A 49,690-nucleotide genomic window follows, 5' to 3' on the forward strand; every position below is an offset into this window, starting at 1 on the left:
TGACCGTGCTGCACCCTGCGTACACGGTCTCGAAGACCTGCGTGTCCACGGAACCGGTGCCCCAGGAAGGCCCGGCGGACTTCGAGGTCACGTTCGTCAACACCGGTGACGCCGCCCTGACGATCACCGCAGGCGACGGGATCGGCACCTTCGACCTCGCCGTGGGCCAGACGAAGACGTTCGACGTCTCCGTCGCCGGACCGTTCAGCGGACAGGCGACGGCCGACAACACCGTGACCAGCAGCGGAGTGCTCGACTCCGACGCCGACTACGGAGTGACGTGGTCCTCGGGCGACAAGGAGGCCAGTGCCAGCTGCGACGTCGGCAGCCGCGTGACGCTGAAGAAGCTGACGCGGGGCGTCGTCGACCCCAGCTACGACTGGCAGTTCAAGATCTGGAACGGACCGAACTACGGCAAGGGCTCCGGCTTCCTGGGCGGCAGCGCCCTGGCTTCCGGCAGCTCCCTGAACGACGCTGACGGCGTGCTGACGTTCGGCAACGTCAACCTCGACCCCGGCAAGGCCTACACCGTCTGCGAGATGAACAACCTCGCGGGTGCGGGCTGGACCCAGGAGTGGAAGGTCAAGGTCGACGGCAGCTGGGTCGTCGTGCCGGCCTACAACCCGCACGGCTCCGACACGCCCATGCAGAACCTGGGAGTGTCCTGCGTCGACTTCGGGGCCGGCCAGACCTACCAGCTGACGGCGGGCGGCACCCTCGAGTTCGAGGTGAACAACGCCTCCCCCGGCTGCGAGCCGCGGACCCCGGGCTACTGGAAGAACTGGAGCTCGTGCTCCGGCGGCGGCCAGTGGCTCAAGGCGACGGGCGCCAACGACCCGAAGAACGAGTTCTGGGCCCTCGACGAGCTGCTCAACTCGCCAGGCTTCCTGGTGGGTGACCTGCCGCTCGGCAAGGACGACTGCGTCAAGGCGGTGTCCGTGCTCGACCAGCGCGACATCAAGTCGGGCAAGAAGATGGCCAGTGACGCGGCCTACACCCTGGCGATGCACTACTTCGCCTACCTGCTGAACCAGGCCGCGGGCGCCGAGGCACCCAACGCCACGACTCTGCAGGCCGCAACTGAGGCACAGAAGATCCTCGACAAGGTCAACTTCATCGGCACCGGCACGTACCTGACCAGCAAGAAGCCGGACTATGCCGCCGCCCTGAAGTGGGCGAAGATCCTCGACCTCTACAACAACGGTCTGCAGTAGCAGAGAGAGGAACAACCTGACCCGCTGACGCGGGAAGGACCCCGCCCCCGGAGGCGCCCCGCCTCCGGGGGCGGCCACGTCGGCCCGCCCCCGAGGGGACCTTTGACCGTTACCCGACGGGCAGGGTCGTGGTTGTGTGGGTGAGGAAGCGAGGATCTGCAGGGAGAGCCGCGCAGCACCATGTCCCCCCAACACCGGGTGCCGGTTTCCATCTCGGACCCCCCCGCGCGCCCGGCGACGCCCCCACCCTCGGGACTCTTCCCCGGGAAGCTCCGCGCACCGGTCCTGGCGGCGGGCTGCCTGCGCAGGCCACGGCTCGAGGAGGCGATCGCCGACGGCATCGCCCGTGGCCTCGTGGTCGTCTCGGCCCCGGCCGGCAGCGGGAAGACCCAGCTCGTGGCGACCTGGGCCCACCACCGGGCCGCACCGCCGGACGTCGCCTGGGTCACCCTGGGCGAGGGCGACCGCGACCCGGTGCGCTTCGTGAGGTACCTCGTCGCCGCGATCGCCTCCACGCCCGCCGGCGGTCGAGCGATGATCTCGCCGAGGGGGCTCCCGTCGGTCTCGAGGATCACCGAGGCCTACCTGCTCCAGGTCTCCGACGCCCTGTCGCGCCTGACGGAGGACGTCGTCGTGGTCCTCGACGACTTCCAGGCGGTCGTCGGCTCCGCGAGCGAGCGGCTCGGCGCCAGGGTGCTGCGCTACCAGCCCGCCCACGTCGGCTTCGTCGTGCTGAGCCGCGTGGAGCCGGACCTGGGTCTGACCAGGCTGCGACTGCAGGGCAGGGTCACCGAGATCTCCGCCGCCGACCTGGCGCTCACCCGCGAGGAGTGCGCGGCGTTGCTCAGGCTCCACGACGTCACGCTCGACGACGCCCAGCTCGAGGTGCTGCGCGTGCGCACCGAAGGCTGGCCCGCGGCCGTGCAGGTCCTGGTCGCGTCGATGCGTGGATCGCCCGACCCCGACGGCTTCGTCGCCGGGCTCCGCGAGGGCGAGTCGTTCATCGCGGACTACCTCATGACGGAGGTGTTCGAGAAGCAGCCGCGGGACCTGCAGCAGTTCCTGCTCCGCGCCTCCACGGCGAACCCGACCTGCGGCGAGCTGGCGGACGCCGTCACGGGCAGTCGCTGCGGCGACCGGACGCTCGCCGAGCTCCACAGCGCCCACGTCTTCCTCGACCGGGTCCTGCCGCGCGACGACCAGGGGCGCAGCTGGTACCGCTGGCACCCGATGTTCGCAGGACTCCTCCAGCAGCGCCTCCGGGCAGCCGAACCCGACGCCGTGGAGCCCCTGCACCTGGCCGCAGCGGTGTGGTGCGACCGGCACGGCTTCCCGGTCGACGCCTTCCGGCAGGCCGTGGCCGGGGGCGACACCGCGCTGGCGGCACGGGCGCTCGGAGAGTCGTGGCTGGGTCTCGTGATCGGCGGCGAGTCCGCCGAGCTCCGGGCGCTCCTCTCGTTGCTCACGCAGACGCAGCTGGAGGAGCACGCCGAGCTCGCCGTCGTGGCCGCCTACCTCGGGGTGCAGCACCGGGACCTCGAGCGGGCGCGCGCGTACGCCGAACGGGCCATGGTCCTCGCGGGCGTCCTGCCCGAGGACAGGCGGCTCGCCGTCGAGTCCATGGGTGCGGCGATCCTCCTCCACGTCGCCACCATGACCGGTGACGACCGCAGCGACAGCCACGCCTCGGCGCTGGCGCTGCTGTGTCGGCTGGAGGCGGACCGGCCGGTCCTCACCCTGCCGCAACGACAGCGTCGGGCGCTGCTGCTCTTCCACGTCGGTGCCTACGAGGTCTCGCGCTGGCTGTACGACGAGCCCCGGGGGCACCTGTCCGAGGCCATCGCGGCAGCAAGCCTGCTCGACATGCCCCGGCTGGCCCTCGCGGCCGAAGCCCAGCTGGCGTTCATCGACTTCGTCTCCGGGGGGCTCGACGACGCGCGGACGACCGCCCAGCGCGTGGTCGACGCTGCGGACCGACGGGGATGGCGGGGCTCGTCCAGCGTCGCCACGGCGCACCACGTCCTCGGCGCTGTCGCTGTCGTCCGCGGGGACGTCGACACCGGCCTGCGGCACCTCGCCGAAGCCGACGGGATCCTCCACCCCCTGGACGAGGTGAACCAGCTCAGGTCCGGCTTCGCCACCCACGTCGCGCTCCGCGCGGCGGGCAGGGTGGAGGAGGCACGTCAGGAGCTGGAGCGGCTCCGGGCCCGAGCGCGTCGGTGGAGGACGGGCACGAGCTGGGCCGAGCCGCTGCTCGCCATCGCCGAGGCCGAGCAGCTGGCCCTCGAGGACCACCCGGACCAGGCACTGAGCCTGATCGATGCGGTTCCCGGGGCCGGGTTCCCCCCGGTGGCACGCGGCGAGTGGGCGGTCCTCCGCGCGCTGCTGCTGCTGCGCTGCGGCAGGCCGGCCGAGGCGCGCACAGCGCTCGAGGACGTCCTCCGCTGGGAAGAGGACTGGCCCGTCGGCATCCGCGGGCTGGTCGTGGATGCGCTGGCGGCCGACGCGCTGGGGCAGCACGCGGAGTCGCTCCAGGTGCTCGACCACGCCGTCGGGACAGCAGCTCCCCACCGGGTCCGGGAACCGTTCCTCGTGTGCGGCCCGGAGATCCAGCCGCTGCTCCAGGAGCTGCTCGACCGAGGCACCCCCCACGAGGCCGAGGTGCTCGACCTGCTCGGACTCCTGGCCCGGTGCCAGCGACCAGCCGACGCGGGCGTTCCTCACCTCGTCGAGCCGCTGACCCCCCGGGAGCTCGAGGTGCTGCGCGACCTCCAGGGCACCCGCCCCCACGAGGAGATCGCACAGCGGTTGTTCATCTCGCTCAACACGCTGCGCACCCACACCAAGCACATCCACCGCAAGCTCGGCACCCGGTCCCGTCGGGAGGCTGTGGAGCGGGCGCGTGAGCTCGGCATCCTCTGAACGGCCTGCTCGGGCACCGGTGGATCCCGCACCGGACGGAGTCCCCGCGGCGATGGTCCAGACCTGTGGCCTGCCGGGCAACCGTCCGTCGCGCTCGGGCGGTCGTCCGAGTGCCAGCGGGCCCGGACGTCGTCTGACACCGAGCCGGGCCCCGCGCCAGGCCGTGGTCCCTGCATCCGCGGCGTGGCGCACCCACGGTGGAGCGGCGCCGCTCAGGTAGACACGGGCCCGGGCGGCGCCGCCTCCGCAGGCGACGCCGCCCTGCCCCCCAACCGGGTGGCGCTCAGCCGGCGCTCAGCTGGCGATCGGTTCGGCGCCGAGGTCGCGCCGCAGGTCCCGCATGATGCGGGTGATCAGCCGCGAGACCTGCATCTGGGTCACGCCGAGCTCGTCGGCGATCTCCTGCTGGGTGCGGTCCTCGAAGAAGCGCAGGAACAGGATCCGGCGGTCGCGCTCCTTGAGGCGGCGTACGACCGGCGCCAGCGTGGCACGCGCCTCCGCGGCCGGCTGGTCGGGGTCGAGGTCGCCGAGCAGGTCGGCGAGCGACACCGCGGTCGACCCGTCCTGACCGCTGACGGGGCGGTCGAGCGAGCTCGGGGTGAAGCACCCGTCGCTGCCGAGCGCCTCGACGACGTCGTCGACGTCGGCGCCGAGGTGGTCGGCGATCTCCGACGGCCGCGGCGAGCGGCCCAGGGCTTGCACGAGCTCGGACTCGCAGGCCGAGATCCGCTGCTGCATCTCCTGGATGCGCCGCGGCGGACGCACGGTCCAGCCGTGGTCGCGGAAGTGCTTCTTGATCTCGCCACGCATCGTCGGCACGGCGTACGCGAGGAAGTCGCGGTGCCGGCCGGCGTCGAAGTCGCGCGCGGCGCGGGTCAGGGCGACGTAGGCGACCTGGAGGATGTCGTCCTGGTCGATGCCTCGGCGGAAGTAGCGGCTGGCCACGCTGCGGGCCACGCCCATGTTGATCTCGACGACCTCGTCGAGGAGGGCGCGACGGCGGTCGGGTGGGGCGGTGGCCGCTTCGACCAGCGCATCCTCGGTGCGACGACGGCGGTGGCTCTCGGGAGCGGCGACGCGGAGGGTGACCTCCGCCGGACCGGGACGCCCGGGGGTGGTGACGTCCCGGTCCAGGACGGATGACGCGGACAGAGGCACGGGGGCTCCTGAGGTGCGCCGGGGACTCATGCCGCGTTTTGACATCCGTTCACCCGGAGGTGACTGGTTCCTCCCCCCTGCTCCGGGCGGCCAAACCTGACCACCTGAATTGCCGTGCAGTGGACTGGACCGGGCTCAAGACCGGGCCCGGGGGCGTCTCAGACGAGCTCGAAGGCCACCTTGCGGGTCGCCACGTCGGCGGTCACGAGGCGCACCGTCACCTCCGTGCCGAGGGGCAGCCGGTCCTCGCTGCGCACCGACGCCTCGATGCCCTCCTCGCGCAGTGTGACCACGCCCCGCCGCTCGTCATCCTCCTCGAGATCGACCACCACGGCCGCGAAGGTCTCCCCCACCCGGTCGGAGAGCGTGCCCGCCTCGACCAGGTCGAGCACGGCCCGCTCGTAGCGGCGCGCGCGCTGGCCCGAGGCACGCAGCGTGTCGGGAAGCTCGGTGAGCCGGTCGAGCACCCAGCCGGGGACCTCGGTGCCGGCGCAGAGCGCGAGGCAGATCTCCCCGGCGTAGCGGTCGCCGAGGCGGCGCAGGGGCGCGGTGACGTGGGCGTACTCCGACGCCAGGGCCGCGTGCTGGGGCTGCGCGGGCACCTCGCCGTTGAAGCCGACGTACCCGCTGCCGCGCAGCAGCCGGGTGCAGGCCACGACCATCGCCGCGTGGGCGGGGACGTGGGGGTCGAGGGCGCGGATGAAGTCGGGGTAGAGCTGCTCGGCCGGCCACTCGATGCCCAGGGCGCGCGCGGTGCGGTGCAGGCGCTGCAGGTCGCGCGGGTCGGGCGGCGGCAGGGTGCGCAGCAGGCCGACGCGGGCGTAGACCATGAGCGAGGCCGCGGCGAAGCCGGTGAGCAGGGAGATCTGGGCGTTCCAGCTCTCGACCGGGAGCAGCGAGCGGAACTCGAGGTGCCAGCGCCCGTCGCGGGCGTCGACCTCCTGCTCGGGCAGGGGCAGCGAGACACCCCCGCGCAGGGCCTCGCGGTGCAGCCGGAGCGCGCCCACCTCCGCGAGCAGGAGCAACGTCTCCGCGGCGCTGCCGTCGTCGATCGCCGCCTGGGCCTCCTCGTAGGACAGCCGCGCGCGCGAGCGCACCCGCGCCCGTGCGACCGTGACCTCGGTCCCCTCGCCGGTCGCGTCGACGCGGATCGTCCAGAGCAGCGCGGGCCGCACCTCGTCGGGGAGCAGGGAGCCCGCGCCCTCGGAGATCACCGGCGGGTGCAGCGGGACCGTGGCGTCCGCGCCGTAGAGGGTCTCACCGCGGCGGTGCGCCTCGAGGTCCACCAGGTCACCGGGCGTGATGAACGCCGCGAGGTCGGCGATCGCGTAGTGCACGACGTACCCGTCCCCGTCGCGCTCGAGGAACAGCGCCTGGTCGAGGTCGCGCGACCCCGGCGGGTCGATGGTCACGAACGGCAGGTCGGTGCGGTCGAGCTCGGGCATCCGCGGGGACGCTGCCGCCGCCTCCGCCGCCTCCTCCACCTCGGGCGAGAAGGCGGGCGTCACCTCGAGATCGGCCTGGATGCGGTCGATCCCGTCGCGCAGGGCGGTGGCGAGCACGCCCTCGACCGGCTCGCGGACCCGGACCACGCGGCTGCTCGGCATGACGGTCACCCTAGGACGTGGGGCAAGGCCCGCGGCCCTAGCCTTGCGGCGTGCTGATCCTGCTTCCCCCGAGCGAGGGCAAGGCGGCCCCCCGCCGGGGTGCCCCGCTGGACCTCTCCTCCCTGGGCTCACCGGTGCTCAACCCCGCCCGCGAGCGCGTGCTCGACGCCCTGGGCGAGCTCGCGTCGGGCGACCCGGTCGTGGCCGCGACGACGCTCGGACTGGGTCGCACGCAGGTCGAGCTCGTCGACCTCGACGCCGGGCTCCGCACGAACCCCACGGCGCGCGCCGACCGCATCTACACCGGCGTGCTGTACGACGCCCTCGACTGGGCCTCGCTCGACGCCGCGGCCCGCCGGCGGGGCGCATCGCGGGTGCTGGTGACCTCGTCGGTCTTCGGACTGGTGCGGCCGGGCGACCGGATCCCGGCGTACCGGCTCTCCGGCGACGTCTCGCTGCCCGGCCTCGGCCCGGTGGCGGCGGTGTGGCGCGAGGTGCTCGGCGCGGCCGTCGAGGAGCAGCTCGGCGACCGGCGGCTGCTGGTCGACCTGCGCTCCGGCACGTACGCCGCGTTCTGGCGACCGCCGGCCTCACTCGCCCGGCGGGTCGCGACCGTGCGGGTGCTGCACGAGTCGGACGGGAGGCGCTCGGTCGTCAGCCACTTCAACAAGGCCACCAAGGGTCGGATCGTGCGCGCGCTGCTGGAGGACGGGCGTACGCCGCGCACCCCCGCCGCGCTCGCCGAGGTGCTGCGCGACCTCGGCTGGCTGGTGGAGGTCGGCGACCCGACGGCGCAGGGCACCCGGCTCGACGTCGTCGTCACCGAGGTCTGAGGCTGGTCAGCCTGCGAGCGCCTCGCGGCGCATCCGGCACAGCGTCGCCAGCGTGCGGGTCACGACACCGGAGAGCTCCCACCGCGTGTCGGGGGTCTGGGCACGCGCGATGTTCTCGTAGCTGATCATCTGGAAGACCGCCTCGGCCAGCCGCACCTGCGCCCACACGGCGTCGAGGTCGAGGTCCGGGTACGCCGCGCGCCACGCCTCGGCGTACGCCTCCCAGACCGCGGCGCGCGCCGCCTCCTTGTCGGCGTCGTCCGCACACTCGTCCGCGGCGCTGTCGGCGAGGTGGCGGGCGTCGAAGAACGGGTGGGTCAGGCAGGTGTCGGTCCAGTCGTAGAACACCGGGCGCTCACCGTCCCAGGCGACGTTGCCGAGGTGGAGGTCGCCGTGGCTGAGCGTGTCGGGCAGCCCCCACGCCCACAGCTCCCGCAGCCGGTCGGCGAGCCACTCCTCGCTCTCGGCGGCCTCGTGACGGAGCTCCTCCCCCATGGCGTCGGCCTCGACCGAGTCGTGGATGCAGGCGCGCAGGCCGGCGAGGGTGCCGGTGAGCCCGCGATCGGGGGCACCGGAAAGGAGCAGCGCGGCGTTCGCGCCCCGGGCGTCGAGCTGCAGGCGGGCCAGCGCCCGGGCCACGGCGGGCGCGCGGTCGGGCCGGGCGTCCTGGTCGGCCGGCAGGGGCTCCATGAGCAGCCAGGCCCGCGCGGCATCGACGCCCACGATGGTCGGGACCAGGTCCGGGGCGAGGCCGGCGACCGCGCGCGTGAGCGCCGGCTCCGTCCGGAACCCCTCGCAGGTGGCCTTGAACCACAGGTCGGCGGGCTTGCCGTCGCGCTCGACCGGGAAGCGCAGCACCGCCGAGAGCATCCAGATCTTCATCGCCTCCGGCGCTCCGCGACGCGCGAAGCCGTGCTCCTCGCCGACCGCGTCCACCCACGCCTCGACGTCGTCACGCCAGCCGGGCAGGTACCACGACGGGCGCCCGTCGTCCGGGAGCGGTGCTCCGGCGCGCAGCGCCGCGCGCTCGGCGAGCAGCGCAGTCACCCGGGCCAGGGCCGCCTCGGAGACACCGGCACCACCGAGGTCGGCGAGCGGCCACCACTCGGCGTCCGGCAGGGCGGACGTGCCGTCACCGACGAGCACGTTGGTGATCGTGCCGTCCTCCTCGCGGTGCGGCGGCACCTCCAGGTAGGCCGTGGCGGCGGCGGCGCCGGCGGCGGCGACGAGGTCGGGGTGGTCGGCCCACCGCTCGGGGTGGCGCGGCAGCCGCCAGCCCCCCTCACCGTCCGGGACGACGAGCACGGCTCCCCGCTGCTCGTCGAGGAGGGCGACCCGGTGGTGACGTTGTTGCACCGGCACGTTCTACCAGCGCCCGGCGGTGCCGGGCACCGCGTTTTCGTCCCGAGGCCTACCAGCGGTCGCGCTCGCCGAAGGGGCTCTCCCCCGGCGGCAGCGCGTTGAACAGACGCAGCGAGGCGCGCGGTTCACGCCCGTCCGGCCCGCCCGCGAAGAACGAGAGCACCGAGACCGACGCGGGGCTCAGCTCCATCCGGAAGACGGCCTCCAGGGGCGCGTCGACCGCGTGGGCCACCAGCGTCTTGATCGGCGTCACGTGGCTGACCACGACGACGGTGCCGCCGGGGTGCGCCCCGACGAGCCGCTCGAGGCCGGACAGCACGCGGGCCTCGACCTGCCGGAACGACTCGCCGCCGCCGGCCGCGACCTCGAGCGACCCGAGCCAGGCCTCGAGCTCACCGGGGTGCCTCGCCGCCACCTCGTCGAAGGTGAGGCCGTCCCAGGCGCCGAACTCCATCTCGGCGAAGCCGGGCTCGACGGCGAGCTGCTTGCCGAGGCGCTCCGCGACGATCTCCGCGGTCTCGCGGGTGCGTCGTACGGGCGAGGCGACCACGGCATCCACGCGCTCGGCGAGCGGCGCCAGCCACTCCGCGACCGCGCGCGCCTGGGCCCGACCCTCGTCGGAGAGGCCGGGGTTGGCACTGGCCAGCCCGCCGGAGAACCGCTTCTCGACCGTGTGCGCGGTCACGCCGTGACGCACCAGCACCACCGTCGTCGGGGGCCCGGCGGGCGGTCCCCAGCCGGGGCCGGGCTTGCGCGGCGTGGTGTCGGGGTCCTCGACCTCCTCGATCAGCGACTCGGGCTCGGCCCCGCCCGGGACGCTGACGCCGCTGCGCAGGCCGTCGAGGGCCTCGTTGGCGAGCCGGTCGGCGTGCTTGTTCAGCTCGCGCGGGACCCAGGTGTACGTCGTGCCGAACGGCGCGAGGCGGCTCGCCTCCGTGGCGAGCGGCTTCATGGCCGGGTGCTTGATCTTCCAGCGGCCCGACATCTGCTCCACGACGAGCTTGGAGTCCATCCGGACCTCGATGTCGGCCTCGGGCGCGAACTGCTCGGCGAGCTTGAGCCCCGCGATCAGCCCGGAGTACTCGGCCACGTTGTTCGAGGCCACCCCGATCGTGGTGCCGTCCTCGGCGAGCACCTCGCCCGTCTCGGCGTCCTTGAGCACCGCGCCGTACGCCGCGGGGCCGGGGTTGCCCCGCGACCCGCCGTCCGCCTCGATGACGACCGAACGAGGGCCCGTCACAGCCCGGACTCGGGAGTGCGCACCAGGATCCGCTGGCACTCCTCGCAGCGGATGACCTCGTCGTCGGCCGCGGCCCGGATCACCGCGATCTCGGCGTTGTCGACGGTGAGTCGGCAGCCGCCGCACGCGCGGGCGCGCAGCGCCGCGGCACCCACACCGCCCTTCTGCTCGCGCAGCCGGTCGTAGAGGGCCACCAGGTCGGCCGGCAGCCCCTCGGCGGTCGGGACGCGCTCGGCCGCGACACTGGCGAGCTCCTCATCGAGGGCGGCCAGCTTCTGGTCGCGGGCCGACGCCAGGGCGGCCAGGCGGGCGTCGGTCTCGGCGAGCTCGGAGGTGGCGCGGTCGAACTCCATCTGGGCGGCCTCGAGCCGCTCCATGACCTCGAGCTCCTCGTCCTCGAGCGTGGTGATCCGGCGCTCGAGCGAGACCAGCTCCTGCTGCATCCGCTCGAGGTCCTTGGGGTTGGTGATCAGGCCCTGGTCCATGCGGTCGCGGTCGCGCGTGCGGCGCGCCTTGACCTGCTCGACGTCGGCGTCGACCTTGGTCTGTTCCACGGTGAGGTCGTCGACGAGGATGCGGGCGTCACGCACCCGGTCGTCGAGCGCGGCGCGCTGCTGCTTGAGCTCGGCGATCTCGGCCAGCTCGGGCAGGTGGGTGCGCTGGTGGCGCAGCTGGTCGGCGCGGGCGTCGAGCTCCTGCACGTCGAGCAGCTTGAGCTGGGCGGACGGGTCGGCTTTCAGCGTCGGCTCCTTCAGGGACGGAACTGCCAGGGGTCGGTGCACAGGGTGCTCACGCGGGTCTCCACCGTAGCGCCCAGCGCCTCGGCCACCCGCGCCCGGACCACCGGGAGCCAGGTCCACTCCGCCGCCCAGTGCGCCACGTCGACCAGGGCGGGGCCGCCGTGCTCGACGAACTCGGCCGCGGGATGGTGGCGCAGGTCGCTGGTGACGAAGACGTCGGCATCGGTGCGGCGCACCGCGTCGAGCAGGAAGTCGCCGGCCCCACCGCACAGCGCCACCCGGCGCACCGGCCGCTCGGGGTCGCCCGCGACCCGCACGCCGTGAGCGGTCTCGGGCAGCGCTGCCGCCGCGTGGGCCGCGAAGGCGCCGAGGGTGGTGGGCGCGACGTCGCCGATCCGCCCGGTGCCCGCGTCGCCGGTGGCGGGGTCGGCGAGCTCCACGACGTCGTACGCCGGCTCCTCGTAGGGGTGCACGTCCAGGAGCGCCGCCACCACGGCCGCCCGCGCCGGACGGGCGAGCACGACCTCGATCCGCTCCTCCCCGACCGTCTCGACCCGGCCGACCTCACCGATCACGGGGCGCGCACCGTCGAGCGGGCGGAAGCGCCCCTGCCCCGGCGTGCTGAACGACGCGTGGTCGTAGTCGCCGATCCGGCCGGCGCCCGCCCCGGCCAGCGCGGCGCGAACCCGGTCGGCATCCGCGACCGGCACGTAGGTCGTGAGCTTGTCCATCGCGACGTCGGCGTCGGGCAGCAGCGGGCGCACGCCGGTCAGTCCGAGCGCGGCCGCCATCGCCTCCGACACGCCGCCGACCGCCCGGTCGGCGTTGGTGTGCGCGGTCAGCAGCCCGCACCCGGCCCGGGCCAGCGTGGCGAGAGTGCGGCCCTTGGGCGTCGTCGCCGGCACACCGTGCACGGGCTTGAGGAAGAGCGGGTGGTGCACCACGAGCAGGTCCGCATCCCACTCCGCCGCCTCGGCCGCGACGGCCGGCGCGGGGTCCACGGCGAACAGCACGCGGCGTACGTCGTCGGCGGGGTCGCCGAGCACCAGCCCCACCGCGTCCCACGACTCCGCGGTCGCGGGCGGATACCACTCGTGCAGCAGGTCGACGACCTCACCCAGCCTCGGCATGGGCACAGGCTAGGACCTCGAGCACCTCGCCCGCGCCGGAGTGGCCGACCTCGCGCCGCGTGACGACCAGCGCGACTTCGTGCCGGCGCTGGCTGCGCGCTACCTGCTCGTCGACGCCCACCACCAGGGTCGCGGCGTCGGTCGCCGCGTCGTCGAGATGCTGGTCGAGCGCCTGCGCGCGGACCCGGCGTGCGAGCTGATCCGGATGTCGCACCACCCGGACAACGACGCGAGCCGATCCCTCTTCACCTCCTTGGGCTTCGTCTCGACGGGCGAGGAGGAGGACGGGGAGCTGTTCATGGCGCTCGCCGCACAGTAGGGGGGACCACGCCGCTCACGTGCGCCGGTGGAAGGCGACCTTGCCGTCGGGTCGGCGGGTGTGGGTGAAGCGGGGGTCGTGGATCCAGGTGTGGTGGCGTCGGCACAGCAGGCGCCCCTTCTCCACGCTGGTGCCTCCACCCCGGGACCAGGCGGTGTCGTGGTGGGCCTGGCAGGCGGCCGGTGGCCGGTCGCAGCCGACCGCGGTGCAGCCACCGTCGCGCAGGGCCATCGCGGTGCGTTGCGGTCCGGTGTGGAAGCGCCGCTTCCGGCCGAGGTCGAGGACCTGCGACCTCCCACCCAGCACGGCGGGGATGATCCCCGCCTGACACGCCAGACGACGCGCCTGGGCAGCGGAGATCACCCCACCGGTCGACAGGCCCGCGGCCTCGAGCCCACCCAGGAGCGACTCGACAGTCATGGTCACCACCACCGTGGCCGCCACCCCACCGCCGGTGGCCGGCAACCGGTCCACGGGGTAGCGCTCCACCCACGCCGCGAACGCCAGCCCGCGCCGGTGCGGCAGCGGCTGGGCCTTCGTGTCGGTGTCACCGGTGTCTCCGGTGTGCTGGGCGTGGACCAGGGCGTCGAGCTGGGTGCGCAGCATCGCCCCCTGCAGGGCGGGCAGGGTGAACCGTCCGTGCACCCGGCCTGGGCCGTCCTCGGACATCGTGAACCGCGCCGACGCGTTCGCCTGGGCTTCCTCGGCCTCCAGCAGCCGCGCCTCGTGGGCCTCGGCCACCTCCGGGGCGACGACCTCCAGGATCCGGCGCCCCAGGACCTTCAACGCCTGCGCGTCATGCTCCCCCGCCGCCGCGATCAGGTGAAGGCGTGCCTCGTCCCGGACGCGGGGTCCACCAGCACCGGGGACAAGGCGTCCACCGCGTCGACGATCACCTGCGCCTGCTCCGGCAGCACCCGCCCCTCCGCGAGCGCGTCACCGACCGGCTCGTGCTCCCCGTCCAGCGCCACCGCCAGCTTCACCCTGCGGTGCGCCACCGCACGCGTCTGGTTCGTCGCCACCGCCCACCAGCCACCGGTCGTGGTCGCCCCCACGCCCTCGCCGGCACCGACCCGGTCCGCGTGCGCGACCAGCCGCAGCTCCAGCTCGGCCACCCGCGCCGCCAACCGGGTCACCTCCCCCAGCGTGTCGCGAACCTGCCCGCCCTCCAGTCCCCACACCGGCGTCTCCACCAACGCGTCCAGCTCGGCATGCAACCGCGCCACCGCCGCCGCCACCGGGTGCGCGACAGTGCCCCAGTCGGTGTCGCTCGTGGTGGTGGTCATGTGGTCCATACAACCCGCGACCACCGACACTTCCGGCCACGGAACGTCAAAATTCGAACACAAGTTCGATCAAAGTTCCGTCATGATTTCTGTCCGCAGGACTCGCCGGGCGGCATGCGGAGATCGTCAGTCGCCCGACGACCCCGGCCAGCAGTGCTGCGCCTTCCCCGACCCGGCTTCGCTGACCTTGCAGCCCACCTTGTGGGCCAGCCCGAAGTGGGGGTCGAAGAGCAGCACGAGCGCGATGAGCACGGCCCAGGCCGCGAGCGCGGCGGTCGTGCTGGCTGCGGTGCGCCGGAGGATCTCCACGGTCGTCAGCCTGCCCCGCGAGCGGCCGTCGACGCGTTCTTCGGACCCGGGATCACCCACGTGGGGTACGGGCAGGACTCAGCGTCGCAGCCACTCCCCGAGATCCGCCTCGACGAGCAGCTCGCGGGCCTCCGCCTCGCGGTCGTCGGGCACCAGCACCCGTGGCTGGATGACCAGGATCGAGCCCTCGAGCACGCCCATGGTCCGATCGGCGACGTGGTGCGGGATGCCGGCCTGCCCCAGCAGTCCCTCGACCACCGAGAGCAGGCCGGGATCATTCGTTCGGAGCAGTTCGGCCATGCGGGGCTCCTTGCGCGTCCGGTCGAGACCTCCACGCTAGCGCGCAGCGCCTGCGCGGGAGGTCAGCCACCCTGCCGTCCTTACCGCCGAGACGCAGGACATCGGCGGTCCACCCCCGGGCCGGAAACTCCCGTGCCGGGCGCGTTAGGGGCACCGAGACTGGGACCATGCCCCTCACCATCGTCACCGCCACCGGACCGCTGCTCGACGACTGGCGGGTGATCCACAACGAGATCATCCCGACCGCACCCTTGTCGGCCGACGACGTCGCGGAGCGGGCCGGGCGCCACCGGCTGACCCTGGCGTACGCCGACGGCGAGCTCGTGGGCAACGCCACCGTCCGCCCGCCGTCAGGACCCGGCGCCACCGCGACGGTGATCGTGCGCATCCTGCCCGGGCACCGCCGCCGTGGTCACGGAACGGCGTACCTCGAGGCCGAGCTCGCGCGGGCCCGCGCTGCCGGCGCCCGGCGCATCGAGACGGTGGTCCTGGAGTCGAGCTCCGACGGACTGTCCTTCGCCCTCGCGCGCGGGTTCGTCGAGCACCACCGCTACCTCCTGGAGGGCGACACCGTCCCGTTCGTCGACCTCCACCTGCCGAGCTGAGGCCTCTAGTTGACCTGCCGGTCGTAGCCCTCCCAGTAGGGCGCGCGGAGCTTGAACTTCTGCAGCTTGCCGGTGGCGGTGCGGGCCAGCTCGTCGCGGAACTCGATGGAGGTGGGGGCCTTGTAGCCGGCCGCACGCTCCTTGCACCACGCGATCAGCTCGGTCTCGGACGCCTCCTGGTCCTCGCCCAGCACGACGAGCGCCTTGATCGTCTCGCCCCACTTCTCGCTGGGTACGCCGATCACGGCGACCTCGGCGACGGCCGGGTGCGAGAAGAGCACGTCCTCGACCTCGATCGAGGAGACGTTCTCGCCGCCGGTGATGATCACGTCCTTCTTGCGGTCCTGGATGGTCAGGTAGCCGTCGGTCCCGATCACGCCGCCGTCGCCGGTGTGGAACCACCCGCCCTCCAGCGCGCGGGCCGACTCCTCGGGCTGCTCCCAGTAGCCCTCGAGCACGACGTTGGAGCGCGCCAGCACCTCGCCGGCGTTCGGCCCACTGGTGCTGGTGGTGAGCCGGACGCCGAGGGCGGGCGCGCCGGCGCGGACCAGCTTGCCGGCACGCTCCTCGGGGGCGAGGTCGTCCCACTCGGCCCGGGTGCGGTTGACGGTGAGCAGCGGCGAGGTCTCGGTGAGGCCGTAGATCTGGATGAACTCCCAGCCGAGCTCCTCCTGCACGCGGACGACGGTCTTCGTCGGCGGCGGCGCGCCGGCCATGATGATCCGGACCCGGTCGCGGCCCGGGATCTCGCCCTCCCAGTCGGCGGCGGCCTCGAGCACCGCGGCGGCCACGGCGGGCGCCGCGCACATCACCGTCACGCCGTGCTCCTCGACCCGGCGCAGGATCTCGGTGCCGTCGACCTTGCGCAGCACGACCTGCGGCACGCCGAGGCCGGTCATGGTGAACGGCATGCCCCACCCGTTGGCGTGGAACATGGGCAGCGTGTGCAGGTAGACGTCACGGTCGGTGACGCCGGCGTGCAGGCCGAAGGTGAGCGCGTTGACCCAGATGTTGCGGTGGGTGATCTGCACGCCCTTGGGCCGGGCGGTGGTGCCCGAGGTGTAGTTGATGCAGGCCGTGGCGTTCTCGTCGGGCTCCCACGGCTTCGGCTCGGCCCCCTCGGGGGCGAGGAAGTGGGCGTCGTCGCCCAGCACGTAGCGGTGCTCGGCGGTCACGCTCGCGAGCGCCTCGTCGAGCTCGGGGTCGACGAGCAGCACCCGGGCTCCGGAGTGCTGGACGATGTAGGACACCTCGTCCGGTCGCAGCCGGAAGTTCACGGGCACCAGCACGCGCCCGGTGCCCGCCACGCCGAAGAACGACGTGAGCAGCCGTGCGCTGTTGTGGCTGACCACCGCCACCCGCTCCCCCGGCCGGATCCCGAGGTCGTCGAGCCAGGCCGCCTGGCGTCGTGCGAGGTCGCCGAGCTCGCGGTAGGTGAGGTTCCCCAGCGAGGGGGCCGGCTGGTCGGGCTCGTCGATGACGCCGACCCGGTCGCCGTACACCGCGACGGCGCGGTCGATGAAGTCCGCGATGCTGAAGGGGACGATCATGGGGCCTCCTCGCTGCGTGGCAACACCGCCGGATGACGCCACCCGGTGACGACGGTCACTGTAGTGACGCGATGGTGGGTATCCGGTTGGTCCGGGCACCGCCGGGCGACGAACGGGGCGCCTGGTGCGACGAGCGGCGTCGACGGCGTCGGATGAGAGTCCTCTCATCCGGCTCTCACGGGCACGCCACGTCCGCGCAGGATGGTGGGGTCATGTCGCCGCTGGCCAAGACCCTGCTGCCGCTCGCGCTCGTCGTGCCCCTCGGGGCGTACGTCGCGGGCGCGCTCGTCGCGTCCGCCGCCGACGCCCCCCGCGAGCGGCCGACGATCGTGATCAGCCCCGTGGCCGACCCCAGCGGCGGCCCAGCCGGACCGACCGGCCACGACGGGCGCGGGGGCCGCAGCGACGGCAGCGACGGCGGTGACACGGCGCGCGACCCGGGTGAGGATGGGGCGACGACCGGCCCCACGGCCGGCGTGGACGACGACGGCGACGACGGCGACGACGGCGACACCGACACCGACGGCGACATCGAGACGGTCGTGCCGTCGCCGGACGACCTCGACGACGACCACGAGGGCCCCGACGACCGTGAAAGAGGAGGCGATGAGCGCGACGACGACGGGAACAGCGGCCCGGGCGGCGGGGACGACCACAGCGGCCGCCACTGAGCCTGCTCCCCCCGACCGCGACACCGGCGCCCGACCTCCCCGGTCGGGCGTCTCGGTGCGCGTGCGCATCGTGCTCACCGTCACCGTGCTCGCCTTCCTCGCGCTGGCCGGTGCGGGCACCATCGTCTACGCGATCGAGGCCGAGCGGCTCGAGCAGGCGTCGGTCAAGGAGATCGACCAGGAGCTCGACGAGTTCGCCAAGCTCCAGGCGACCGGCACCGACCCCGAGACCGGCCGGCCCTTCACCAGCGCACGCGGCGTGCTCAACTCGTTCCTGGTGCACAACGTGCCCGACGACAACGAGTTCCTCGTGACCTGGTACGGCGGCGAGGCGCAGCGCTCGCTGCCGGCCGCCGACCAGTTCGTGGACAGCCCGCTGTTCGACCGGACCGTCGCGCCCCTCGTGGAGCGCAACGGCACCGAGCGGATCGTCGTGCCGGAGTACGGCGACGCGTTGGTGACCGTGCAGTCGGTGAGCGACGGCCAGGAGACGGGGGCCCTGGTCATCGTCACCTACCTCGAGCTCGGGAAGGCCGAGCTCCGCAACACGATGCAGACCTATGCCGTGGTCTCGCTGCTCGCGCTGCTGCTGATCGTGGGCGTGGCGACCTGGCAGTCGGGGCGGCTGCTGGCACCCCTGCGCACCCTGCGCGACACCGCGGAGGAGATCGGCGGGACCGACCTCGCCCGGCGGATCCCCGAGACCGGCAACGACGACATCACCGCCCTCACCCGCACGGTCAACGGGATGCTGGCCCGGCTCGAGGCGGCGTTCGTCGGCCAGCGGGAGTTCCTCGACGACGCCGGCCACGAGCTGCGCACCCCGCTGACGGTGCTGCGCGGGCACCTCGAGCTGATGGAGAGCAGCGACGAGCGCGAGGTCGAGCAGACCCGGGCGCTGCTGCTCGACGAGGTCGACCGGATGTCGCGCCTGGTCGGCGACCTGATCCTGCTGACGAAGTCGGCGCGGCCCGACTTCCTGGCCCAGCAGCGGGTCGACCTCCAGCGGCTGACCCACACGCTCGTGGCCAAGGCCCGCGGCATGGCGGACCGTGACTGGCAGGTCGACGCGGTCGGGGACGCGGTGGTGACCGTCGACGAGCAGCGGATCACCCAGGCCGTGCTGCAGCTCGCCGACAACGCGGTCAAGCACACCCACCCCGACGACCGGGTCGCCATCGGCTCGCGCGTGGACGGGGACACCGTGCAGCTGTGGGTCGCCGACACCGGCGACGGGGTGCCCGAGGGCGACCGCGAGCACGTGTTCACGCGCTTCGGCCGCAGCGTCGTACGCCCCGACGACGAGGGGTTCGGGCTCGGCCTGTCCATCGTGCGCGCGATCGCCGAGGCACACGGCGGCCGGGTCGAGGTCACCGACACCCCGGGTGGCGGCGCCACGTTCACGATCACCCTCCCGCTCGGGACCCCCTCGACGACCGGCCCCGGAGGACCCGCATGGCCCGCATCCTGATCGTGGAGGACGAGGACCGCATCGCCTCCTTCATCGCGAAGGGCCTGCGGGCCGAGGGCCACCGCACCAGCGTCCAGCGTGACGGCCTCAGCGGTCTCGACGAGGCGCTGAGCGGTGGCCACGACCTGGTGGTGCTCGACATCGGCCTCCCCGGGCTCGACGGGTTCGGCGTGCTCGAGCAGCTGCGGGCCCAGGGGTCGACCGTGCCGGTGATCGTGCTGACCGCCCGCGACTCGGTGACCGACACCGTCAGCGCGCTCGAGGGCGGGGCCGACGACTACATGCCGAAGCCGTTCCGCTTCGCCGAGCTGCTCGCCCGCGTGCGCCTGCGCCTGCGCCAGGGCGAGTCCGGCGGCCCCGCCGACGACCGGGTCGTCGCCGGCGGCGTCGAGCTCGACCTGCGCACCCGGCGAGCCACCGTCGGGGGACGCGAGGTCGACCTCTCGGCCCGCGAGTTCGCGCTCGCCGAGTACTTCATGACCAACCCGGGCCGGGTGCTCTCGCGCGAGCAGCTGCTCGACCGGGTCTGGGGCCTCGACTTCGACCCCGGCTCCAACGTCGTCGACGTGTACGTCGGGTACCTGCGCCGCAAGTTCGGCGCCGCCTGCATCGCGACCGTGCGCGGCATGGGCTACCGGTTCGCCGCCTGAACCAGCGGGCAGCGGCCCGGGCGTCTGCCGAGCACCGACTAGGTGGTGAACTCCGCCAGGTCCTCGCAGAAGTCGCGCCCCTCGAGGTCGTTGCGTCCGGTGGAGTCGCGAACGATCCGGAACGAGTCGGGGACCTCGACGTCGTCTTCCGGATTGCCGGGGGTGCCGTTGTAGTCGACGTCGAACGCGAACCGGACCTCTCCCGGGTCCTTGAGGACCAGCGTGCCGTCCTGGTCGTAGTAACGAGAACCGCCGGACGCGAAGACCGTGATCGTGATCGTGCCGTCGCCGTTGTCGACGATCGTCTGGTCCTTGCTGTTGCCGGTGAACACGTTGGTGTACGTCCCGCCGGTGTCCAGGTTGGTCGAGACCACGGTGCCGTGGACGCTCTCGCGGTAGTAGGGGAAGGGATGTCTGCTACCGCCGCGCTGGTTGAACAGGAAGTTCCCCGACACGTCGCCCTCGTCCTGCGCCGGGATGCCGGCGCAGTCGTAGACGTCGCTGGTGAAGACGTCGTGGAAGTGGCCCTTGTCCAGCGGCTTGGCAGTGGCCGGCGTGCTCACAAGGAGGCCTGCCACGGCCAGCCCGGATACAAGAAGTGCAGGTCGTTCCCTCATGAGGCTCTCCCTCCCGGTGCCTTCCGACTCTGGCACCAGGCCATCCGGACGGCATTGCCCAGACGAGGTATTTCGCACCGCCGGACCCGTCCCGGCCCCTCGACATCGCCGTCCCGGGCCTCAACCACGGACCTTGTAGCTCAGCTGCGGCGCGGGCAGGTCGGCGAGCACCGGCTCCAGGGCCCCGGCGACCTCGTGCGGGAGGGGACGGTCGGCCGGGTCGGGCTCGAGCATGGCGAGCACGGTCTTGACGACCGCCGGGGGCGTGCGTCCGGGCAGGTCGTACGGCGCGTCCACCAGCTGCGGGAACCGGGCACGCACGTCGGGGGCGGCGGGGTCGCCGTCGTCGAAGGCGCGGTAGCCGGCGACCGCGTGGAAGAGCGTCGTCCCCAGCCCCCAGACGTCGCTGGCGTGGCCGGGCCGCCCGAGCCGGCCCGGCTCCGCCTGCTCGGGCGCCATCCACGCGTCGGTCCCGATCGGGACGTCGAGACCGGCGGCGCAGGCCGAGGAGCGGGCGACCGACAGGTCGATGAGCCGGGCGGGTGACCCCATGATCACGTTGCTCGGCTTGATGTCGAGGTGGACCACGTCGACGTGCCGGAAGTAGTGCAGGGCCGACGCGACGTCGATCGCGAGCGGCAGGTACTGCTGCGGGGTCAGCGGACCGTGCCGCCGGACCAGGCTCGACAGCCGGGGACCGTCGACGCACTCGAGGACGACGTGGGGCCGCTCGCCGTCCAGGCGCTCGCGCAGCCCCCGCACGACCACCGGGTGGTTGACCAGGGCCAGCTGCTCGACCTCGCGGCGCAGCCCGCGGCGCGCGGTCCCGTCCGCGCCCCGGCCCGGCCGGAGCACCTTGACCACGACCGGGCCGTAGGTGATCTCGTCGAAGGCCAGGTACGCCTCGTAGGAGGACCCTCCGCCGAGCAGCCGCACCGCGGTGAGCTCCTCGGTGATCGGGTCGCCCTCGCGGAGACGCCAGCTGTCGTGACTGCCCATGGTCGTTCCTTCCCGGGGGTCGTGCGGTCGGGGCGGCTCAGCCGCGCGTGTCGTTGCGCGAGGCGTCGTTGGTGTCGTGCCGGGAGTCGTCGGGGTTGTTCTTCCCGGGGCCGTCGTTCGTCAGGTCCGTGGTCAGGTCGGCCCGGCTCGCGTCGACGTCGCTGGTGACACCGGTGACCCGGCTGTTCGTCGGGTCGTTCTGGTCGCCCGTGTTCGTGCCGGTGCCGGTGTCGGTGCCGCCGGTGTCGGTCCCGGTGTTGGCGTTGGTCCCGGTGCCGGTGTCGGTGCCGGCGTCGTCATCGTCGTCGTCGAGCGTCGTGGTCACGGCCGGTGTGTCCTCGTCGCGCTTGACGACCTGGTCGTCGCCGGCAGCGGCGGCCACGCCGGCCGGGAACGCCAGCAGGCCGGTGGTCACGACGGCGGCCAGCCCGACGGGGGCGGCCACGAGGAGCTTGCGGGTGGGGAGCGGGGTGTTCATGGTGGGTCCTTCCTGGTGAGGTGCTGTCGGGGAAGGAGCCTCGCCGCCCGCAGTGAGCCCACCGTGATGCCGTCGTGAGAGGGCTCTCATCGGAGCACCGGCTGTGAACGTCCGGTGACGTCCCCCGCCACGCCCTCGGAATTGTCGGTGGTTGCTCCTAGGCTCGCCGGGAGGATCCCACCAGGGGCAGGTCGCGCCCCGTCTGGAGGCACCGTCATGACCCGAGGCACGTGGACACCCGACACGCTCATCGCGCGCTACGACGAGGTCCGCTCGCACACGGAGCGGCTGGCCGCGCCGCTCTCGCCGGAGGACCAGACGGTCCAGTCCATGCCCGACGTGTCGCCGACGAAGTGGCACCGCGCCCACGTCACCTGGTTCTTCGAGACCTTCGTCCTCGCCGACCACGAGCCCGGGTTCGCCCCGTTCCAGGACCAGTACTGGTTCCTGTTCAACAGCTACTACGAGGCCGTCGGTCCGCGGTACGCCCGGGCGGCGCGCGGGGTGATCAGTCGACCCGGGGCCCACGACGTCGGCATCTACCGGGGCAACGTCGACGCCCGGGTGCGCGACCTGGTGAGCACGCTCGACCACGGGGCCCTCGAGAAGCTCACGAGCACGATCGAGCTCGGCTTCCACCACGAGCAGCAGCACCAGGAGCTCCTGCTCATGGACATCAAGCACGTCCTCTCGCTCAATCCCCTCCAGCCGGTCTACGGCGGGGCGCCGTCGGCGCCCACCGAGCCCGACCGGCTCGGGTGGGTGGACGTCGAGGGTGGGCTCGTCGAGATCGGGCACCGGGGAGCCGGGTTCAGCTTCGACAACGAGCTCCCCGAGCACCAGGTCTACCTCGAGCCCTACCGGCTCGCCGACCGTCTGGTGACCAACGGGGAGTGGTTGGCCTTCATGGCCGACGGCGGCTACCGACGCGCCGACCTGTGGCTGTCCGACGGCTGGGCCCGGGTGCAGTCCGAGGGCTGGCGGGCTCCCTTCTACTGGGTCGAGGCCGACGGGGTCTGGCTCGAGCACACGCTCCACGGGACCTGGCCGGTCGACCCCGGACTGCCGGTCGGCCACGTCAGCCACTACGAGGCAGACGCGTACGCCGCGTGGGCGGGCAAGCGGCTGCCGACCGAGGCCGAGTGGGAGCACGGCGTCCGTGCGGCCGGCGGCGACGTGACCGGCAACCTCGCCGACCTCGAGACCTACCACCCGCGAGCGGCCGGGCCGGCGACCGGCCGGCTGCGCCAGGCCTACGGCGACTGCTGGGAGTGGACCTCCTCGGCCTACCTCCCCTACCCCGGCTTCCACCCGGCCGACGGAGCCATCGGCGAGTACAACGGGAAGTTCATGTCCGGCCAGATGGTCCTGCGCGGCGGCTGCGCGCTCACCCCGGCCGGACACACCCGCCCCAGCTACCGCAACTTCTTCCCGCCCGGGTCACGCTGGGCCCTGTCCGGGGTGAGGCTCGCCGACGGCGGGGCACCGACAGGCGGGGTGGCCCGGTGACCGGGGCGGGCAAGCCCGAGGTCACCGTCGTGCTCGACCCCGACTGGGCGGCCGGCGGTCTCGTCGAGGACGTGCGCCGCGGCCTGAGCCGCCATCCCCGCACGCTCCCGCCCAAGTGGCTCTACGACGACCGGGGTGCCGCGCTGTTCGAGGAGATCACCCGGCTCCCGGACTACTACCCCTTCGAGGCCGAGCGCTCGATCCTCGTGTCCCACGCGGCCGACATCGCGCAGGCCAGCGGCGCCACCACGCTGGTGGAGCTGGGCTCCGGCACGAGCGAGAAGACCCGTCTGCTGCTCGACGCGTTCACCGCCGACGGGCAGCTGACCCGGTTCGCCCCCGTCGACGTGGCGGAGCAGACCCTGCGCGAGGCCGCCCACCAGATCTCGCAGCGCTACCCGGGCCTCGAGGTGGCCGCCGTCGTCGGAGACTTCACGCTGCACCTCGCCCACCTCCCCCGCGGAGGGCGCCGGATGGTCGCCTTCCTCGGCGGCACGATCGGCAACCTCTACCTCGAGGAGAGGCGCGCCTTCCTGGGCGCCCTGGCCGACCTGCTCGAGCCGGGCGACTCGGTCCTGCTCGGCACCGACCTGGTCAAGAGCGTCGACCGGCTCCTGGCCGCCTACGACGACGACGAGGGCCTCACCGCCGCCTTCATCGGCAACGCACTCCTCGTCCTCAACCGCGAGCTCGGTGCCGACTTCGACCCCGAGGCGTTCTCCTACATCCCCTTCTGGGACGCGCACATGGAGCGCATGGACATGAGGCTGAGGTCCGAGGTCCCCCAGCGGGTGACCCTCCCGGGGGCCGACCTCGTGCTCGACCTGGCTGTCGGCGAGGAGATCCGGGTCGAGATCTCCACCAAGTTCCGCGTCAGCAGGATCGCGGGCGAGCTCGAACAGGCCGGGCTCGAGGTGACCCGGGTCTGGACGGACCGGGCCGGCGACTTCGCGCTGACCCTGGCCACCAAGCCCTGACCCGCGCCGTCAGGCCCGACGGACCGCGCGCACGACGGCGTCGACCCCGGTGCCGGCGATCGCGCGCGGACGCTCCTCGGCGACGACGTCCCACTCCTCGGCGTCGAGCGCCTCCAGCGCGCCCTCGACCGTGACCTGCACCTGACCCGCCGCCGGGCTCGGCCGGCCGGTGGCGGGGTCGACCGGCTGGTGGCCGAGCATGAACAGCGTGCCCCCGGGGGCGACACCCGAGGCCAGGCGACGGACGAGGTCGACGACCGACCCCGCGACGTGCACGTAGAGGCAGCTGACGAGGTCGTACGTCGCGGCCGGCGGCGTCCAGGTGCCCAGGTCGCCCTCGACCCACGAGATCCGGCCGCCCACGTCGTCGCCCAGCGCCGCGGCGGTGGCCCGCCCGTGCTCGAGGGCCGACGGCGAGAAGTCGAGCGCCGTCACGTCCCACCCGGCCGCGGCCATCCAGATCGCCTCCGCGCCGTGCCCGCAGCCGGCGTCGAGGGCGTAGCCGGGCGGCAGGTCCCCGTGCAGGTCGCCCACCAGGGCGACCAGGTCGGCGTTCGGCGGCCGCGCGGCCACCGTGTCGGGGTGCTCGCGCAGCACCTGCACCCAGCGTCGTTCCCAGTCGGACCGGTCGAAACCCTCCGCCACCGTCGACGCCCCCTCAGACGAAGGGCCGCAGCTTGTCGACCGCCCGGGAGGGCACCGTCACCGCGATCCCGCGGCCGATGGCCTCGACCATCCAGCCGCCGCCGTCGCCGGCCGCGCGGCGCACCAGCTTGGCGAGCACCAGACCGGTCTCCGGCACGCCGGCCGTGAGCGTGAACCGGGCCAGCTCGACGTCGGTCTCGTCGTCGACGACGCGGCAGTAGGCGTTGCGGACCCACTCCATGGAGTGGCCCTGGTAGCTGCTGACCAGGAAGATGATCGTGTCGACCGGTGGGTGCACCCGGGCGAGGTCGACGGTGATCACCTCGTCGTCGCCCGTGCCGCTGCCCGTGGTGTTGTCACCCTGGTGGACCACGGACCCGTCGCGCGTGGCGAGGTTGTTGTAGAACGCGATGTCGAAGAGCTGGTCGCCGGTGAACTGCACCGCCGTCGCGTCGAGGTCGACGTCGGGCGCCCCGGTGCCGATGAAGCCGGCCGTGCGCTCCTTGTCCCAGCCGACGCCCATCCGGAGCCGGGCCAGGGGCTTGCCCTCGGCATCGGCCAGCTCGACCTCCTGGCCGGGGTCGAGCTCGATCACACCCTCGCTCACGCGGGCCTCCCTCGGTTTCGTGTGGTCACGAACCTACCGGGGGCCGCACAGCAGGGGTGGCACGGTCGGGCCCGGGACATCTGCATCGGGGAGGAAGCCGGGCCCGACCGTGGTCCTCATCCTCCGGCGGGGGATGTCGTTGGCGATCAGGGTGACGGTGTCGGGCTCGTCGGGGCTGACGAACGCGTAGGTGTCGGTGCCGTCGGCGACGGGGTCCTTCGAGATCTCGGGTGCTTCGCGGTGGGACGACATGTCACCTTCCCCCTGCCGCGTTGAGGATCCGGACGGCGAGGTCGCGGTCGTGGACGGCCACCTCACGCTCGCCGACCATGAGCCGCACCTCGCTCGACCGGTGGTCGGCGACGTCGGCGACGACGGCCTCCTGGGCCGCGTCGGGGCGGCGCGTCGCCGCAGCCGCCGTCGACGCCGTCAGTCCGACGGCTCCCGCCGCGGTGCCGGCCCCCGCCGCGGCTAGGAATCTCCTCCTGCTGGTGTCGCTCATCTGGCTCTCACTGTCCTCGGATCGCGAGCGTCACCGGTGTGGCGCACGCCACAGGGAGTTCGGAGCAGGGGACCGACCGGATGGGGCGAGCCCTCAGCGGCGCCGCCAGGCCGAGATCCGCGGGACCGCGGAGGTCGGCGGGGAGGCGCTCTGCGCCCACACCCGGCGCCACGGCGCGACATCGGGACCGCCGGGGTCAGGGGTCGCGTCGAGGGCGGCACGACGCCGCGCGTCCCACCAGGTGGTGGAGTCCTCGTCGAGCAGCGCGGCGATCGCGGACCGCACCTTGGGCGCGAACGTACGCGGCGACTCCCCCGGCTCGGGCCGGATCGGCTCGCCGAAGCGGATCGTCAGCTGCCGTCGACCGGGGCTCGGCCAGCCCTGGCCGCGCGGCATCGCCGCGAACGTGCCTCGGTGGGCGACCGGGATCACCGGCACGTCGTGCTCGCAGGCGAGGAACGCCGCACCCATGCGGAACCGGCCGACCCAACCGTCCTGCGAGCGGGTGCCCTCGGGGAAGATCACCAGGCTCCAGCCGTCGGCGAGCACCTCGCCGGGCGTCGCCGACATGGTGCCGCCGTGCCGCTCGATCGGGAAGGTGTTGAAGACCAGCGCCGAGCCGACCGCCCGCCACCAGGTGTCGAAGAAGTAGTCGGCCGCGGCCGCCACCGCCGTACGGCGTCGCCACGCGTCGGGCAGCGAGAGCAGGATCAGCGGGGTGTCGAGGTGCGAGGCGTGGTTGGCCACGAAGATGACCGGCCCCTGCGTGCGCTCGAGGATGTCGAGCCCCTCGACCCGGGTGCGCACCTGCGAGCGGAAGAGCGGCTCGAGGCCGACCTTCTGGGCGACCTCGCGGGCCGCCATGGCGGGCTTGCGCCGCGACCACTCCGAGGGAAAGACCGTCTGCGCCTGCGGCGGCACGAACGGCTCGGCCGAGCGCGGCACCTGCGAGCGTCGGCCCCAGCGCCAGCCGCGCGCGACCTGGCGGACGTCGTCGACCGAGTCCTGGACGAATCCCATGCCCGACCGCCTCAGACCCGCACGTCCGCGAGGATCTGCGGAGGGTTGTGCAGGTAGGTGATCGACGGGTTGGTCCCGACCGTCCCCGACGCCATCTCCAGCGCGTCCGCGAGCGTCGTCGCCGCGCGGAAGCCGAGCCGCTGCGCGACGCGGCGGTCCGCACCGACCCAGATCACCTCGTCGACGTGGTCCATCGCGTGCGCCGCCCAGTACCACATGTAGAACGGGTGGACGCCGTGGTAGGCGTGCGAGGTGCGGTAGAGGTGGATGTACCAGGGGTCGGTCGCGAACTGCTGCTCGTACTTCTCCCCCACCACGACCGGATCGGTCGACTCGGCGAGCACCTCCTCGTAGAAGTCGACGTACGACGGGTGGTGCAGCTGGTTGAAGCCCTCGTTGAGCGGGTGGTAGAGGATCACCGCGCCTCCGCGCCGTACGACGGGCGCCCCGCGGTAGGAGTTGAAGTAGTAGCCCAGCCCCAGGCAGGTCGCGAGGATCGGGTTGAGCGACGAGCTGACGTTGTAGGGGCCGAGATAGGGCACCCCCATCACCAGCACGTCGGACTGGCCCTGCACCTCGACGAGCTGCTGGCGGTGCACCATCTCGATGGTCCGGTCGTGCACGGCCTCGGTCTCACCGGCGTTGATGCCGGTCAGGCCGTAGGGCGCGCGCAGGTCGTGGAAGAGCTTGTGCCGCAGCCGGTCGGGGGCGACCGCGAGGCCGCGCTTCATGGCGAGCATGGTGGCCTGGTCGCGCAGCGACCACTCCCACTCGCGCTTCATGAGGAACTCGTAGGGCGAGGGGAAGACCTCCTGGTCGAGGGTGGTCTCGATCTGGAAGATCCGCAGGTGGTCCTTGAGCATCCGGCCCATCCGCCACGCGGAGTGGTGCAGGTGCGACTTCGTGTGGTCCATGAAGGAGTGCGAGCGGACCATCGTCTTCGCGTTGTGGTGGTGGCGCAGCGACTTGTAGGACGCCAGACCGATCGGCACCGACTTGTGCCCGCCGTCCATGGCGACGAGGTTGACGTTGACGTAGACCAGCAGGTCGGACTCCGCGGCCCGCCGGTTGATCTCGACGTCCTCGCCCTTCTCGGTCATCCCGATGTGGAGCAGGTTGTCGTGGTCCTCGGCGTCGTGGTTGGTGAGCAGGCCCTGGGGGAAGAACGAGCGGAACACGCGCTCGCCCACGATGTGCTTGAGCTCGGCGGGCGTCATCCGCCGGTGCAGCGCGTTGGCGGCGACCAGCTCGACGTCGTCCACGCCCGCGTCGGCGGCCATGGTCAGCACCTGCTCGATGATCCGCTGCCGGATGTCGGGCTTGCGCATCGTCGGCAGCGGCAGCGACAGGTCGTCGAAGGCGATGGTCAGCCGCATGCCGGCCCGCAGCAGCGCGGGCAGCGGCTCGGAGTCGACGGGGTGCAGCAGCGCGTCGCGGATCGCCTCGTCGACGTCGGGCACGGTGGGCAGCGACTCGGGCGGGTAGACGACGCGGGTGCCGAGCGGGAAGTTCTCCAGCCGGAACCCCTGGCCCTCGTGCACGATGAGCGGCGGGGTGCGGTCGTCCACCTCGAGGACGAAACCGGGGCGAGACATGTCAGGTGCTCCTCAGGCGTTGCTACGGGGGTCGAAGGCGACTTTGACGGTGCCGAGCCGACCGGCGGAGTGGGCGTGGTCGAGCGCCTCGCGCCAGCGGTGCAGCGGGTAGGCGGCGACGCCCTTGGCGATCTGCTGGACGGCGTCGGCGGCGGCCAGCCCGAGCGCGACGTCGAAAGCACCGCGGCCGCCGGCGCCCTCCTCGTGCCGGGCCGAGGCGTAGCTGCCGACGACCTCGAGCTCGCGGAACCACGCCGCCGACAGGTCGGCGGGCGCGGGCATGCCGGAGAGCACCACGCGACCGCCGGCGCGGGTCGCGTGGAGTGCGGTCTCCAGCGACTGCCGGCTGCCGACCGCGTCGATCGCGACGTCCATGCCGCCGAGCAGGTACGGCGAGCCGAGCTGGGGCTTGACCTGGAAGGCGCCCGTCGAACGACGCACGCGGCGCAGCACCTCGTCGGGCGCGACCACCTCGGTGGCGCCGAGCTCGCGGGCCAGCTCGCGCTGGTGGGCGTGCTTGGCGACGACCATGATCTCGCCGGCGGAGGTGAGCTGGCGCAGCGCATGGGTGGCGAAGAGCCCGACCGACCCGGCTCCGCTGACCAGCACGCGGTCGTTGGGCCCGACCCGGGCGGCCAGGGCGGTGTGCACGGCGCAGGCCAGCGGCTCGACCAGGATCGCCTGCTCGTCGGAGAAGCCCTCGGGCACCGCGTGCAGCTGGCTGCGGTGCGCCGCGAGCACCTGGCCCCAGCCGCCGCCGGTGTCCTTGCAGAAGCCGGTCTGCAGGCCCGGGGCGAGGTGGCCCACGGTGATCCGGGAGCAGCGGTTGGTGGCGCCGACCGCGCAGGCCTCGCACGGCTCGACGCCCCGCGCCGCGCAGGTGAGCACCGAGTCGACCACGACCCGGGTGCCCGCGGGCAGGTCCTCGCAGTCGTCGAGCAGCTCGGCCACGACCTCGTGCCCCGGCACGAACGGCATCGACACCACGGCCGAGAAGTAGAGGCTGGTCCTGCCGGAGAGCGCCCCGAGGTCGGAGCCGCAGATCCCGGAGAGCCGGGTGCGCAGCCGCGCCCACCCGGGCCGCCGCACGCGGGGCTCGTCGATCGTGACCAGTCGCAGCGGGGCGGCGAAGCCGGACAGCGCCATCGGCAGCCGACCGCCCACCACCCGGCCGGCAGCGTGCCGCGCGGGCGAGCGGAACATCTCGAGCGCGAGCATCATGCGCGGTCACCTGCCGGGTTGAGCGAGCGCGCCGTCGCCGGCGGGCTGGCCCAGTCGACGATCGGCCAGCGTGCCTTCTTGGCGTGGCGGTAGAGCGACACGTCGGGACGCACGGCGACCGGGTTGCCGACCGCCGCCAGCAGCGGCAGGTCGGAGTGGGAGTCGGCGTAGCCGAACGACTTCGCCATGTCGATGCCGTTGTCGCGCGCCCACGCGTGCATCCACGCCGACCGCGACTCGCCGACGAGCGGGGACGCCTCGAGGAAGCCGGTGCACACGCCACGGGAGTCCACGGCCAGCTCGGCCGCCTCGACGTGGTCGAAGAGCGGCGCGAGCGGCCGGGTCAGCGGCCGGATCGCCCCGGTGATCAGCACCGTGCGGTGGCCGGCGGCGCGGTGCTCGCGGATGCGCCGTACGGCGGCCGGGGCGAGGCGGGCGAGCACGTGGTCGGTGAGCTCGGCGTCGGCGACCGCCTCGAGGTCGGCGAGCCGGGCCCCGGCGTACTCGCGGTAGATCGAGCGCAGGAACGCGCTGCGCTCGCGCCGCTCGGCGCGCACCAGGCTCGGCACCCGGGCCGCGATCCGGCTCAGCTCGGCGAACCGCTCGGTGCCCGACAGCTCGCGCAGCCGCATCCAGAGGTAGGTCTCGATGACGTTGGACGACAGCAGCGTCCCGTCCATGTCGAAGAACGCGGCCACGCCGGTCGGGCCGGTCGAGGGGGCCACGTCGCGCTGCGGCAGCGTCTTCAGCCCCACCGGTCCGGCCTTGCGGCGCGCGGCTCGCACCTCGTCGAGCCGCCGGATCGGCGCGGTCACGGCCGGGCAGTGCACCTCGCCGAGGTAGTGGGGCCAGTCGACGACCGCGGTGTCGAAGGCGAAGCGCTCCTGGTCGTCGGGCGACAGCGAGCGGTAGAGCGCCAGTGTGTGCTGGTCGGAGAAGCGCAGCTCGGCCTGCGCGTACTCGCGGTAGAGGTCGAGGTAGCGGCGCAGGAACTCCAGCCGGCGGCCCTGCTGGTCGAGCTTGCGGGCGAGCTCGCGGGTGCGGTCGCCGCGGGGCGCGCGGCCGAGCACGTAGTCGGCGACCTTGTAGGCCCGCTCGCTCGTCGTCAGCAGCCGCTCCACCGAGTGGGGACCCGGGAACCGCCACTCCGGCAGCCGCACCGCGCCGCGGTCGGTGGCCGCGAACGGGTGGTCGTCGAAGTAGCCGCGGACGACGTCGTAGAGCACGCTGAAGGTGAGCGGGTTGCGGTCGCCCGAGGAGACGTGGAAGAAGGCCGGCTCGCCGCGCTCGGGCGGGAAGGCCAGCACGCCGACGATCGCGGCCACGACGTGGTCGACCGGCACGATGTCGACGATGGTGTCGGCGGACGACGGGAACTCCGGCAGCTCGCCGCGCCCGTAGGCCAGGATCAGCGGCTCGGCCATCTTGAAGCCTTCGATCCAGCCCGGGTAGGGCTTCACGAGCGCCGACTCGATGATGCTGGGCCGCACGACCGAGACCACGTGTCCCTCGGCTGCGTGTGCCTCGACCACGCGCTCGCCGAGCGCCTTGGTGAAGGTGTAGCAGTCGGTCCAGCCCAGGCTGCGCGCCCGCTCGGTGCCGACGCGCACCAGCTCCTCCTTGACCCACGCACGGCGGGCCTCCTCGGTCGCCGCGGCCGCGGTGAGCATGCCGGCGCGCGAGTGCTCCTTCTCGGCCTTCTTGCGCTCGCGGACCAGGACCTCGGTGCCGCGGCTGCGGTGCTCGACCACCTCGCGCTGGGCCAGGCCCCACGCCAGCTCGGCCTCGAGGTCGACGGCGTGCTCGACCGGCGCCTCCGGGATGGTGCCGCGGCGCCTCCCTGCGACGTACGCCGTGGAGATGTGCACGTAGTGGACGTCGGGCCCGATCTCGCGCACCCGGGCCAGCAGCTCGCGGGTGCCGACGACGTTGGTGCGGAAGCCCTCGTCGACCGGCGGGTCGAACGACACGTCGCCGGCGCAGTGCACGACGGCGTCGAGGTCGTCGGGCAGCGGAGGCGTGACGGCCAGGTCGCCCTCGATCACCCGCAGGCGAGCGGCGAGCAGGGCGTCGAGCCCACCGGCCGCCTCGACGACGTCGGCGAAGATCGGCTTGCCGACCAGCGCGCGCACGCGCTGCTCGGCCGGCTGCGAGCCGCGGGCACGGACCAGCAGGGTGACGTGGCAGCCCGGCACCTCGCTCAGGAGCAGGTGCAGCAGGGCCTCCCCCACGAACCCGGTTGCCCCCGTGAGCAGCACGCGCTGCCCGTCCAGCCGCCCGGCGATGCCGAACGTTTCCGCCATGTGGTGCCTTCCTCCCGATGAGTGCTCCACCCTTGCGAGTCTGCCTGCCCCTTGGCAAGGGGACCACGGCGGGGGGAGCGAGCAGGTTGCCCGCAGGCACGACTAGTCTGTGCGCGCGATTCCCCGGGGCGCATAGCTCAGCGGTAGAGCGCTTGCCTTACAAGCAAGATGTCGGGGGTTCGATCCCCTCTGCGCCCACCACCGGACGCCGTCGGGACGGCGACGTCGAGGTCGTCCGGCCCGGAAATGAGAAAAGTCGAGCCGCTGGCGTCTCGGGTCACCAGCGGCTCGACGAGAAGAACCATAGACGGCGACGCCAAACCCTGTCCGCACTTTCAAATAACTTCTTCGTAGTGGTCTAGGCCAGAGCCTGGAGACGGGCCACGTGCTCGTCGAGGTCGCGGCCCTCCGGGTTGGCGTTGTGCACCGCCCAGCGCACGATCCCCTCCTTGTCCACGGTGTACGACGAGCGCCGGGGCGCACCGCGGACCTCGTCGAAGACGCCGTACGCCCGGGTGACCTCGCCGTGCGGCCAGAAGTCCGAGAGCAGGGGGAAGTTCAGGCCGTCCTGGTCGGCCCACGCCCGGAGCGCGTAGACCGGGTCGCACGAGATCGCGAGGATCTCGGTGTCGAAGGTCAGGAACGACGCCAGCCGCTGCCGGATGCCGGCCATCTCGCCCGTGCACACCCCCGAGAAGGCGAAGGGGTAGAAGACCAGCGCCACCGCCTTGCGGCCCCGGAACTCCGAGAGCCTGACGTCCTGCCCGAACTGGTCGCGCAGGGAGAAGTCCGGGGCGACGGAGCCGACGGGCAGTCCCTCGCCGGCCGTGGGGCCCTGGCCGCTCACTGCTCGGCCAGCTCGCGCTTGAGGACCTTGCCGGTGGCGTTGCGCGGCAGCTCCGGCAGGAAGACGATCTCGCGCGGCACCTTGTAGCGGGCGAGGTTCTGCTTCACCCAGGCCTTGAGGTCGTCCTCGGTGACCTGCGCGCCGGGACGCAGCGCGACGAACGCCTTGAGCCGCTTGCCGTAGTCGGCGTCGTCGACCCCGATCGCGGCCACCTCGTCCACGGCCTCGTGGCGGGCGAGGCAGTCCTCGACCTCCTTGGGGAAGACGTTCTCGCCGCCGGAGACGATCATCTCGTCGTCGCGACCCTCGACGAAGAGCCGGCCGTCCGCGTCGAAGCGGCCCACGTCGCCCGACGACATCAGGCCGTCGACGACCTCCTTGTGCCCGCCGCCGGTGTAGCCCTCGAAGAGGAGCCCGTTGCCGACGAAGATCCGTCCGGGCTCGCCGTCGGGCACCGGGCGGCCCTCGGGGTCGAGGATCTTCACGACCGTGGCGAACGGCGGTTTCCCGGCCGAGTCGGGCGCAGCGCGCAGGTCCTCGGGCGTGGCGATGGAGGCGTAGGCGACCTCGGTGGAGCCGTAGATGTTGTAGAGGTTGTCCCCGAAGTGGTCCATCCAGTCCAGCGCGAGGTCGCCGGGCAGCGCCGAGCCCGAGCAGGCGACGACCTTGAGCCGTGGCAGGTCGTACTGGTGCAGCGTCTCCTCGGGCAGGGCCAGGATCCGCTGGAGCATCACCGGGATCACCACCAGCGAGTCGCACCGCTCGGCGCGGGCCGTGCGCAGGCACTCCTCGGCGTCGAAGCGTCGCCGCAGCACCACGGTCGAGCCGAGCAGCATCGCCAGCGCGAGGTGGGCGAAGCCCCAGGTGTGGAAGAGCGGGGCGGCGATGTGGGTGCGCCAGCCGCGCCGCAGCGGCATCCGCGACAGCAGCGCCACCGCCGCCTCGATGCCGGCCTCGTTGCGCGGGGCGCCCTTCGGCGTGCCCGTCGTGCCCGAGGTGAGGATCACGATGCGGCCGCGTCGCCGCGGCGGCTCGTGGTCGTCGCTGGCGTGGTCCGCGATCAGCGCCTCGAGCGTCTCGACGTCCGGATCGGGCTGGTCGGAGTCGGTCCAGGCGATGATCCGGCGCCGGCTGTGCGCCTGCGCCAGCAGCTCGGTGAACTCCTCGTCGTGGACGACGACCCGGGGCTGCTCACGCTCGAGGACGTCGACGAGCTGCGGCCCCGCGAACGCGGTGTTGAGGTAGAGCACGTCGGCGCCGAGCTTGGACACCGCGATGCTGACGTCGACGAAGCCGCGGTGGTTGCGGCACATCACGGCGACGCTGTCGCCCTCGCCGACGCCGCGCTCGGCCAGGGCGCGGGCCAGGGCGTTGGAGCGCTGGTGCACCTCGAGGCAGGTCAGCTCACCGAGCTCGTCGACGATCGCCACCTGCTGCGGCGTGAGCAGGGCCATCGCGGTGAAGCCGCCCGCCGGGCCGGTCCCCCACTCCTTGACCGCCTTGCCGACGCGGGCCAGCGCGACCGGTGAGTAGGGCCGGACGATGCCTGTCCTCCCGAGCACCTTGAGGCCGGTCCCGGTCGCCGTCGCGCGGGTGAGGAGGGTCGTGGCGATCGGCAACAGCGGGGATCCTCTCGGTGTGCGGGCAGGCAGGCCCGACCGGTGGGTGTCGTACGACGGGTCGCGGTGCGACCGCCGCTCAGGTAGGCGTCTTGGGCGCCACCAGCCGGATCGCCGACCAGTCCTTGCTCACGGCCGCGCTGGTGGTCTGCGAGAGCCCGGCGATCGGGGCCGCCTCGGCGATGTCGGCCGGGTCCAGCGACCCGGGACGCCCCACCTTGGGCGTCAGCAGCCAGATCGCGCCGCCGCCCACCAGGTCGGTCAGCGCGTCGACGAGACCGTCGACCAGGTCACCGTCCTCCCGGCGCCACCACAGCAGCACCGCGTCGACCACGTTGCCGTAGTCGCCGTCGACCAGGTCGGCGTCGATGGCGTCCTCGATCGCAACCCGCAGCTCGTCGTCGGTGTCGGAGTCCCAGCCGAGCTCCTGGACCACCATCCCCTTGCTGAACCCCAGCCGGTCGGCAGGGCTCGTGCCGACCGGGTCCCCGGTCCGGGTGGACTCGCCACCCGCGGTCGCGCTCACCATCTCCTCCATCATCCGTGTGTGTCTGGCCTGTCTCGTCGGTCGTGGGCGGCCCGTCCCGCGTCGTCGCAGGTCGGACCGTGTGCAGTAGTCCAGCGGAGTTGACCCTGCCGCGCAACCCGTGTCCGCTCCGCGAGGCGCCGCCGGCGGCTACCCGCCGGTAAATTTCGTGGTCCAGCCCTGCGTGCAACGATGGGCGGGTGACCGATGACGTCTCCCCCCACGACGGCAGCACCACCCCTGCAGCCTCCGCCACCACGTCGGACCGGTCGACTCGCCCCGTCATCCACGAGGGCCTGCCGACCCAGCTCCCGGACATCGACCCCGACGAGACCCACGAGTGGCTCGCCTCGCTCGACGCGATGGTCGACGAGCGTGGCCGCGAGCGGGCCCGCTACGTGATGCTGCGCCTGCTCGAGCGGGCGCGCGCCCAGCAGGTCGGGGTGCCCTCGCTCCGGTCCACCGACTACATCAACACCATCCCGCCCGAGCGCGAGCCGTGGTTCCCCGGCGACGAGGAGACCGAGCGCCGGATCCGTGCGTTCCTGCGCTGGAACGCCGCGGTCATGGTCTCCAGTGCGAACCGCAAGGGTCTCGAGGTCGGCGGCCACATCGCGACGTACCAGTCCTCGGCCTCGCTCTACGAGGTCGGCTTCAACCACTTCTTCCGCGGCAAGGACCACCCCGGCGGCGGCGACCAGGTCTACATCCAGGGCCACGGCTCCCCCGGCGTCTACGCCCGGGCCTACCTCGAGGGTCGGCTCACCGAGACCCAGCTCTCCCGCTTCCGCCAGGAGGTGCAGCACGGTCCGGGCCAGGGCCTGCCGTCCTACCCCCACCCCCGGCTGATGCCGGACTTCTGGGAGTTCCCCACCGTCTCGATGGGCCTCACGGCGATCAACTCGATCTACCAGGCCCGGTTCAACCGCTACCTGCACAACCGCGGCATCAAGACCACCGACCAGCAGCGCGTCTGGGCCTTCATGGGTGACGGCGAGATGGCCGAGCCCGAGTCGCTGGGCGCGATCCGCGTCGCGGCCCGCGAGGAGCTCGACAACCTGACCTGGGTCATCAACTGCAACCTCCAGCAGCTCGACGGCCCGGTCACCGGCAACGGCAAGATCATCCAGGAGCTGGAGGCGAACTTCCGCGGCGCCGGCTGGAACGTGATCAAGGTGGTCTGGGGCCGCGAGTGGGACGCCCTGCTCGCCAAGGACGTCGACGGCGTCCTGGTCAACCGGATGAACACCACGCCGGACGGGCAGTTCCAGACCTACTCCACCGAGGACGGCGCCTACATCCGCGACCACTTCTTCGGCGGCGACCCACGGTTGCGCCGGATGGTCGAGCACATGACCGACGACCAGATCATGAAGCTGCCGCGCGGCGGTCACGACTACCGCAAGGTGTACGCCGCGTTCGACGCGGCCACCCGCCACGTCGGCCAGCCCACGGTGATCCTGGCCAAGACCATCAAGGGCTGGACGATCGACGCCCTCGAGGGCAAGAACGCCACCCACCAGATGAAGAAGCTGACGCCGGACGACCTGAAGAAGTACCGCGACCGGCTCCGCCTGCCCATCTCCGACCGCGACCTCGACCGCTCCTACGAGGAGACCGGCGCCGCGCCGTTCTTCCACCCGGGCGCCGACGCGCCGGAGATCGAGTACATGCTCGAGCGACGCCGCCAGCTCGGCGGGTCGGTGCCGCGCCGCCTGGTGCGGGCCAACCCGCTCAAGCTCCCCGCCGACGAGGTCTACGACGAGCTGAAGCAGGGCTCGGGCAAGAACGCCATCGCGACCACGATGGCCCTCGTCCGGCTGCTCAAGGACTGGATGAAGGACCCCGAGATCGGCAAGCGGATCGTGCCGATCGCCCCCGACGAGTACCGCACCTTCGGCATGGACTCGATGTTCCCGAGCGCCAAGGTCTACAACCCGGGCGGCCAGCAGTACGAGTCGGTCGACCGCAAGTTGTTGCTCTCCTACAAGGAGTCGGCCCAGGGCCAGATGCTCCACGAGGGCATCTCCGAGGCGGGTGCGGTGGCCTCCGCGACCGCCGCGGGCTCGGCGTACTCCACGCACGGCGAGCACATGATCCCGTTCTACATCTTCTACTCGATGTTCGGCTTCCAGCGCACCGGCGACTCCCTCTGGGCGATGGCCGACCAGCTCGCGCGCGGGTTCCTGATCGGCGCCACCGCCGGCCGCACCACGCTCACCGGCGAGGGCCTGCAGCACGCCGACGGCCACTCGCCGCTCATCGCGGCGACCAACCCCGCCGTCGTGCACTACGACCCGGCGTTCGCCTACGAGATCAGCCACATCATGAAGTCGGGTCTCGAGCGGATGTACGGCGACGCGGCCGAGGACGTCATCTTCTACCTCACCGTCTACAACGAGCCCGTGGCGCAGCCCGCGGAGCCCGAGGACGTCGACGCCGAGGGCATCCTGCGCGGCCTCCACCGGGTCAGCGGCAGCTCGACCGAGGGCGAGGGCCCGCGGGTCACGCTGCTCGCCTCGGGCGTCGGGTTCCCGTGGATCGCCGACGCGGCGCGGATCCTGCGCGACGACTGGGGCGTGGGCGCCGACACCTGGTCGGTCACCTCGTGGAACGAGCTGGCCCGCGACGCCGTCTCGGCCGAGCAGTGGAACCTCAACCACCCCGGCGAGTCGGCCCGCACGTCGTACGTCGCGGACAAGCTCGAGGGCACGCCCGGTCCGGTCGTGGCGGTCTCCGACTACATGTGCGCCGTACCGCTGCAGATCGCGCGCTGGGTCCCGGCCGACTACCGCGTCCTGGGCACCGACGGCTTCGGCTTCGCCGACACCCGCCCCGCCGCCCGGCGCTACTTCCAGGTCGACGCCCAGTCGGTCGTGGTCCAGGCCCTCGCGGCCCTCGCCGACGCCGGCGAGATCCCCCGCGAGAAGGTCACCGAGGCATTCGCGAAGTACCGCATCGACGACCCCACCGCCGTCGCCGACGTCAAGCAGGAGGGTGGCGACGCCTGATCCACGCTGACCCGCCGTCAACTAACGGCGGGTCAGTGCGATTCAGGCGCTGGTGATGTCGGTGACGCTGGCCAGCGGGGCGGCGTCGTGGCCGGTGCGCAGCAGCGAGCGGAACCGCGTGCGGGAGTAGGTCGCGGGCTGGGTCGAGCGGATGAACTCGTTGACCACCTTGGCGAAACGGTGGGGGTGGTCCTTGTGGGGGAAGTGCCCGGCGTTGGAGATCACCTCGACCCGGGCCTTCGGCGCGACGCGGGCGGCGTTGTTGGCGTGACGCACCGGGAGCACCTGGTCGTCGCGGCCCCAGATCACGCACATCGGCATCGCCTGGGTCAGGTAGGCACGGTCGGACATCGTGATGATCTGGCCACGCCAGTCGACCACGGCCCGCACCACGTGCCGGATCGCGTGGCGGGCGGCGGGGTCCTTGAACGAGTCGAAGATGGTGGCGACCTCGTCGAGGTCGCGGGCGGCCGGGAGCGGCGAGCGCGAGAGCGCCCGCAGGCCGGCGACACCGGCGTGCCGGAGGCCCGGCAGCGTCAGCACCGCCATCAGCTGCTCGAAGCCCGGCGTGGTGATCGCGCGGATCGCCGGCGTCACCTCGGGCCCGAGGCCGCCGGAGGCGACCAGCACCAGCCGCTCGGTGCGCTCGGGGAACTGGTAGGCGAACTGCATGGCGACGCCCCCGCCGAAGCTGTGCCCGATCACGGTCGCCTTGTCGTAGCCGAGCACGGTCAGCAGGTCGCGCATCCCGTTGGCGTAGCCGCCGACGCTGTAGTCGGCCCGCGGCTTGTCGGACGCGCCGTGGCCGAGCAGGTCGGGGGCGATCACGGTGTAGCGGCGGGAGAGGGTGTCGATCACCGGCTCCCACGTGGTGTGGTCGCAGCCGAGGCCGTGCATCAGGAGGATCACCGGCCCGGAGCCGGCCTTGACGAACGCGCGCCGGTGCCCGTGGATCGTGACGTACTGCACCTCGTGCGGGCTGCCGGTCACTGGTCCCCCTGACGGGATCGACGGTATGCCGGGATTCAATCAGAGGAACCGTCCGTTGGGGAGGCCGAATCCCTTGATTCACCGGGGTGTTACCCGATCTCCACAGAATCACCACGGGTGCCCCGTGGTCTAGATTGCGACCCGTGAGCCCCACCGCTGCCGCCGCCCCGCGCGCCCGCGCCGCGCAGGCCCTGCGCCGCGCCACCGGGGCCCTCAGCACCGCAGCCACTGCGCGCATGGACGACGACCTCACCTGGTTCCGGGACCTGAGCGCCGAGGACCGCTCCTGGGTCAGCCTGATCGTCCAGGCCGGCATCCGCAGCTTCGTGGACTGGTACCGCCGACCGGGAGACAGCTCCCCCGCCGCCGACACCCTCGCGGCGTCGGTGTTCGGGGCCGCGCCCCGGGCCCTGGCGGGCGTGATCACCCTCCAGCAGACCGTCGACCTGATCCGGCTCTCGATCGAGGTCGTCGAGCGCAACATCGACGAGATCGTCGATCCGGCCGACGCCCCCGACGTGCACGCCGCCGTCCTCCGCTACGCCCGCGAGGTCGCCTTCGCCACGGCCGAGGTCTACGCGCGGGCCGCGGAGGTGCGCGGCGCCTGGGACGCCCGCCTCGAGGCCCTGGTCGTGGACGCCGTCCTCCGCGCCGAGGCCGACGAGGCGGTCCTGTCACGGGCCAGCGCGCTGGGGTGGACCTCCCGCGGCGACGTCGCCGTGGTGCTGGGCGCGGTGCCGGCCCGCCGTCCCCAGACCGACCTCTTCGAGGAGGTACGGCGCGCGGCCGACGCCGCGGGCCTCGACGCGCTGTGCGGCACCCAGGGCGAGCGCCTCGTGGTCGTGCTCGGCGGCGTCACCGACCTGCGCAAGGGCGCCGAGGCCGTCGCCGCGCTGTACGGCGAGGGCCCGGTCGTGGTGGGCCCGTCCGTCGACGACCTCAGCCGGGCGCACCTCTCGGCCCGGGCGGCGCTCTCGGCCCACCGCTCGGCGTCCGGCTGGCCCGACGCGCCTCGGCCGGTACGCAGCGACGAGCTGCTCCCGGAGCGCGCCCTGGCCGGCGACGGTCACGCGCGGCGCCACCTCGTCGACGAGGTCTACCTGCCGCTGCTGCGGGCCCGGTCCACGCTGATCGAGACGCTCACGGCGTACTTCGCGGCCGGCGGCTCGCTCGAGGGCGCCGCCCGGGTGCTCTTCGTGCACCCCAACACGGTCCGCTACCGGCTGCGCCAGGCCGCCGAGCTCACGGGCTTCAACCCCGCCGACCCGCGGGACGCGTTCACCCTGGAGATCGCCCTGGTGCTGGGCCGCCAGTCGGGCCGCACCGACGACACCGCCGGCGCCTGAGTCTTTGTAGGAACCCTACAAAGGCGGGGAGTCAGATTCGTGCGCGCCCGAGATGAGTCCGGGGCCGCAACTCGGCACAGTGGGGGTCGTGCTCGTCATCGTCGCTCCCGGCCAGGGGGCCCAGACCCCCGGCTTCCTCGCACCGTGGCTCGAGGACCGCACCTTCGCCTCGCGCCTCGAGTGGCTCTCGACCGTCGCCGGCCTCGACCTGGCCGACCTCGGCACCCACGCCGACGCCGAGACCATCCGCGACACCCAGGTCGCCCAGCCGCTGCTGGTTGCCACCGGCCTGGTCGCCGCGCTCGAGTTGTTCCCCCACCCCGCCGACGCCTTCGCGCGGATCGGGGCGGTGGCCGGCCACAGCGTCGGCGAGCTCGCGGCCGCCGCCGGTGCCCGGGTGATCACCGCCGAGCAGGCGATGGTCCTCGTCCGCGAGCGCGGCCGGGCCATGGCCGCCGCGAGCGCGGCCACCCCGACCGGCATGACCGCGGTCCTCGGCGGCGACCGCGAGGAGGTGCTGGCCACGCTCGACAAGCACGGACTGACCCCCGCCAACGACAACGGCCCCGGCCAGGTGGTCGCCGCAGGCACCCTCGAGCAGCTGCAGGCCCTCGCCGACGAGCCGCCGGCCAAGGCGCGGCTGATCCCGCTGAGCGTCGCCGGCGCCTTCCACACCGAGCACATGGCGCCGGCGGTCGGCCACCTCGGCACGCTGGCCCGGTCGGTCTCGACGCACGACGCGCGCACCGCGGTGATCAGCAACAAGGACGGCCAGGTCGTCCACGACGGCCGCGACGTGCTCGCCCGGATCGTGGGCCAGATCGCCAACCCCGTGCGCTGGGACCTCTGCATGGAGACGATGCTCGACCTCGGCGTCACCGGCCTGCTGGAGATGCCGCCCGCGGGGACGCTCACCGGCATCGCCAAGCGCGCGATGAAGGGCGTGGAGACCTTCGCCCTCAAGACGCCCGACCAGCTCGACGACGCCCGCGCCTTCGTCGAGAAGCACGGCGAGGCCTCCCAGATCGAGACCACGCCGACCTGGCGGATGGTCGTCTCCCCCGCCAAGGGCACCTTCCACGTCTCCGACGAGGCCGTCGGCGCGGAGCTGCTGGCCCCCGGCACCCCGATCGGCGAGGTCGCCAACCGTGGCGACCACACCCGCGTGCTCGCCCCGCACGGCGGCCAGGTCGTCGAGTGGCTCGTCGAGGACGGCGACCTCGTCTCCCCCGGCCAGCCCCTGCTCCGCCTGCACCCCGAGGGGGTCTCATGAGCATCAGGTCCACGACCGGCGCAGCCAACGCCCGGATCCTCGGGATCGGCGCCTACCGCCCCTCGCGCATCGTCCCCAACGCCGACGTCGTCGACGCGATCGACTCGAGCGACGAGTGGATCCAGCAGCGCTCCGGCATCAAGCAGCGCCGCTGGGCGATGCCCGAGGAGACGGTGCAGATGATGAGCGTGGCGGCCTCACGGCGCGCGCTCGAGCGCGCGGGCATCGCGCCCGAGCAGATCGACGCCGTGGTCGTCGCCACCGTCAGCCACCTGCTGCAGACCCCGGCCGTCGCCACCGCGGTGGCGCACGAGCTCGGCACCAACCAGGCCGCGGCGTTCGACATCTCGGCCGCCTGTGCCGGCTTCTGCCACGGCGTCGCGCTGGGCGCCGACATGGTCCGGGGCGGCAGCGCCGGCCACGTGCTCGTCATCGGCGTCGAGCGGCTCAGCGACATCACCGACGTCCACGACCGCGGGACGGCGTTCATCTTCGCCGACGGTGCGGGCGCTGCCGTGATCGGACCCAGCGAGGAGCCCGGCATCGGCCCGGTGGTCTGGGGCTCCGACGGCGAGCAGTTCGACTTGATCCGGCAGCGGGAGGACTGGCGCGACGTCGTCGGCAGCCCCGGCGCGCCGGGCTCCGGCGTGATGCCGCACCTGACGATGCAGGGCAACCCGGTCTTCCGCTGGGCCTCCTTCGCCATGGCGAAGGTCAGCCAGCAGGCGCTCGACCGGGCCGGCGTCGCGATCGAGGACCTCGACGTCTTCGTGCCCCACCAGGCCAACATGCGCATCATCGACGCGATGGCGCGCTCGATGAAGCTGCCCGAGCGGGTGCAGGTCGCCCGCGACATCGCCGAGCAGGGCAACACCTCGGCGGCGTCGATCCCGCTCGCCCTCGACCGGATGATCGAGGAGGGCACCGCGAAGAGCGGCGACACCGCCCTCTTCGTCGCCTTCGGCGCCGGCCTCGCGTACGCCGCGCAGGTCGTCGTCGTCCCCTGATCCCAGCACCACCCACACCACCCACCGAAGGAGTACCCCCGCATGGCCACCACCGAAGAGATCCGCGCCGACCTCGCCGAGATCGTGAACGAGGTCGCCGGCATCGACGCCGACGACGTCCAGCTCGACAAGTCGTTCGTGGACGACCTGGACGTCGACTCGCTGTCGATGGTCGAGGTCGTGGTCGCGGCGGAGGAGAAGTTCGGCGTCTCCATCCCCGACGACGAGGTCAAGAACCTCAAGACCGTCGGTGACGCGGTCGCGTTCATCGAGCGCGCCCAGGGCTGACCTGCCCGACCTCGTCGTCCCCGCACGTCAACCGCCACCACCCGAAGTGAGGACCAGATGAGCCGCACCCGTGTCGTCGTCACCGGCCTGGGCACCACCAGCCCGGTCGGCGGAGACGTCCCGTCCACCTGGGACGCCCTGGTCGCCGGTCGGTCCGGGATCCGGACCCTGACCGAGGACTGGGCGGAGGAGCTGCCGGTCAAGATCGCCGGACGCGCTGCCGTCGAGCCGACCGAGGTGCTCGAGCGGGTCAGGGCCCGCCGCCTCGACCGCTCCTCGCAATTCGCGATGGTCGCGGCCATCGAGGCCTGGCGCGACTCCGGACTCGCCGACGCCCAGGAGAGGGGCGAGCTCGACGGCGAGCGCACCGGAGTGGCGATGGCGTCCGGGATCGGCGGGGTCAACACCCTGCTCGACAACTACGACGTGCTCAAGGAGAAGGGGCCGCGGCGGGTCTCCCCGCTGGCGGTGCCGATGCTGATGCCCAACGCACCCGCGGCGAACATCAGCCTCCTCGTCGGGGCCCGGGCCGCGGTGAACACCCCCGTGTCGGCCTGCGCCTCGGGCAACGAGGGCATCGCCCTGGCGATCGACCAGATCCGTCTCGGCCGGGCCGACATCGTCGTCGCCGGCGGCACCGAGGCTGCGATCCACCCGCTGCCGATGGCGGCCTTCGCCAACATGATGGCGCTCTCGAAGAACCCCGGCGACCCGACCACGGTCTCGCGGCCGTGGGACACCGCGCGCGACGGCTTCGTGCTCGGCGAGGGTGCCGGTGTGCTGGTCCTCGAGTCCGAGGAGCACGCCCGCGCCCGTGGCGCCCGGATCTACGCCGAGGTGCTCGGCGCCGGCATCACCGCCGACGCCCACGACATCGCCCAGCCCGACCCCGCCGGCCGCGGCGGCTCCCGTGCCATCGTGCGGGCGCTGCACGAGGCGGGCATCGAGCCCCGCGACGTCGCGCACGTCAACGCGCACGCGACGTCCACGCCGCAGGGCGACATCGCCGAGGGCCTGATGCTGCACGCGACGCTCGGCGCGCACGCCACCGAGGTGGTCGTCACCAGCACCAAGTCGATGACCGGTCACCTGCTCGGCGGCGCCGGCGCCCTCGAGGCGATCGCCACGGTGCTCGCGCTGCACCACCGCACCTCGCCGCCGACGATCAACCTCGACGACCAGGATCCGCAGGTGGAGCTCGACATCGCCACCAAGGCCCGCGACCTCCCCCTCGGCGACATCGCGGCGCTCAACAACTCCTTCGGCTTCGGCGGCGCCAACGTCGCGGTCGTCTTCGGGTCGGTGTGAGCCGGTGACGACCACGCAGGCACCGGCCGTCTCGACGCCCACCCAGCGGGTCAAGCTCCCCCGCGAGCAGGACCCCCGCAACCCGGTCCACCGGCTCACCGCCCTGTTCGACGACGGCACGCTCGAGCTGATCACGCCCGACGACGACTCGGGCATGCTGGCCGCGGTGGGCGCCGTGAACGGCACCCGCGTCGTCGCCTTCTGCTCCGACGCCACCGTCATGGGCGGCGCGATGGGCGACGTCGGCTGCCGCGTGGTCGTCGACGCCTACCACCGGGCGATGACCGACCGCGTCCCGATCATCGGGCTCTGGCACTCCGGCGGCGCCCGCCTGGCCGAGGGCGTGCTCTCGCTGCACGCGGTCGGCCGGATCTTCCAGGTGATGACCCAGGCCTCGGGCAAGATCCCGCAGGTCTCCGTCGTGCTCGGCCCCGCCGCCGGCGGCGCGGCGTACGGCCCGGCGCTCACCGACGTGGTGATCCTCGGCCCCGAGGGCCGGATCTTCGTCACCGGCCCCGACGTCGTCCGCTCGGTCACGGGCGAGGACGTCGACATGCTCCGCCTCGGCGGGCCCGAGCCGCACGGTCGTCGCTCCGGCGTGGTGCACGTGCTCACCGAGTCCGAGGCCGAGGCGCTCGACCGGGCCCGCACCATCGCCTCGCTGCTCGGCTCCCAGGGCAGCCTGGTCCCCGGCGAGGTCGAGGACCGCGACCTCGCCGCCCTGCTGCCCGAGTCGAAGAAGCGCGCGTACGACGTGCACCCGCTCGTCGAGTCGATCCTCGACGAGGGCACCGCCCAGGAGCTGCACGCGCGCTGGGCGCCCAACATCGTCACCACCCTGGGCCGCTTCGGTGGCCGCACGGTCGGCGTCGTCGCGAACAACCCGCTGCGCCTCGGCGGCTGCCTCGACTCGCTGTCGGCCGAGAAGGCCTCGCGGTTCGTGCGCATGTGCGACGCCTTCGGCGTCCCGCTGATCGTGGTCGTCGACGTCCCCGGCTACCTGCCCGGGGTGGGCCAGGAGTGGGACGGCGTGGTCCGCCGCGGCGCGAAGCTGCTGCACGCCTTCGGCGAGTGCGTGGTCCCCCGGGTCACCCTGGTCACCCGCAAGACCTACGGCGGCGCCTACATCGCGATGAACGCCCGCTCCCTGGGCGCCACCCGCGTGCTCGCCTGGCCGGGCGCCGAGGTGGCGGTGATGGGAGCGGTGGCCGCGATCCGGATCCTGCACCGGCGCAAGCTGGCCGAGGTCTCCCCCGACCTGCGGCCGCGGGTCGAGGCGGAGCTGGCCGCGGAGCACGAGCGGATCGCCGGCGGCGTCGACAAGGCCGTCGAGATCGGCGTGGTCGACGAGGTGGTCGAGCCCGACCGCACCCGTTCCGCGATCGCCCACGCGATCGACGACGCCGTCCAGACCGCCGGGGTCCGGCGCGGGGCCCACGGCAACATCCCGCTCTGAGGCACCGCGCCGCGGCGTAACCGCCGTCACAGGTCCCCCGTTGTCCTCCTCAGGAGGAGATGAGGGGATGCGACGGATGAAGCCACTCGCCACTGCTCTGCTCACCGGCGTGCTCACGGTCGCCGGACTGGTCGCGCCGGGCCTCCCGGTGGCCACGGCCGGCGACGCCGACTACGGCCGCGTGTGGGCGCGCGACCGCGCCCTGCGCGACGGGTGCCATCACTACGACTACCACTACCGGGTCAGGCCGCCGACCTCGAGCTGGGCGCTGGAGACGTTCCTGCACGACCGCCGCGGGAAGACCGTGGCCTCCGACGCGCTGCTCGCGCCGCACGACGAGAAGAAGGGGCGGTCGGTCTTCCGGCTCTGCCGCTACAACACGGTGCCGGGGCGCTTCACGATCCGGGCCAAGCTCACCTGGAAGGACGGCTGGGACACCCACGAGAAGTGGATCGCCCCCGGTCGCTTCCGGATGCACCGCTGAGGCGGCACGCAGCGGCGCCCGCCGCCGTCGCCCGACGGACCCGGGCCTAGACGACCTGGTGCAGCCAGCGCACGGGGGCGCCGTCGCCGGCGTGGCGGAAGGTCTCGAGCTCGTCGTCCCAGGGCCGGCCGAGCAGCTTGTCGACCTCGAGCTCGAGCGTGGTGTCGCCGAGCGCCGACTTGACCACGGCCGCCTTGAGCCGGTCCTCGGGGATCATGATGTCGCCGTGCAGGCCGGTGACGGCGTGGAAGACGCCGAGGTCGGGCGTGTAGGAGTAGCGGACCCCTTCGGAGCCGCTCGTGGGCTCCTCGGTGATCTCGAAGCGCAGGTGGCCCCAGCCGCGCAGCGCGGACGCGACCGCCGCTGCGGAGCCGACGGCGCCGGTCCACGACAGCTCGGCCCGGTAGGTGCCGTTCTGGGCAGGCTGGGGCGTCCAGTCGAGGCTCACGGCCATGCCGAGAACCCCGCCGACCGCCCACTCGATGTGCGGGCACAGCGCGGAGGGGGCCGAGTGGACGTAGAGAATCCCTCGGGTCCCCGACCCGTCTGCACGCGTGGCGATAGGTGTGGTCACCGCGACCTCCTTGATGTTCCGGCGCGAGCTGCGCCTTCCCCAGCGGGCTCGTCGGATCATCGGAGAACGTCGGTGTCGTGACACCTGTGTAGTTGTGGAGCCATTGTGACCGAAGTGACGCGTGTTTGCCAGCCGAACGCCGAACTCGTTCGGGGTCAGGGCGTGGCGCGGGCGTCGCCGCTGCGGCGCGGGCCGAGCTCGAGGAGGGTGGTCAGGACCTCTTCGGCGATGGCGAGGCCGCCGAGGTGGCTCTCCCCGTCGATCGCCGTCAGCGTCGCGTCGGGCAGGAGGTCGACGACGTGGCGGCCGTGCGCGAAGGGCACGATGTGGTCGGCGTCGCCGTGCCACCAGCGCACCGGCACCGCTACGTCGGCCACGGCGAAGCCCCACTCGCGGGTGAAGAGCACCAGGTCGGTGAGCGGGGCGGAGACCTGCCGGCGGCTGCCGTTGAGCAGGTCGTCGAGGAACATCGCCTTGAACTCCGGACGCCCCAGCAGGTGCTTGTCCCCCTGCGGCTGCACCGCGGCGTAGAGGTCGAGCACCGGGCCGGCCAGCGGCCGGATCACCCGGATCCCCCACGTCATCGCGACGCCGAGCGGCAGTCGGCCCGCACTGATGAGCGGCGCCAGGCGCACGGCGAGCTGGATCGGGCCACCCTGCACCGCGTCGGGACCGCGGGTGGGTGCCACGCCGCCGAGCACCCCGATGCCGTGCACCCGGTCGGGCATGGCCGCCCCGACCGCGAGCACGTAGGGACCACCGCCGGAGAGCCCGATCAGCCGCAGGGTGTCGACGCCGAGGGTGTCGAGCATGATCTCGAGGTCGTGGGTCCAGTCCGCCACGTTCGGGTAGAGGTACGGCGTCGACGAGCCGATGCCCGGCCGGTCGATGCCGATGATCCGTACGCCGTGCTGCTCGGCGTACGCCCGCGCCTCGAGCGGGATCTGCCGCCGCGCCCCGGGGGTGCCGTGCATCCAGACGATGGCCGGGCCGCGGGCGTCGCCGTACTCCGCGAAGCTCAGCCGCCGGTCGTCCCGGACGGCGACGGTTCCCTCGAGCGCAGGGCGCCTGACGTCGTGCATGCTGCCGATTCTGGCAGCGTCACCCGGCTACCGGACGGCGGTGCGAGCACCGTCACACGACTGTCTCGCTGCCGGCACCCGGACCAGTCCGGGGTCGACCACGAGGCTGATGTCGCGCACCGCACCGAGGAGCCGCCCGTCACCGACGACCCGCGGCCCCTGGGTCAGGTCGAGCACCACGCAGGTGACGTTGTCGGTGCCCCCGGCCTCGAGGGCCGCCTGGGTGAGCACCGCCGCGGCCGCGTGCGGGTCGCGCAGGCCGAGCACCTCCGCGATCCGGTGGTCGTCGACGAGGTCGGTGAGACCGTCGCTGCACAGCAGCAGCCGGTCCCCGGGCCGCAGGTCGAGGGCGGTGACGTCGGGCTCGTGCGCGGTCGCCTCGTCGGGCGCCCCCTGCAACGAGCGGAGCACGACGTTGCGCCACGGGTGGTGCCGGGCCGCCTCCGGCGCGAGCCGCCCGTCGTCCAGGAGCGCCTGCACGTAGGTGTGGTCGCTCGACAGTCGGCGCAGGCCACCGTCGCGCAGCAGGTAGGCGCGCGAGTCGCCCACGTGGCCGAGCACCACGCGCTCGCCGTCGCAGACGACCGAGGTGAGCGTCGTGGCCATGCCGGCGCGACGCGGGTCGGCGGCAGCGCCCGCGACCAGGCAGTCGCGCGCCCGCTGGACGAGGTCGCGGACGACGTCGGCAGCGTCGTCGCCGAAGCGGGCCATCGCCGTCGCGGCCGCGACGTACGCCGTGGTGGCCGAGGCGACCTCGCCGGCGGCGGCGCCGCCGACGCCGTCCGCCACGAGCGCCACGTAGGGACCGACGAACGCCGAGTCCTCGTTGTGGTCGCGTACGAGGCCGGTGTGACTCACACCTGCGCCCGAGAATCGCAACATGGGGTCCTCCTGCCGGATGGCAGGACAGTAGACCGTGCAGGAGACCCACTGGTCAAGACCAGTGGAGGTCCGGCTCAGTCGCGCGTGGCCTCGATGCTCGCCGCCCGCTCGGCCGCGTCGGTGAGCTCGGAGCCGTCGATCGCGTCGGTGCGGTGGAACCACGCGAGTGCTTCGGTGTCGCGCCCTGCCGCGAGGAGCGTGTCGGCGTAGGCGTAGCGCAGGCGGACCACCCACGGCTGCCGGCTCTTGGAGTTGAGCGGCGCGAGCTCGAGCACGCGCAGGGCGGCGTCGAGCTGGCCCAGGTCACGACGGGCACCGGACTCGACCAGTGTCATCTCGGCCTTCGCCTCCGGCGAGAAGTTGGCGACCGACGGGCTCTTGGCGAGCTTCAGCGCCTGCTCGGGGTTGCCGAGCGCGCGGTGGCAGTCGGCCATGATGGGCAGGTACGCCGTGGCGCCGTTCATCCGCTTCGCTGCCCGCAGCTCGGCCAGCGCCTCCGCGTAGTGACCGGCCGCGTAGGCCGCCTCACCCGTTGCCTCCCGCACCACCGCGATCCGCGAGGCGCGGGCGCGGGCGGCGAGCGTGTGCTGGTAGGCGGTCTCGGGGTCGTCGTCGATGAGCATGCCGGCCGCGGCGAGGTGGCGGGCCACGCGGGCGGCCAGCTTCTCGGGCAGGCCCTTCAGCTGCGCCGCGACCGCACGGTCGAGCTCCCTGCCGGTGATCTCCTCGGGGATCTCCGGACCGTCGTAGCGCTCCTGCGACGCGGTGCGCGGCCGCCGCTGCTCCGGCTTGCCGCCGGTCGTCCGCGAGGGACGCGACCCGGTCGCCGGGCGCCCGCCACTGCTGCGCGGCGCGCCGCTGCGCGACGAGCTGCTGCTGCCGCCGCTGCGCGACGGGCTGCTGCTGCTGCGCGAGGAGCCGCTGCGCTGCTGGGAGCCGGTCGGACGGCTCGTCCGCCCGCGCCCGGAGCCCTGGCTGCGACGCTGCTCGGCCACTGTTCCTCCTGCTGTCGTCCTGCGTGTCTGTGCTGCCCCGTGTCGATGCCACAGGGGTCCCGAAAATGCGTAGAGGCCACCCGAACGGGTGGCCTCTACGTCAAAGGATGTCCGGCGGCGTCCTACTCTCCCACAGCCTCTCGGTTGCAGTACCATCGGCGC

Annotated in this window: 48 protein-coding genes and 1 tRNA gene (1 of these 49 cut by a window edge); 19 read left to right on the forward strand and 30 right to left on the reverse strand. The window is 73.0% G+C overall.

Features of this window, described 5'->3' with window-relative positions; all coding sequences use genetic code 11:
* Both ACFPGP_RS11065 and ACFPGP_RS11070 read left to right on the forward strand, forming a co-directional pair.
* A protein-coding gene (locus ACFPGP_RS11065; RefSeq protein ID WP_378590032.1) for a DUF7507 domain-containing protein crosses the window boundary here: on the forward strand, positions 1 to 1,214 show its final stretch. The gene continues 2,701 nt to the left of window position 1, outside the view; 1,214 of the gene's 3,915 nt are visible here — the last part of the coding sequence; its start codon lies beyond the left edge, outside the window; it ends in the stop codon at positions 1,212 to 1,214.
* A 180-nt stretch (positions 1,215 to 1,394) separates the two neighbouring features.
* Positions 1,395 to 4,136 carry a winged helix-turn-helix domain-containing protein gene (locus tag ACFPGP_RS11070; protein WP_378590034.1) on the forward strand — a complete coding sequence of 914 codons (2,742 nt, stop codon included), beginning with the start codon at positions 1,395 to 1,397 and terminating at the stop codon, positions 4,134 to 4,136.
* Positions 4,137 to 4,430: 294 nt separating this feature from the next.
* On the opposite strand, the gene ACFPGP_RS11075 is transcribed toward ACFPGP_RS11070, so the two are convergent.
* Both ACFPGP_RS11075 and ACFPGP_RS11080 read right to left on the reverse strand, forming a co-directional pair.
* A complete protein-coding gene (locus ACFPGP_RS11075; protein WP_378590035.1) occupies positions 4,431 to 5,294 on the reverse strand; it encodes a sigma-70 family RNA polymerase sigma factor in 864 nt (287 codons plus the stop codon).
* 158 nt (positions 5,295 to 5,452) lie between these two features.
* A complete protein-coding gene (locus ACFPGP_RS11080; RefSeq protein ID WP_378590037.1) occupies positions 5,453 to 6,901 on the reverse strand; it encodes an RNB domain-containing ribonuclease in 1,449 nt (482 codons plus the stop codon).
* Positions 6,902 to 6,951: 50 nt separating this feature from the next.
* Between ACFPGP_RS11080 and yaaA the strand changes: the two genes are divergently transcribed.
* Entirely contained in the window at positions 6,952 to 7,734 is a 783-nt protein-coding gene (gene yaaA, locus ACFPGP_RS11085) for a peroxide stress protein YaaA (protein WP_378590039.1), read from the forward strand.
* A 6-nt stretch (positions 7,735 to 7,740) separates the two neighbouring features.
* Here yaaA and ACFPGP_RS11090 read toward each other — a convergent pair whose 3' ends face one another.
* From ACFPGP_RS11090 to ACFPGP_RS11105, 4 genes are read right to left on the reverse strand one after another with little or no spacing between them, the layout of a single operon-like run.
* A complete protein-coding gene (locus ACFPGP_RS11090) occupies positions 7,741 to 9,090 on the reverse strand; it encodes a phosphotransferase family protein (protein WP_378590041.1) in 1,350 nt (449 codons plus the stop codon).
* A gap of 55 nt (positions 9,091 to 9,145) precedes the next feature.
* On the reverse strand, positions 9,146 to 10,336 hold the full coding sequence (locus tag ACFPGP_RS11095; protein ID WP_378590043.1) for a bifunctional RNase H/acid phosphatase: 1,191 nt from the start codon (positions 10,334 to 10,336) through the stop codon (positions 9,146 to 9,148).
* Positions 10,333 to 11,118 carry a zinc ribbon domain-containing protein gene (locus ACFPGP_RS11100; protein WP_378590045.1) on the reverse strand — a complete coding sequence of 262 codons (786 nt, stop codon included), beginning with the start codon at positions 11,116 to 11,118 and terminating at the stop codon, positions 10,333 to 10,335. Before ACFPGP_RS11100 ends, ACFPGP_RS11095 begins: the two co-directional genes overlap by 4 nt.
* Entirely contained in the window at positions 11,088 to 12,206 is a 1,119-nt protein-coding gene (locus tag ACFPGP_RS11105) for a Nif3-like dinuclear metal center hexameric protein (protein ID WP_378590047.1), read from the reverse strand. The genes ACFPGP_RS11100 and ACFPGP_RS11105 overlap by 31 nt, the downstream gene beginning before the upstream one ends.
* A 40-nt stretch (positions 12,207 to 12,246) precedes the next feature.
* On the opposite strand from ACFPGP_RS11105, the gene ACFPGP_RS11110 reads away from it, so the two are divergent.
* Positions 12,247 to 12,525 carry a GNAT family N-acetyltransferase gene (locus ACFPGP_RS11110; protein ID WP_378590049.1) on the forward strand — a complete coding sequence of 93 codons (279 nt, stop codon included), beginning with the start codon at positions 12,247 to 12,249 and terminating at the stop codon, positions 12,523 to 12,525.
* Between the two features lie 15 nt (positions 12,526 to 12,540).
* On the opposite strand, the gene ACFPGP_RS11115 is transcribed toward ACFPGP_RS11110, so the two are convergent.
* The 4 genes from ACFPGP_RS11115 to ACFPGP_RS11130 form a co-directional block, all read right to left on the reverse strand.
* Positions 12,541 to 13,347 (reverse strand): HNH endonuclease signature motif containing protein, encoded by an 807-nt coding sequence (locus ACFPGP_RS11115; RefSeq protein WP_378590131.1) that lies wholly within the window; start codon positions 13,345 to 13,347, stop codon positions 12,541 to 12,543.
* Positions 13,344 to 13,811, reverse strand: a complete 468-nt coding sequence (locus ACFPGP_RS11120) for a 13E12 repeat family protein (RefSeq protein ID WP_378590051.1) — start codon at positions 13,809 to 13,811, stop codon at positions 13,344 to 13,346. The genes ACFPGP_RS11115 and ACFPGP_RS11120 overlap by 4 nt, the downstream gene beginning before the upstream one ends.
* A gap of 126 nt (positions 13,812 to 13,937) precedes the next feature.
* Positions 13,938 to 14,120, reverse strand: a complete 183-nt coding sequence (locus ACFPGP_RS11125) for a hypothetical protein (RefSeq protein WP_378590052.1) — start codon at positions 14,118 to 14,120, stop codon at positions 13,938 to 13,940.
* Between the two features lie 78 nt (positions 14,121 to 14,198).
* On the reverse strand, positions 14,199 to 14,420 hold the full coding sequence (locus tag ACFPGP_RS11130; RefSeq protein ID WP_378590054.1) for a putative signal transducing protein: 222 nt from the start codon (positions 14,418 to 14,420) through the stop codon (positions 14,199 to 14,201).
* A gap of 167 nt (positions 14,421 to 14,587) precedes the next feature.
* On the opposite strand from ACFPGP_RS11130, the gene ACFPGP_RS11135 reads away from it, so the two are divergent.
* Positions 14,588 to 15,025, forward strand: coding sequence for a GNAT family N-acetyltransferase (locus ACFPGP_RS11135; RefSeq protein WP_378590056.1), 438 nt, complete (start codon positions 14,588 to 14,590; stop codon positions 15,023 to 15,025).
* A gap of 5 nt (positions 15,026 to 15,030) precedes the next feature.
* On the opposite strand, the gene ACFPGP_RS11140 is transcribed toward ACFPGP_RS11135, so the two are convergent.
* Entirely contained in the window at positions 15,031 to 16,575 is a 1,545-nt protein-coding gene (locus ACFPGP_RS11140; protein ID WP_378590057.1) for an AMP-binding protein, read from the reverse strand.
* Positions 16,576 to 16,787: 212 nt separating this feature from the next.
* Here ACFPGP_RS11140 and ACFPGP_RS11145 point away from each other — a divergent pair, with 212 nt between their 5' ends.
* The 3 genes from ACFPGP_RS11145 to ACFPGP_RS11155 are packed head-to-tail and all read left to right on the forward strand — an operon-like array spanning position 16,788 to position 19,367.
* On the forward strand, positions 16,788 to 17,246 hold the full coding sequence (locus ACFPGP_RS11145) for a hypothetical protein (protein WP_378590059.1): 459 nt from the start codon (positions 16,788 to 16,790) through the stop codon (positions 17,244 to 17,246).
* Entirely contained in the window at positions 17,182 to 18,717 is a 1,536-nt protein-coding gene (locus ACFPGP_RS11150) for a sensor histidine kinase (protein ID WP_378590061.1), read from the forward strand. The genes ACFPGP_RS11145 and ACFPGP_RS11150 overlap by 65 nt, the downstream gene beginning before the upstream one ends.
* Positions 18,702 to 19,367, forward strand: a complete 666-nt coding sequence (locus tag ACFPGP_RS11155; RefSeq protein ID WP_378590063.1) for a response regulator transcription factor — start codon at positions 18,702 to 18,704, stop codon at positions 19,365 to 19,367. The genes ACFPGP_RS11150 and ACFPGP_RS11155 overlap by 16 nt, the downstream gene beginning before the upstream one ends.
* A 38-nt stretch (positions 19,368 to 19,405) precedes the next feature.
* Here ACFPGP_RS11155 and ACFPGP_RS11160 read toward each other — a convergent pair whose 3' ends face one another.
* The 3 genes from ACFPGP_RS11160 to ACFPGP_RS11170 form a co-directional block, all read right to left on the reverse strand.
* Complete coding sequence (locus ACFPGP_RS11160; protein WP_378590064.1) at positions 19,406 to 19,945, reverse strand: hypothetical protein; 540 nt, start codon at positions 19,943 to 19,945, stop codon at positions 19,406 to 19,408.
* A gap of 159 nt (positions 19,946 to 20,104) precedes the next feature.
* A complete protein-coding gene (locus tag ACFPGP_RS11165; protein ID WP_378590066.1) occupies positions 20,105 to 20,983 on the reverse strand; it encodes a serine/threonine-protein kinase in 879 nt (292 codons plus the stop codon).
* Positions 20,984 to 21,020: 37 nt separating this feature from the next.
* On the reverse strand, positions 21,021 to 21,461 hold the full coding sequence (locus tag ACFPGP_RS11170; protein ID WP_378590068.1) for a hypothetical protein: 441 nt from the start codon (positions 21,459 to 21,461) through the stop codon (positions 21,021 to 21,023).
* A 216-nt stretch (positions 21,462 to 21,677) separates the two neighbouring features.
* Here ACFPGP_RS11170 and egtB point away from each other — a divergent pair, with 216 nt between their 5' ends.
* The gene (gene egtB, locus ACFPGP_RS11175) at positions 21,678 to 22,970 is read left to right on the forward strand and encodes an ergothioneine biosynthesis protein EgtB (RefSeq protein ID WP_378590069.1); all 1,293 of its coding nucleotides are present in this window, start codon (positions 21,678 to 21,680) and stop codon (positions 22,968 to 22,970) included.
* Positions 22,967 to 23,947, forward strand: a complete 981-nt coding sequence (gene egtD / locus ACFPGP_RS11180) for an L-histidine N(alpha)-methyltransferase (RefSeq protein ID WP_378590071.1) — start codon at positions 22,967 to 22,969, stop codon at positions 23,945 to 23,947. Before egtB ends, egtD begins: the two co-directional genes overlap by 4 nt.
* Positions 23,948 to 23,956: 9 nt before the next feature.
* Here egtD and ACFPGP_RS11185 read toward each other — a convergent pair whose 3' ends face one another.
* The 8 genes from ACFPGP_RS11185 to ACFPGP_RS11220 all read right to left on the reverse strand — a co-directional run bounded on the left by ACFPGP_RS11185 (position 23,957) and on the right by ACFPGP_RS11220 (position 31,840).
* Positions 23,957 to 24,592, reverse strand: a complete 636-nt coding sequence (locus ACFPGP_RS11185; protein ID WP_378590073.1) for a class I SAM-dependent methyltransferase — start codon at positions 24,590 to 24,592, stop codon at positions 23,957 to 23,959.
* A gap of 13 nt (positions 24,593 to 24,605) precedes the next feature.
* Complete coding sequence (locus tag ACFPGP_RS11190; RefSeq protein ID WP_378590075.1) at positions 24,606 to 25,199, reverse strand: TerD family protein; 594 nt, start codon at positions 25,197 to 25,199, stop codon at positions 24,606 to 24,608.
* Between the two features lie 33 nt (positions 25,200 to 25,232).
* Positions 25,233 to 25,451 carry a DUF4331 family protein gene (locus ACFPGP_RS11195; protein WP_378590077.1) on the reverse strand — a complete coding sequence of 73 codons (219 nt, stop codon included), beginning with the start codon at positions 25,449 to 25,451 and terminating at the stop codon, positions 25,233 to 25,235.
* A gap of 1 nt (position 25,452) precedes the next feature.
* Entirely contained in the window at positions 25,453 to 25,701 is a 249-nt protein-coding gene (locus ACFPGP_RS11200; protein WP_378590079.1) for a hypothetical protein, read from the reverse strand.
* Between the two features lie 93 nt (positions 25,702 to 25,794).
* A complete protein-coding gene (locus ACFPGP_RS11205; protein WP_378590081.1) occupies positions 25,795 to 26,721 on the reverse strand; it encodes a lysophospholipid acyltransferase family protein in 927 nt (308 codons plus the stop codon).
* Between the two features lie 11 nt (positions 26,722 to 26,732).
* Positions 26,733 to 28,316 (reverse strand): NPN-dependent hydroxyacid isomerase, LarAH14/15/16 family, encoded by a 1,584-nt coding sequence (gene larAH / locus ACFPGP_RS11210; protein ID WP_378590083.1) that lies wholly within the window; start codon positions 28,314 to 28,316, stop codon positions 26,733 to 26,735.
* A gap of 12 nt (positions 28,317 to 28,328) precedes the next feature.
* A complete protein-coding gene (locus tag ACFPGP_RS11215) occupies positions 28,329 to 29,537 on the reverse strand; it encodes a zinc-dependent alcohol dehydrogenase (protein WP_378590085.1) in 1,209 nt (402 codons plus the stop codon).
* Positions 29,534 to 31,840, reverse strand: a complete 2,307-nt coding sequence (locus ACFPGP_RS11220) for an HAD-IB family hydrolase (RefSeq protein ID WP_378590087.1) — start codon at positions 31,838 to 31,840, stop codon at positions 29,534 to 29,536. The genes ACFPGP_RS11215 and ACFPGP_RS11220 overlap by 4 nt, the downstream gene beginning before the upstream one ends.
* A gap of 126 nt (positions 31,841 to 31,966) precedes the next feature.
* Between ACFPGP_RS11220 and ACFPGP_RS11225 the strand changes: the two genes are divergently transcribed.
* A tRNA-Val gene (locus ACFPGP_RS11225) sits at positions 31,967 to 32,041 on the forward strand.
* 157 nt (positions 32,042 to 32,198) lie between these two features.
* On the opposite strand, the gene ACFPGP_RS11230 is transcribed toward ACFPGP_RS11225, so the two are convergent.
* The 3 genes from ACFPGP_RS11230 to ACFPGP_RS11240 all read right to left on the reverse strand — a co-directional run bounded on the left by ACFPGP_RS11230 (position 32,199) and on the right by ACFPGP_RS11240 (position 34,832).
* Positions 32,199 to 32,687, reverse strand: a complete 489-nt coding sequence (locus tag ACFPGP_RS11230; RefSeq protein ID WP_378590088.1) for a peroxiredoxin — start codon at positions 32,685 to 32,687, stop codon at positions 32,199 to 32,201.
* Positions 32,684 to 34,306 (reverse strand): AMP-binding protein, encoded by a 1,623-nt coding sequence (locus ACFPGP_RS11235; RefSeq protein WP_378590090.1) that lies wholly within the window; start codon positions 34,304 to 34,306, stop codon positions 32,684 to 32,686. The genes ACFPGP_RS11230 and ACFPGP_RS11235 overlap by 4 nt, the downstream gene beginning before the upstream one ends.
* A gap of 79 nt (positions 34,307 to 34,385) precedes the next feature.
* The gene (locus ACFPGP_RS11240) at positions 34,386 to 34,832 is read right to left on the reverse strand and encodes a DUF3052 domain-containing protein (protein WP_378590133.1); all 447 of its coding nucleotides are present in this window, start codon (positions 34,830 to 34,832) and stop codon (positions 34,386 to 34,388) included.
* A gap of 284 nt (positions 34,833 to 35,116) precedes the next feature.
* Here ACFPGP_RS11240 and aceE point away from each other — a divergent pair, with 284 nt between their 5' ends.
* Entirely contained in the window at positions 35,117 to 37,843 is a 2,727-nt protein-coding gene (gene aceE / locus ACFPGP_RS11245) for a pyruvate dehydrogenase (acetyl-transferring), homodimeric type (RefSeq protein ID WP_378590135.1), read from the forward strand.
* Between the two features lie 42 nt (positions 37,844 to 37,885).
* On the opposite strand, the gene ACFPGP_RS11250 is transcribed toward aceE, so the two are convergent.
* Positions 37,886 to 38,833 carry an alpha/beta fold hydrolase gene (locus ACFPGP_RS11250; protein WP_378590091.1) on the reverse strand — a complete coding sequence of 316 codons (948 nt, stop codon included), beginning with the start codon at positions 38,831 to 38,833 and terminating at the stop codon, positions 37,886 to 37,888.
* Between the two features lie 143 nt (positions 38,834 to 38,976).
* Here ACFPGP_RS11250 and ACFPGP_RS11255 point away from each other — a divergent pair, with 143 nt between their 5' ends.
* The 7 genes from ACFPGP_RS11255 (at position 38,977) to ACFPGP_RS11285 (ending at position 45,995) form a co-directional block, all read left to right on the forward strand.
* Positions 38,977 to 40,179: a PucR family transcriptional regulator gene (locus ACFPGP_RS11255; RefSeq protein WP_378590093.1), complete on the forward strand. Its 1,203-nt coding sequence runs from the start codon at positions 38,977 to 38,979 to the stop codon at positions 40,177 to 40,179.
* 88 nt (positions 40,180 to 40,267) lie between these two features.
* Positions 40,268 to 41,452 (forward strand): acyltransferase domain-containing protein, encoded by a 1,185-nt coding sequence (locus tag ACFPGP_RS11260; RefSeq protein WP_378590095.1) that lies wholly within the window; start codon positions 40,268 to 40,270, stop codon positions 41,450 to 41,452.
* Positions 41,449 to 42,459: a beta-ketoacyl-ACP synthase III gene (locus tag ACFPGP_RS11265; RefSeq protein ID WP_378590096.1), complete on the forward strand. Its 1,011-nt coding sequence runs from the start codon at positions 41,449 to 41,451 to the stop codon at positions 42,457 to 42,459. Before ACFPGP_RS11260 ends, ACFPGP_RS11265 begins: the two co-directional genes overlap by 4 nt.
* A 42-nt stretch (positions 42,460 to 42,501) precedes the next feature.
* The gene (locus tag ACFPGP_RS11270; protein WP_292673856.1) at positions 42,502 to 42,747 is read left to right on the forward strand and encodes an acyl carrier protein; all 246 of its coding nucleotides are present in this window, start codon (positions 42,502 to 42,504) and stop codon (positions 42,745 to 42,747) included.
* Between the two features lie 57 nt (positions 42,748 to 42,804).
* Entirely contained in the window at positions 42,805 to 44,055 is a 1,251-nt protein-coding gene (gene fabF / locus ACFPGP_RS11275) for a beta-ketoacyl-ACP synthase II (RefSeq protein WP_378590099.1), read from the forward strand.
* A 4-nt stretch (positions 44,056 to 44,059) separates the two neighbouring features.
* Complete coding sequence (locus ACFPGP_RS11280; RefSeq protein ID WP_465263261.1) at positions 44,060 to 45,511, forward strand: acyl-CoA carboxylase subunit beta; 1,452 nt, start codon at positions 44,060 to 44,062, stop codon at positions 45,509 to 45,511.
* Between the two features lie 76 nt (positions 45,512 to 45,587).
* On the forward strand, positions 45,588 to 45,995 hold the full coding sequence (locus ACFPGP_RS11285) for a hypothetical protein (RefSeq protein ID WP_378590101.1): 408 nt from the start codon (positions 45,588 to 45,590) through the stop codon (positions 45,993 to 45,995).
* A 46-nt stretch (positions 45,996 to 46,041) separates the two neighbouring features.
* On the opposite strand, the gene ACFPGP_RS11290 is transcribed toward ACFPGP_RS11285, so the two are convergent.
* From ACFPGP_RS11290 to ACFPGP_RS11305, 4 genes are all read right to left on the reverse strand, one after another.
* On the reverse strand, positions 46,042 to 46,569 hold the full coding sequence (locus tag ACFPGP_RS11290; protein ID WP_378590103.1) for a DUF3145 domain-containing protein: 528 nt from the start codon (positions 46,567 to 46,569) through the stop codon (positions 46,042 to 46,044).
* Positions 46,570 to 46,724: 155 nt separating this feature from the next.
* Positions 46,725 to 47,651 carry an alpha/beta fold hydrolase gene (locus ACFPGP_RS11295; protein ID WP_378590105.1) on the reverse strand — a complete coding sequence of 309 codons (927 nt, stop codon included), beginning with the start codon at positions 47,649 to 47,651 and terminating at the stop codon, positions 46,725 to 46,727.
* Positions 47,652 to 47,678: 27 nt separating this feature from the next.
* A complete protein-coding gene (locus ACFPGP_RS11300) occupies positions 47,679 to 48,533 on the reverse strand; it encodes a PP2C family protein-serine/threonine phosphatase (protein WP_378590106.1) in 855 nt (284 codons plus the stop codon).
* A gap of 74 nt (positions 48,534 to 48,607) precedes the next feature.
* Positions 48,608 to 49,528, reverse strand: coding sequence for a tetratricopeptide repeat protein (locus ACFPGP_RS11305; protein ID WP_378590108.1), 921 nt, complete (start codon positions 49,526 to 49,528; stop codon positions 48,608 to 48,610).
* Positions 49,529 to 49,690: the final 162 nt, after the last annotated feature.

This window comes from Nocardioides taihuensis, from assembly GCF_042657275.1.
In the GTDB taxonomy this organism is placed as follows: Bacteria; Actinomycetota; Actinomycetes; order Propionibacteriales; family Nocardioidaceae; genus Nocardioides; species Nocardioides taihuensis.

What these genes read in the sequence shown, in the direction of transcription:
- ACFPGP_RS11220 (WP_378590087.1), bottom strand. Translation starts at nt 31,840, where the DNA reads ATGGCGGAAACGTTCGGCATCGCCGGGCGGCTGGACGGGCAGCGCGTG.
- ACFPGP_RS11155 (WP_378590063.1), top strand. Translation starts at nt 18,702, where the DNA reads ATGGCCCGCATCCTGATCGTGGAGGACGAGGACCGCATCGCCTCCTTC.
- ACFPGP_RS11140 (WP_378590057.1), bottom strand. Translation starts at nt 16,575, where the DNA reads ATGATCGTCCCCTTCAGCATCGCGGACTTCATCGACCGCGCCGTCGCG.
- fabF (WP_378590099.1), top strand. Translation starts at nt 42,805, where the DNA reads ATGAGCCGCACCCGTGTCGTCGTCACCGGCCTGGGCACCACCAGCCCG.
- ACFPGP_RS11215 (WP_378590085.1), bottom strand. Translation starts at nt 29,537, where the DNA reads ATGATGCTCGCGCTCGAGATGTTCCGCTCGCCCGCGCGGCACGCTGCC.
- ACFPGP_RS11195 (WP_378590077.1), bottom strand. Translation starts at nt 25,451, where the DNA reads ATGTCGTCCCACCGCGAAGCACCCGAGATCTCGAAGGACCCCGTCGCC.
- ACFPGP_RS11165 (WP_378590066.1), bottom strand. Translation starts at nt 20,983, where the DNA reads ATGGGCAGTCACGACAGCTGGCGTCTCCGCGAGGGCGACCCGATCACC.
- ACFPGP_RS11105 (WP_378590047.1), bottom strand. Translation starts at nt 12,206, where the DNA reads ATGCCGAGGCTGGGTGAGGTCGTCGACCTGCTGCACGAGTGGTATCCG.
- larAH (WP_378590083.1), bottom strand. Translation starts at nt 28,316, where the DNA reads ATGTCTCGCCCCGGTTTCGTCCTCGAGGTGGACGACCGCACCCCGCCG.
- ACFPGP_RS11135 (WP_378590056.1), top strand. Translation starts at nt 14,588, where the DNA reads ATGCCCCTCACCATCGTCACCGCCACCGGACCGCTGCTCGACGACTGG.
- ACFPGP_RS11070 (WP_378590034.1), top strand. Translation starts at nt 1,395, where the DNA reads ATGTCCCCCCAACACCGGGTGCCGGTTTCCATCTCGGACCCCCCCGCG.
- ACFPGP_RS11130 (WP_378590054.1), bottom strand. Translation starts at nt 14,420, where the DNA reads ATGGCCGAACTGCTCCGAACGAATGATCCCGGCCTGCTCTCGGTGGTC.
- ACFPGP_RS11170 (WP_378590068.1), bottom strand. Translation starts at nt 21,461, where the DNA reads ATGAACACCCCGCTCCCCACCCGCAAGCTCCTCGTGGCCGCCCCCGTC.
- ACFPGP_RS11205 (WP_378590081.1), bottom strand. Translation starts at nt 26,721, where the DNA reads ATGGGATTCGTCCAGGACTCGGTCGACGACGTCCGCCAGGTCGCGCGC.
- ACFPGP_RS11080 (WP_378590037.1), bottom strand. Translation starts at nt 6,901, where the DNA reads ATGCCGAGCAGCCGCGTGGTCCGGGTCCGCGAGCCGGTCGAGGGCGTG.
- egtB (WP_378590069.1), top strand. Translation starts at nt 21,678, where the DNA reads ATGACCCGAGGCACGTGGACACCCGACACGCTCATCGCGCGCTACGAC.
- ACFPGP_RS11295 (WP_378590105.1), bottom strand. Translation starts at nt 47,651, where the DNA reads ATGCACGACGTCAGGCGCCCTGCGCTCGAGGGAACCGTCGCCGTCCGG.
- ACFPGP_RS11120 (WP_378590051.1), bottom strand. Translation starts at nt 13,811, where the DNA reads ATGACCACCACCACGAGCGACACCGACTGGGGCACTGTCGCGCACCCG.
- ACFPGP_RS11300 (WP_378590106.1), bottom strand. Translation starts at nt 48,533, where the DNA reads ATGTTGCGATTCTCGGGCGCAGGTGTGAGTCACACCGGCCTCGTACGC.
- ACFPGP_RS11150 (WP_378590061.1), top strand. Translation starts at nt 17,182, where the DNA reads ATGAGCGCGACGACGACGGGAACAGCGGCCCGGGCGGCGGGGACGACC.
- ACFPGP_RS11200 (WP_378590079.1), bottom strand. Translation starts at nt 25,701, where the DNA reads ATGAGCGACACCAGCAGGAGGAGATTCCTAGCCGCGGCGGGGGCCGGC.
- ACFPGP_RS11265 (WP_378590096.1), top strand. Translation starts at nt 41,449, where the DNA reads ATGAGCATCAGGTCCACGACCGGCGCAGCCAACGCCCGGATCCTCGGG.
- ACFPGP_RS11285 (WP_378590101.1), top strand. Translation starts at nt 45,588, where the DNA reads ATGAAGCCACTCGCCACTGCTCTGCTCACCGGCGTGCTCACGGTCGCC.
- ACFPGP_RS11270 (WP_292673856.1), top strand. Translation starts at nt 42,502, where the DNA reads ATGGCCACCACCGAAGAGATCCGCGCCGACCTCGCCGAGATCGTGAAC.
- ACFPGP_RS11145 (WP_378590059.1), top strand. Translation starts at nt 16,788, where the DNA reads ATGTCGCCGCTGGCCAAGACCCTGCTGCCGCTCGCGCTCGTCGTGCCC.